This is a genomic window from Streptomyces sp. NPDC048504 (genome assembly GCF_043200035.1).
Lineage (GTDB): Bacteria > Actinomycetota > Actinomycetes > Streptomycetales > Streptomycetaceae > Streptomyces.
This window is the reverse complement of sequence record NZ_JBICXA010000008.1, coordinates 57672-112965: the sequence shown is the minus strand read 5'-3', so window position 1 is coordinate 112965 and position 55294 is coordinate 57672. Positions and strand designations below refer to the sequence as shown.

Below are 55294 nucleotides of genomic sequence, written 5' to 3'. Positions count from 1 at the left end.
CGCCGCACAATCCGCTGTGGATCGACGCGGCCCGCTATGGGCTGTCCGACCCGGAGCTGCATGAGGTCGCCCTCGTCTGCTTCGCGGCGGCACTGGAGGCCCTGCCCGGGCTCGGCGCCACCGCCGGGGTCACGGACGCCGTCCGCGCGTACTTCGACCGCTATGTCGTCCGGGGCCGCTGCCCCGCCGACGATCTGCTCGACCGCGTGCGTGGCACGGACAGCCGCCCGCACGGGAAGGACATCCGCACATGACCGACGCCGACACCGCCGCCGACACCCCTGCTGACATCGATATCGAGGCGCTCAGGCAACGGGCGTTGACCACCCTGACCACGGCCCGGGACCGCACCACGCTCCTCACGAGCTGTGTGGACGAGCCCGAACTCACCGCCCAGGTCTCGCCGTTGATGTCCCCGCTGGTCTGGGACCTCGCACACATCGGCAACCAGGAAGAACTGTGGCTGCTGCGCGCCGTCGGCGGCCGGGACGCGATGCGGCCCGACATCGACGGCCTCTACGACGCGTTCGAGCACCCGCGTTCCGAACGCCCCTCGCTGCCCCTGCTGCCGCCCGCCGAGGCCCGCCACTACGCGGCCGAGGTGCGCGGCCGGGTGACGGACGTACTGGAGAGCCACGCCTTCCGCGGGACGCGGCTCACCGACATGGGTTTCGCCTTCGGGATGGTCGCCCAGCACGAACAGCAGCACGACGAAACGATGTTGATCACCCATCAGCTCCGCACGGGCCCGCAGGCGTTGACGGCTCCCGACCCGGAGCCGATGCCCCTGTTCACCGGCCCGTCCGAAGTCCTCGTCCCCGGCGGCCCGTTCACGATGGGCACCTCGACGGAGCCGTGGGCCCTGGACAACGAACGGCCCGCGCACCGGCGGGAGGTGGCGCCCTTCCACATCGACACCACACCGGTCACGAACGGCGCGTATCTGGCGTTCATCGAGGACGGCGGCTACGACGACCCGCGCTGGTGGACGACGGAGGGATGGGCCCACATCCGCCGCAACTCCCTTACGGCGCCCGGGTTCTGGCGCCGGGAGGCGGGTCAGTGGCTGCGCCGCAGGTTCGGCGTCACGGAGGCCGTACCGCTCGACGAGCCGGTGGTGCACGTCTGTTGGTACGAGGCCGACGCCTACGCCCGCTGGGCCGGACGCCGGCTGCCCACCGAGGCCGAGTGGGAGAAGGCGGCCCGCCACGACCCGACGGCCGACCGCTCGATGCGCTACCCGTGGGGCGACGCCGATCCGGCTCCCGAGCACGCCAACCTCGGCCAACGGCACCTGCGTCCGGCCCCCGCCGGCAGCTATCCCGCGGGCGAGTCACCGCTCGGCGTACGCCAGTTGATCGGTGACGTGTGGGAGTGGACGTCGAGCGACTTCCTGCCCTACCCGGGCTTCAAGGCGTTCCCGTACAAGGAGTACTCGGAGGTGTTCTTCGGCCCCGAGTACAAGGTGCTGCGGGGCGGTTCGTTCGCCGTGGACGAGGTGGCCTGCCGGGGCACGTTCCGCAACTGGGACTATCCGATCCGGCGGCAGATCTTCTCCGGCTTCCGTACGGCCCGCTCGGGGGCCGTCTGATGTGCCGTCACCTGGCGTACCTGGGACCCGAGGAACCGCTCGGCCGGCTCCTCGTGGACCCGGAGCACAGCCTGTACCGGCAGTCCTGGGAGCCCCGGCGGCAGCGGTACGGGACGGTCAACGCCGATGGTTTCGGGGTGGGTTGGTACGCCGAGGGCGATCCGGTGCCGGGCCGCTACCGGCGGGCCGTGCCCATCTGGGGCGACCAGTCCTTCGCCGATCTGGCCCGCGTGGTCCGCTCGGGGGCGCTGCTGGCCGCCGTACGGGACGCGACGTTCGCGGGTGCCGATGGGGAGGCCGCCTCGGCGCCGTTCGCCGCGGGCCCCTGGCTGTTCAGCCACAACGGCGCCGTCACCGGCTGGCCGCAGACCCTGGCCGCCCTGGCCCAACGCCTGCCGCCGGTGGACCTGTTGTCCCTGGAGGCCCGCTGCGACTCGGCCCTCGTCTGGGCGCTGCTCCTGAACCGGCTCCGGGCGGGCGACGAGGAGGGCCAGGCGCTGGCCGACACGGTGGTGGAGGTCGCCGCGGCGGCCCCCGGTTCCCGCCTCAACCTCCTTCTCACCGACGGCGAGACGATCGCCGCGACGGCCTGGGGCGACACCCTCTGGTACCTCTCGGAACCCGGCCGCCGCACGGTCGTGGCCTCCGAGCCCTACGACGACGACCCGCACTGGCAGGAGGCCCCCGACCGCACTCTGCTCACCGCAACCCGCACGGAGGTCCTCCTCACCCCCCTGAAGGACCTGGCACCCGCACCGTCGAAGGAGCCCCGCACGTGAGTCCGTTCCTTCTCACCCGCACCCTGCCCGAGGACGCCACCGACGCGGCTCTGCGCGCCGACGTCCTGGAGGGCCTCACCAGCACCCCGAAGACGCTCCCGCCGAAGTGGTTCTACGACGCCCACGGCAGCGAACTCTTCGAGCAGATCACCGAGTTGCCCGAGTACTACCCTACGCGCGCCGAGCGGGAGATCCTCGTCGACCGCGCGGCCGAGATCGCCGCCGCGACCGGCGCCCGCACGCTCGTCGAGCTGGGCTCCGGGTCCTCGGACAAGACACGTCACCTGCTCGACGCGCTGACCGGCCTGGCCGTGTACGTCCCCGTCGACGTCAGCGAGAGCGCGCTCACGCAGGCCGGGCACGCCCTCATCGAGGAACGCCCGGGTCTCGATGTCCACGCCCTGATCGCCGACTTCACCGGCGACCTCACCCTGCCGGAGACACCGGGCCCGCGCCTCCTGGCGTTCCTGGGCGGCACGATCGGCAACCTGCTCCCGGCGGAACGCGCCACGTTCTTCGCGGGCCTGCGCTCACTCCTCTCCCCCGGCGACGCGCTCCTGCTCGGCACGGACCTGGTGAAGGACGAGCAGGTCCTGGTCAGGGCGTACGACGACGCGGCCGGGGTGACGGCCGCGTTCAACAAGAACGTCCTGACCGTGGTCGACCGCGAACTCGGCGCCGATTTCGACGCCGGCGCGTTCGACCACGTCGCCCTCTGGGACGCCGACAACGAGTGGATCGAGATGCGGCTGCGGTCCCGCACGGACCAGACCGTGAAGATCCCCGCGCTCGATCTCGCCGTCGACTTCACGGCCGGCGAGGAACTCCGCACCGAGATCTCGGCGAAGTTCCGCAAGGAGGGCGTGCGGTCCGAACTGGCCGCCACCGGGCTGGAGTTGACCCACTGGTGGACCGACCGGGAAGGACGTTTCGCGCTGTCACTGAGCGTGGTGCGCTGACGACCGGTGACGGGCCGTCTCGCGCACTGCCGCGCCGTGGGGCACGGTGGAGTAACGCGTGACGCGCCCGTCACGGCCGAGAGGAGTACCCGCATGTCCAACCACACGTACCGGGTCACCGAGATCGTCGGCACCTCTCACGAGGGCATCGACCAGGCCATCCGCAACGGCGTCGCCCGCGCCGCGCAGACCCTGCGCGGCCTGGACTGGTTCGAGGTGACCCAGGTCAGGGGCCAGATCGAGAACGGGCAGATCGAGCACTTCCAGGTCGGCCTGAAGGTCGGCTTCCGCATCGAGGACGAGGACTGACCTCCGCAAGGACGAGAGCCCTCAGGTCCGGCCCTCCCCCTCCTGTGCCGCCTCCAGCGCGGCGGAGGGGGAGGTCCAGCGGGCCCGTACGACCCTGAACCCGGCCCGTTCGGCGTCGGCGCAAACCAGCTCGTCGTCGTCCACGAGGACCCGGATGTCGCGGTCGCGGGCGAGCTGCCTGAGTTTCTCCAGCTTGGTGCGCCGGGCGGGCCTGCGGTCGTCGTTGCGCCGCATGAGGACCCGCCCCTCGGGCAGCCCCTGCGCGGCGAGCCAGGCGAGCGTGTCGCGCCGGCAGCGTTCGGGCCGCCCGGTCAGATAGACGACCTCGCACTCCTCGGCGTACTCCAGGGCCAGCGCGATGCCCTCCGCCAACGGCGGGTCCTGCGGCGCGGCGCCGAAGAAGCCGTCCCAGTCGCGCGGCCTCTGCTCCAGGAACCGTTGCCGGTGCGCCGTGTCGGCGAGGGTGTTGTCGAGGTCGAACACGGCGAGCGGCGGGCGCTTGTTGTCGGCGATCACACGCCCACCCTAGACAGAGCCCGCACCCCGGCAACGACCGCCCGAGGCCCTGGCCTCATGCTTCTCACATGTCTGCCGCCACTCCCGCCCCCCGTACGTTCCTGATCGGCGCCGCCCGCGAGCGGCCCTGCACCCTGGTCGTCTGCCGGGGCTGCTGCTGCGGCGACCCGCGCAAGCACCCCGGCACCGACCACGCCTGGCAGCTGGAACGGCTGCGCGCGGGTGCCGCCGAGCACGGTTTCGCCGTGCGTACGACGGACTGCCTGGGCCCCTGCGACCAGGCCAACGTGATCGTCGTCCAGCCGTCGGCCGCGGGGCGGCGGTCCGGTGGACGGCCGATCTGGGTCGGGTTCGCGATGGACGACGACTGCACGGAGGAAGTCCTGGAGTGGACGGCGGCGGGCGGACCGGGCATGGCCGCGCCGCCCGTCACGCTGGAGCTGCAGTTCATCGACCCGCCCCGGGACGCACGCGTCCGGTCGCGGCGGTGAGGAGCCCGCACGGAACCTCCACGTGCGGGAACGGGAATGCCGGAGCCTCCCCGGCGTTGACCCTGATGTGAGTTCAGTGATCGCCTCGACCCCCTTCTCCGTCCTCGACCGGTCCCGCACCCGCGAGGGGCATCCGCCCGCCGAGGCGCTGCGCGACACCGTGCGGTTCGCGCGGGAGGTCGAGGAGCTGGGCTATCACCGGTTCTGGGTGTCGGAGCACCACGGCGTGCCCGGGGTCGCCGGTTCCGCGCCGACCGTGCTGGCCGCCGCCGTCGCCTCGGCGACCCGGAGCATCCGGGTCGGCACGGGCGGGGTGATGCTGCCCAATCACCAACCCCTGGTCGTGGCCGAGCAGTTCGGGGTGCTGGAGTCGCTGTTCCCGGGCCGGATCGACATGGGACTCGGCCGCTCGGTCGGCTTCACCGACGGCGTGCGCAAGGCGTTGGGCCGCGACAAGGACGACGCCGACGACTTCGCCGGACAACTCGACGAACTCCTCGACTGGTTCCGGGGTACGTCACCCACCGGCGCCCACGCGCGGCCCTCGGAGGGCCTGAGCGTCCCGCCGTTCGTGCTCGCGATGGGCGAGGGCGCCGACATCGCGGCCCGCGCGGGCCTGCCGATGGTGATCGGCGACCTCCGCAACCGCGACAAGATGCGGCGCGGCATCGACCACTACCGCGCCCGCTTCCGCCCCTCCCTGTGGGCCGCGCAGCCGTATGTCGTCATCTCGGGCACGATCGCGGTGGCCGCCATCCCCGAGGCGGCCCGGCGGCTGCTCGTCCCGGAGGCCTGGTCGATGGCGTACTCGCGCACCCACGGCACCTTCCCGCCGCTGCCCCCCGCCGAGCGCGTGGAGCAACTGCCCATGACCGACAAGGAGTTCGGTTTCTACGAGGCCGGGCTCACCGGACAGCTCGCGGGCACCGAGGAACAGGTGGCCCACGAGCTGGAGACGGTGCTGAAGGAGACGGCGGCCGACGAGGTGCTCGTCACCACCAGCACCTACGACCGCGAAGCCCTGCTGGACTCCTACCGGCGGCTCGCCTCGCTCATGGCGTGAGCACCATCCGGAAGCGCGCGGCGCCGGACAGCATCCGCTCGTAGGCCTCCCCGGCCTGGTCCAGGGGGACGGTCTCCACCATCGGGCGGATGTTGTGCAGGGCGCTGAAGGCAAGCGTGTCCTGCACGTCCTGCGCGGTGCCGGAGGGATGGCCCCGAACCACCTTGGCGCTCATGAGCAGTTGGAGCGGGCTGATCCCCAACGGGGCGGTGTCCGCCCCGATGACCACCAGCTCGCCGCGGGGCCGCAGCCCCTCCACGGTCGCCGTGGCGGCGTCGGAGTTGCCCGCCGTGGCCAGCACTACCTTGGCACCGCCGAGTGCCTTCAGCGCGTCCGCGACATCCGTGTCCGCCGTACTGTCGACGTAGTGGTGTGCGCCCAACTGCTTGGCGAAATCGGCCTTTTCGGCACCCCGCGCGATCGCCACGGTCTCGAATCCCATGGCCGCCGCGTACTGCACGCCCAGGTGACCGAGGCCGCCGAGTCCGAGGATGGCCACCAGATCGCCCGGCCCCGCGGAACTTCGCCGCAGCCCGTTGAACGTGGTCACGCCCGCGCACCCCATGGGCGCGGCGACACTCGCCGACAGGCTGTCGGGGATCCGGGCGAGCGCGTCGACCGGTGCCACGGCCATCTCCGCGAAGCCGCCGTCGTAGGCCCAGCCGGGCACCTTCATGTTCTCGCAGACGATGAAGTCGCCCTGCCTGCACGGGGTGCAGTGGCCGCAGCTGCCGCCGAACCAGCCGACGGAGACCCGGTCGCCGGCCCGCCAGCCGCTGTCCGAGGCGCCCTCGCCGAGCGCGTCGATGTGTCCGGCGATCTCATGCCCGGTGACGAGCGGGAACCGTACGCCCGGTACTCCGGCGTTCACGAAGAAGGTGTCGCTGTGGCAGATCCCGCAGGCCTCCACGGCGATCCGCACATGGCCCGGTCCCGGCTCCGGCACGTCCCGCTCGACGATCGTGAACTCGCCGCCGGCCGCGCCCACTTGCGCGACTCGATAACTGCTCATACCTGTCTCCCAGAGGGGTGCGAATGCGACTGGGCTAGTGCTCGGCCGCTTGGCGTGCCCTGATCTCGATCGAGCCGTCGCTCGCGTCGACCTGTGCCTGGTCGCCCGCGTTCAACTCGCCCGCGAGCAGCATGTCGGCGAGCCGGTCGTCGACCTCGCGCTGGATGGTGCGGCGCAACGGGCGGGCGCCGAAGTCGGGTTGGTAGCCGAGGTTCGCCAGCAGGTCCGCCGCCGCGTCGGTGACCTCCAGGGTGACGTCCTGCGCGTGCAGCCTGCGCCGGGTGTGTTCCAGCAACAGGTCGACGATGTCGCGGAGTTGGGCGCGTTCCAGGCCGCGGAAGACGATGATCTCGTCGATGCGGTTGAGGAACTCGGGGCGGAAGTGCTGGTTCAGGACCGGCATCACGGTCTCGCGGACCTTGGCGTAGTCGTCGACACCCGCGGCGAGGATACGGTCGGCGCCGATGTTCGACGTCATGATCACTACGGTGTTCTTGAAGTCGACCGTGCGCCCCTGCGAGTCGGTGAGCCGTCCGTCGTCGAGGAGTTGCAGCAGCGTGTTGAAGACGTCGGGATGCGCCTTCTCGACCTCGTCGAGCAGCAGCACGGCGTACGGCTGCCTGCGGACGGCCTCGGTGAGCTGCCCGGCCTCGTCGTGGCCGACGTATCCGGGAGGCGCTCCGACCAGGCGGGAGACGGTGTGCCGTTCCTGGAACTCGCTCATGTCGAGGCGGATCATGCGGCTCTCGTCGCCGAAGAGGGCCGCGGCGAGCGCGCGGGCCAGTTCCGTCTTGCCGACGCCGGTGGGCCCGAGGAAGAGGAAGCTGCCGATGGGCCGGTTCGGGTCGCTCATGCCGGCGCGAGCACGGCGTACCGCGCGGGCGACGGCGGTGATGGCCTCGTCCTGGCCGACGACCCGCTCGTGGAGGTGCTCCTCCAGCTTCATCAGCCGGGCGCGTTCCTCCTCGGTGAGCTGGGCGACGGGGATGCCCGTGGTGCGGGAGACGACCTCGGCGATGTCCTCGGCGGTGACCTTCGGCGCCTGCTCCTCCGCGGAGCCGCCCGCTTTCAACTCGGCCTCGGTTTCCCTGATCCGGTCGCGGATCTCCTTGGCCCGCTCGTACTCCTCGTCGGCGACGGCCTGGTCCTTCTCGCGGTTCAGGGCGGCGAGCCGGTCCTCGACCTCGCGGGTGTCGGAGAGCGGGGTCTTGGCGCGCAGCCGTACGCGTGCCGCGGCCTGGTCCATCAGGTCGATGGCTTTGTCGGGCAGGAAGCGCGCGGTGATGTACCGGTCGGACAGCTCGGCCGCCGCGACGACGGCCTCGTCGGTGATACGGACCTGGTGGTGGGCCTCGTAGCGGTCGCGCAGGCCGCGCAGGATCTCGATGGTGTCGTCGACGGTCGGTTCGCCGATCAGGATGGGCGCGAAGCGGCGTTCCAGCGCGGAGTCCTTCTCGATGTACTTGCGGTACTCGTCGACGGTGGTGGCACCGATGAGGTGCAACTGCCCACGGGCCAGGGCGGGTTTGAGCATGTTGCCCGCGTCCAGCGCACCGTCCCCACCGCCACCCGCGCCGACGACGGTGTGCAACTCGTCGAGGAACAGCACCAGTTCGTCACCGTGCTCGCTCACCTCGTCGAGGAGTTTCTTCAGCCGCTCCTCGAACTCGCCCCGGTACTTGGTGCCGGCGACCATCCCGGCCAGGTCCAGGGAGACGAGCCGCTTGCCTTCGAGGGTCTTCGGTACATCACCGGCGACGATCCGCTGGGCGATGCCCTCGACGACGGCGGTCTTGCCGACGCCGGGGTCGCCGATGAGGACGGGGTTGTTCTTGCTGCGCCGGGACAGCACCTCGATGGTCTGCTCGACCTCGTCGTCCCGCCCGATCACCGGGTCGAGCCGCCCGGCACGGGCGTCCTCGGTGAGGTCACGCCCGTACTCGTCGACGGTGGGCGTACCGCTCGGCCGCTTGCGCTCGGGCTCGGAACCGGTGGGCACCCGGTCACCCTCCCAGCCGCTGCCCGCGAGAGCCTGTCCGGCGGCCGACTCGGGGTTGGCGGCCAGGGCCCGCAGCAGGTGTTCGGGGCCGATGTACGAGGAGTCCTCGGCGCGGGAGATCTGGTACGCGTCGAGCAGGGCCCGCTTGGCGGCCGGGGTGAGCGTGGTGGGCTCGGTCTTCGGGCCGGCCTCGGCCCCGGCGGTCAGCCGTTCCCGGATCCGGTCGGGGTCCGCGCCCGCCTCGGCGAGCAGCCGCCTGGTCGACTCCTGCTCGGTGGCGGCGGCCAGCAGATGCCGGGCATCGAGTTCCTCGCTGCCTTCGACGGCGGCGATGTCCCGCGCCTGGGCCACCAGCTCACGGGCCCGTTCGGACAGCAGACTCCCGATGTCGACGCGCTGGGTCCGGCGCGGCGGTGCCGCCGGCCCCGAACCGCCGAAATACCGGGACATCAGCTCGTCGAATTCCTCGAAGGGGCTGCGTCCGAAACCGAATCCGGGAGTAGTCATGGCCACGGACCTTCCATGCGGCAACTGGGCGGCGACTGGCATCCGTGTCTTCCAACGTGGCACAGCGCGGACACCCGCGCACCCCCGCAGGTCAGCGGGCGGCACCGGGAGTGCTCGCATAGACTCGCCGGGTCATGCACAGCCCTCGCGCTCCCCGCACCCGCCACATCCCCGACTCCTACGTCCGTGTCCGCGACGCCCGCGAGCACAATCTCCAGGGCGTCGACGTCGACATCCCGCGGGACGTGTTGACCGTGTTCACAGGCGTCTCCGGCTCCGGAAAGTCGTCCCTCGCGTTCGGCACGATCTATGCGGAGGCCCAGCGCCGCTACTTCGAGTCGGTGGCGCCGTACGCCCGCCGTCTGATCCACCAGGTAGGCGCGCCGAAAGTCGGCGAGATCACCGGCCTGCCCCCGGCGGTCTCCCTCCAGCAGCGCCGCTCGACCCCCACCTCGCGCTCCTCGGTGGGGACGGTCACCAACCTCTCGAACTCCCTCCGGATGCTGTTCTCCCGAGCGGGCGACTACCCACCCGGCGCGGAACACCTCGACTCGGACGCCTTCTCCCCCAACACGGCGGCGGGCGCATGCCCGGAGTGCCACGGCCTGGGCCGGGTCCACCGCACCACCGAGGAGTCCCTCGTCCCCGACCCCTCCCTCTCGATCCGCGAGGGCGCGATCGCCGCGTGGCCGGGCGCCTGGCAGGGCAAGAACCTGCGCGACATCCTCGACACGCTCGGTTACGACGTGGACGTGCCGTGGCGCGAACTCCCCGCCGACGAGCGGAAGTGGATCCTGTTCACGGACGAGCAACCGGTGGTCACGGTCCACCCCATCCGGGACGCGGACCGCATCCAACGCCCGTACCAGGGCACGTACATGAGCGCCCACCGCTACGTCATGAAGACGTTCGCGGACACGAAGAGCCCCACCCTCCGCACCAAGACGGAACGCTTCCTGACGAGCTCCCCCTGCCCGGTCTGCGGAGGCAGCAGACTGCGCGCCGAGTCCCTGGCGGTGACGATCGCGGGCCGCACGATCGCCGACCTGGCCGCGCTGCCACTCGCGGAGTTGGCGAACACACTCCACGGCTCATCGGAGGCGGCACGCGTCCTCACCGAGGACCTCACCTCCCGCATCGCCCCGATCCTCGAACTCGGCCTCGGTTACCTCAGCCTGGACCGCGCGACCCCCACCCTCTCGGCAGGCGAGCTCCAACGCCTGCGCCTGGCAACCCAGTTGAGGTCCGGCCTCTTCGGTGTCGTCTACGTCCTGGACGAACCGTCCGCCGGCCTGCACCCCGCGGACACGGAGGCCCTGCTCACGGTCCTGGACCGGCTGAAAGCCGCGGGCAACTCGGTGTTCGTGGTGGAGCACCACCTGGACGTCATGCGCGCCGCCGACTGGCTGGTGGACGTGGGCCCGCTGGCCGGCGAGCACGGCGGACAGGTACTGCACAGCGGACCGGTGGCGGAGCTTGCGGCGGTGCAGGAATCGGCGACGGCCCGTTTCCTCTTCGACGACTCCCCCACGCCGCCCCGCGAAGTCCGTTCGCCACGAGGCGAGTTGAAGGTGGGCCCGGTGACGCGGCACAACCTGCGTGACGTGACGGCGGAGTTCCCCCTGGGCCTGTTCACAGCGGTAACCGGCGTCTCGGGCTCAGGCAAATCCACGCTGATCGGCGAGATCACCGAGGAACTCCCGGGCGTGGTCCGCCTGGTGTCGGTGGACCAGAAGCCGATCGGCCGCACCCCCCGCTCGAACCTGGCGACGTACACCGGCCTCTTCGACGTCGTCCGCAAGGTGTTCGCGTCGACGGACGAAGCACGCCAACGGGGTTACGGCGTAGGCCGGTTCTCCTTCAACGTGACGGGCGGCCGCTGCGAGACCTGCCAGGGCGAGGGCTTCGTCAGCGTCGAGTTGCTCTTCCTCCCCAGCACCTACGCGCCCTGCCCGGACTGCGGCGGGGCCCGCTACAACCCCGAGACGCTCCAAGTGACGTACCGCGAACGGAACATCGCGCAGGTCCTCGACCTGACGGTGGAGAGCGCGGCGGAGTTCTTCGCGGACACTCCGGCCGTGGCCCGCAGCCTGACCACACTCCTGGACGTGGGCCTCGGCTACCTCCATCTGGGCCAGCCGGCCACCGAGTTGTCCGGCGGCGAGGCCCAACGCATCAAACTGGCCGCGGAGTTGCAGCGCGGCCGACGCGGCCACACCCTCTACCTCCTCGACGAGCCGACAACCGGCCTCCACCCGGCCGACGTAGAGGTCCTCCTCCGCCAACTCCACGGCCTGGTCGACGCCGGCCACACCGTGATCGTGGTCGAGCACGACATGACGGTGGTGGCGGGGGCGGACTGGGTGATCGACTTGGGCCCCGGTGGAGGAGACGAGGGGGGCAGGATCGTGGCGGCGGGCCCGCCGAGGAAGGTAGCAGGGGCGAGCGACAGCGCAACGGCCCCCTACCTGGCAAACGCGCTGGCGTAGACGCCCTTCCTTTAGGGGCGCGGGGAACTGCGCGACCAGCCCCCACGCACCCGCGGCCAACCAACTACCTCTGAAGCCCGGCAACCCACTCCCGAGGCAACCCATAAGTGTCATGGAGGTAGCGAAAGTCCTCCTCACTCAACACCCCCCGAAACTCCGGCCGAGACAACACCCGCCGCCCCCGCTCAAGCAGTTGAGAGAACCGCCGCTCCTCATTCAGCAACACCCCTCGCACAGTGCCGGTACCAACAAGCTCCCCCGGCAAGTCGGACAACGTACGCGAGTCATCACCCCGCCACAGAACCGTGAGCAGCCGCCGAATCAACCGCCGCACCACATACCCACGCCCGGTGTTGGAAGGCCGTACCCCCTCCCCCAGGACGACAACACTCGACCGAAGATGATCACAGACCACCCGCATCGAGCGCTCGTCCAGCTCCCACAGCAGCGAAACCGTCCGCGTCCACGGCTCGAACAGATCCGTCTCATAGACCGACCGCCGCCCCTGAAGGACAGACACAAGCCGCTCCAACCCCATCCCGGTATCAACGCTCACCTGCCGCAACGGAACGAGCCCACCGTCCTCACCCCGCTCCAGCCGCATGTGCACGTGGTTCCAGATCTCCACCCAGCGCGAATCACTGGTCGGGGTCCCCTCCGGCGGCCCGTCCCCGGTCCAGAAAAAGATCTCCGAGTCAGGCCCACAGGGCCCCACAGGCCCGTTGGACCACCAGTTCTCGTCCCGGGTCGACTCAACCGGCACACCCAACTCCCGCCAGGTGTCCAGCGATTCAAGGTCGGGGCCCACCTGCTCATCGCCGCCGAAGACAGTGCCGTACAACCTCTCGCGCGGGATACCGAAGCCGTCCCGCAGCAGCTCGTACCCCCAACGCAGGCTCTGCGGATGGCCGTAGTCGCCCAACGACCATGAGCCGAGCATCTCGAACACGGTCAGATGGGTGAGGTCGCCGACCTCGTCGAGATCCGTGGTGCGCAGACAGCGCTGGACGTTGACGAGCCGCCGTCCCTGTGGATGCGGGCGGCCCTGGAGATACGGCGTGAGCGGGTGCATGCCGGACGTGGTGAAGAGGACCGGGTCCGAGGGCGGCGGCAGGAGCGAGCTGCCGGTGATCAGCTCGTGTCCGCGTTCGCGGTAGAAGTCGAGGAACGTACGGACGACGTCGTCGGTGTTCATGGCGGTGAGTCCTTCGTGGGTCGGGTGGAGACCGGAAGGGACCGCGGGGCAGCGCGCGAGGGGGCTGGAAACGACAAACCCGGCGGTCCGTTTCCGGCCGCCGGGAGAGGTCAGTGAGGTCAGATCACACGTCGGCGGCCGGCGAGCTGGTCGCTCGCGCGGTCGCGGTCGTGCCGGTGTGCTTGATGATCCTCATGGACACCACGCTAACAGGACGCCTCCGCGCCGTCCTGCGGATTTCCACCGGGGCCCGCGCCACCGACGTGCAGTGGTCCTGGTGCTGGGGCTGAGCCGTCACCCCGGCCTGCGCCGCATGGGCGAGGGAGCGGCGGTCGGAGTGGCTGCCGGGCGCTATGGTCTCGCCCACCTCCACCTCGGCGACGAGCCCACGCGTCGACACGACCCGCCACACCGAGGTGAGCAGGGAGTCGCTGCCGACGAAGGCGGGCACGGTGCTGGCGGTGCCGTCGGTCAGGTAGTGCAGGCCGACGGGCTGGACGGGGACTCCGGCGTCCAGCGCGGCCTGGAAGACGGCCCGCCGGAAGTGGCCCTGGGCCCGGCCGCACCAGGTGCTGCCCTCGGGGAAGACGGCGACCGCTCCGCCGGCGCGCAGGGCGCCCGCGATGGAGGCGACCGTCTCGGGCAGCGCGCGCAGCCGGTCGCGGTCGATGAACAGGGCGCCGCTGCCCGCGGTGAGTGTCCCGGCGACGGGCCAGTGCCGGATCTCGGCCTTGGCCAGCATGCGGGCCGGGCGTACGGCGGCCAGCAGCGGGATGTCCAGCCACGAGATGTGGTTGGCGACCAGCAGCAGCCCGCCGGTGGGCGTGGTGGTGCCGGTGATGCGGAGCCGGATGCCGGCGGCCCGGACGATCGTCCGGCACCACCAGCGCACCGCGCGGGCGGGGATCCGCCCGCCGATCGGGGTGAGTGCGGCCCCGGCGGCCACCACGACCAGGACCGCCATGAAGCGCAGCACGGCACGCGGTACGGCCGTGACGGACCCCTTCGACTCGATGCACGCCCTGGGGGTGCAGGGCGCGCTGGGCAGCCAGACGCTCATCACGCCGGGACGAGCGAGAGGAAGTGCCGCAAATAGCGCGGGTTGACCCGGCGCATCGACAGCAGCACGTACAGGTCGGCGACCCCGAAGTCCGGGTCGTGGGCGGGCTCGCCGCACACCCAGGCGCCGAGGCGGACGTATCCGCGCAGCAGCGGCGGGAGTTCGACGCGTCCGGCGGGGCGGGTCACGCCGTCGGCACTCCAGGGCAGCAGCGGTCGTACCCGGAACTCCTCCGGGGCGAGGTGCTTGGCGCTGACCCGGTCCCAGGTGCCGGCGGCGAGGGCGCCACCGTCGGCGAGCGGGATGGAGCAGCAGCCGGCGAGCCACTCGTGGCCGCGGTCGACCATGTAGCGGGCTATACCGGCCCAGATGAGGCCGATGACTGCGCCGTCGCGGTGGTCGGGGTGGACGCAGGAGCGGCCGACCTCGACGAGGCCCGGGCGGATCGAGTCGAGGGGGGCGAGGTCGAACTCGCTCTCCGAGTAGAGCCGCCCGGCGACCGCGGCGCGCTCGGGCGGCAGCAGCCGGTAGGTGCCGACCACCTGCCCGGTGACCGTGTCGCGGACGAGGAGGTGGTCGCAGTAGGCGTCGAAGGCGTCGACGTCCAGGCCGGGCTGCGGGCTGGAGAGGTGGGCGCCCATCTCCCCGGCGAAGACGTCGTGCCGCAGCCGCTGCGCGGCACGCACATCGTCCTCGTCGCGGGCGAGCGTGACGGTGTAGCGGGTCGGCGCGTCGGGCTGCGAGGGACGGTCGAGGGTGGAAACGCCGGTCATGGCTCTCCCTGATCACGGGCCGGGTTCGGCGGGGGGAACTGGCTGGCCGGTTCCGTACGTCCAGCCGCAACAGTTCTTCCTACGCCGGGCGTCCTGCGCGTGACCTGTGCCCGGAGCCGGGATGTGGGGTTGTTGAACGGCGTCCTCACGCCCCGGCGCTCAACACCTGGCGTTCACTCGGGCGCGGTCCGGCGGTGTCCCGGAGCGGCGGCCGACGGCCGTAAGCCGTCAACGACGGGGGTCCGGTGGGAGTTCCCTCATCTTCTCAACCGGTCGAAAATGCCTGGCGGGACCGGGGATGAGCACCACTCCCGGTCCCGCCCGTCCGCATCTTGTCGGCGAACGTTCTTGTGCCCTAAGGGAGTTCGTGGGGGAGTTCAGCGCTTGGCCGCCTTGCGGGTGGCCCGCAGCCATTCCTTGTTCATGCCGGTGATGGAGACCAGCGGGATGCCCTTCGGGCAGGCGGTGGCGCATTCGCCGGCGAGGGTGCAGCCGCCGAAGCCCTCGTCGTCCATCTGCGCGACCATGTCGAGGACGCGGGTCTCGCGCTCGGGGGCGCCCTGTGGAAGGACGTTGAGGTGGTTGATCTTGGCGGAGGTGAAGAGCATCGCGGCCCCGTTCGGGCACGCGGCGACGCACGCTCCGCAGCCGATGCACTCGGCGTGCTCGAAGGCGAAGTCGGCGTCCGGTTTGGGGACGGCGGTGGCGTGCGCCTCGGGGGCGGCTCCGGTCGGGGCGGTGATGTAGCCGCCGGCCTGGATGATCCGGTCGAAGGCCGAGCGGTCGACCACGAGGTCCTTGACGACCGGGAACGCGGAGGCGCGCCACGGTTCGATGTCGATCGTGTCGCCGTCCTCGAAGGACCGCATGTGGAGCTGGCAGGTGGTGGTGCGCTCCGGGCCGTGGGCGTCGCCGTTGATGACGAGGGAGCAGGCGCCGCAGATGCCCTCGCGGCAGTCGTGGTCGAAGGCGACCGGGTCCTCGCCCTTGAGGATGAGTTCTTCGTTGAGGGTGTCGAGCATCTCCAGGAACGACATGTCCGTGGAGATTCCGTCCACTTGGTAGGTGGACATGGCGCCTTCGGCGTCGGCGTTCTTCTGCCGCCAGACGCGCAGGGTGAGCTTCATGCGTAGCTCCGCTGAGTGGGGTGGACGTACTCGAAGACCAGGTCTTCCTTGTGCAGTACGGGAGATGAGCCGGTCCCGGTGAACTCCCAGGCGGCCGCATAGCTGAACTCCTCGTCCCTGCGCTCCGCTTCGCCGTCCGGGGTCTGCGACTCCTCGCGGAAGTGCCCGCCGCAGGACTCGGCGCGGTTGAGTGCGTCGAGGCACATCAGCTCGGCGAGTTCGAGGTAGTCGACGATCCGGTTCGCCTTCTCCAGGGACTGGTTGAACTCCTCGCCGGTGCCGGGGACTTTGATCCGCCGCCAGAACTCCTCGCGGATCTGCGGGATCCGTTCCAGCGCCTTGCGCAGTCCGCTGTCGGTGCGGGCCATGCCGCAGAACTCCCACATGAGTTCGCCGAGTTCGCGGTGGAAGGAGTCGGGGGTGCGGTCGCCGTCCACCGCGAGGAGGAGGTTGAGGCGGTCCTCGGTCTCCGCCAACACCTCCTGTACGGCGGGGTGTTGGACGCCGATCTCCTCGTGTCCGGGGTTCCGCGCGAGGTAGTCGTTGATCGTCGCCGGGAGGACGAAGTAGCCGTCCGCGAGGCCCTGCATCAGCGCGGAGGCGCCGAGGCGGTTGGCGCCGTGGTCGGAGAAGTTGGCCTCGCCGATCGCGAACAGGCCCGGGATCGTGGTCTGGAGGTCGTAGTCGACCCAGAGTCCGCCCATCGTGTAGTGCACGGCGGGGTAGATCCGCATCGGGACCGTGTACGGGTCCTCGGCGGTGATCCGGGCGTACATGTCGAAGAGGTTGCCGTACTTCTCCTCGACGGCCTTCCGCCCCAACCGCCCGATGGCGTCGGCGAAGTCGAGGTAGACGCCCTGCCCGCCGGGGCCGACGCCCCTGCCCTCGTCGCACACGTTCTTCGCGGCGCGGGAGGCGATGTCGCGGGGCACGAGGTTGCCGAAGGCCGGGTAGATGCGCTCCAGGTAGTAGTCGCGCTCGTCCTCGGGGATCTGGTTCGCGGGGCGCGTATCGCCCTTGGCCTTCGGCACCCAGATCCGGCCGTCGTTGCGCAACGACTCGCTCATCAGCGTGAGTTTGGACTGGTGGTCGCCGGTGCGCGGGATGCAGGTCGGATGGATCTGTGTGAAGCACGGGTTGGCGAAGAGCGCGCCGCGCCGGTGCGCGCGCCAGACGGCGGTGGCGTTGGAGTTCATGGCGTTCGTCGACAGGTAGAAGACGTTGCCGTAGCCGCCGCTGGCGAGGACGACGGCGTCCGCGAAGTAGGTGTCGATACGGCCCGTGATGAGGTCGCGAGCGACGATTCCGCGTGCCTTTCCGTCTACGACGATCAGGTCGAGCATCTCGGTGCGCGGGTGCATCTCGATGTTGCCGGCGGCGATCTGCCGGGACAGGGCCTGGTAGGCGCCGAGGAGGAGTTGCTGCCCTGTCTGGCCGCGGGCGTAGAAGGTCCGCGACACTTGCACGCCGCCGAAGGAGCGGGTGTCGAGCAGGCCGCCGTACTCCCTCGCGAACGGCACGCCCTGGGCCACACACTGGTCGATGATCTCGACCGAGATCTGCGCCAGGCGGTGGACGTTGGACTCCCGCGCCCTGAAGTCGCCGCCCTTGACGGTGTCGTAGAAGAGGCGATGGACGGAGTCGCCGTCGTTGCGGTAGTTCTTCGCCGCGTTGATGCCGCCCTGGGCGGCGATCGAGTGGGCGCGGCGCGGGGAGTCCTGGTAGCAGAACTGGACGACGTGGTAGCCCTGTTCGGCGAGGGTGGCGCCCGCCGAACCGCCCGCGAGGCCGGTGCCGACGACGATCACCGTGTGTTTGCGTCGGTTGGCGGGGTTGACCAGTTTGGCCTCGAAACGGCGGGTGTCCCAGCGCTCATTGATGGGGCCTGTCGGGGACTTGATGTCGGCGACGGGTTCCCCGGTCGTGAAGTCGGCGTATTCAAGGGCCATTTCAGCTCACCACTCCGGTCATGACGCCCACGGGTACGGCGATGAAGCCGGCCGTGAGCAGCAGCGCGAGGACATTGGCGACGGTCTTCAGGGCACGGTCGCGGCTGCGGTTGCCCGCGCCGAGGGTCTGGGCGGCGCTCCAGAAGCCGTGCCGGACGTGCAGGCCGAGGGCGAGCATCGCGACGATGTAGATGACGTCGCCGTACCAGGTGGAGAAGGTGTCCACGACGTTCTGGTACGGGTGGCCCTCCTGGAAACCGCCCGAGTGCACGGTGCCTGTCGTCAGGTCGAGGATGTGCCAGACGATGAACAGGGCGAGGATGATGCCGCCCCAGCGCATGGTGCGGGTGGCGTAGCTCGCCCGGCGTTTCTTGTGGACGTACTTGCTGGGGCGCGCCTTGATGTCGCGGCGGCTGAGCTGGTACGCGGAGACGGCGTGGGCGACCACGGCGACGACGAGGACGATCCGGACGAGCCAGAGCGTCCACTCGTAGTGCATGAAGGGTTCGCCGACGGTGCGCAGCCAGTGGGCGTAGTGGTTGAACTCGCCCGCGCCGAAGAAGATCTTCAGGTTTCCGATCATGTGGACGACCAGGTACAGCAGCATGATCAGGCCGCTGACCGCCATCACTGTCTTCTTGCCGACGGAGCTGTCCCACACCGTGCGCGCCATCGACGGCCGTCGGTCCGTCCGCGTTGCCAGAGCCATGTCTACGGACGCTAGACGCCCGATACCCGATCGGTCCAAGACATGGTCTGCCTGGTTTCCATAGGCTGCGACTATCATTGGTGCATGCAGTTCCAGCAGCTCCAGTACTTCGTGGCGGTCGCCGAGACCCGGCACTTCACCCGGGCCGCCGATCTGGTCCATGTCGCGCAGCCCTCGCTGTCCCAGCAGATCAAGGCGCTGGAGCGGGAGCTGGGCGCGGATCTGTTCCTGCGGGCCCGCGGCAACATCACGCTCACGGACGCGGGCGAGGCACTGCTGCCGCTGGCCCGGCGCATCCTGGCGGACGCGGACACGGCCCGGCACGAGGTGCAGGAACTGGCCCAACTCCGAAGCGGGCGGATCAGGTTGGGCGCGACCCCGAGCCTGTGCACAGGCCTGCTCCCGGACGTGCTGCGCGCCTTCCACGACCGCTATCCGGGCATCCGGCTGCTGATCGAGGAGGGCGGTTCGCACGATCTCGTACGCGAACTCGCGCGCGGCGCCCTCGACTTGGCGTTGGTGGTCCTGCCGTTGCCCACCCCCTCACCGGCGTTGACGACGGTGGAACTGCTGCGCGAGGACCTGGTGGTGGTGTCGTCGCCGGAGGCGTCCGTACCGGGGCGCGGCCGGACGGTACGGATCTCCGACCTGGAGGGCGAGCGCCTGGTCATGTTCCGGCACGGCTACGACCTGCGCGAACTGACCGTCGCCGCATGCCGCGCCGAGGGCTTCGAACCGGACTTCGCGGTGGAGGGCGGCGAGATGGACGCGGTCCTCGGCTTCGTCCGGGCGGGGCTCGGCGTGGCCGTAGTCCCGCGCATGGTCGCGACCAAGTCCGGGCGCGGGCTGCGGGTGACCCCGCTGGCCCGTCCCGGACTGCACCGGACGATCGCCCTCGCACACCGCAGCGATGTGGCTCCGCCGCGGGCGGCGAGGGAGTTGCAGCGGATGTTGTTGGAGCGGTGAGGTGAGCTGCGCGGGCTCGGCGGGGGGCTGTTGCGGATGCCGGTTGTACCGGGAAGCGTGGGCTGCGCGGACTCGGGAGGCGGCGGGCGCGGATGGCGGCTGTGGAAGCGGTGAACTCCGCGACCTCGGCCGGACCCTCACCGGATGCCACGGAAGCTGCGAGCCGCAGCGCCTCGCCCGGGCGCTGTCGCTGATGCCCGGCTCAGCAGGCGCTACGGGAGCCGCCGGCCTACCGGGCACACGAGGGCGCGGGCGCCAGATGCGCTGGCCGCCCTGGAAGCGGCGAACACCGCGAACTCGGCGGGACCCTGACGCGGATGCCGTGGGAGCGGTGGGCCGCAGAGCCTCACGCGGGCGCTACGGCCGAAGCCGATCGTGGCAGGTATGGCGGGAGCCTCCGGCTCAGCCGGGCGTCGGCGCGGGCGTCAGGTGTGGCCGGGGCTGCGGGAGCGGTGGGCCAGGTGGTTCCATCCGGACGCCAGTGCCGAGGGCGGTTGTGGCAGCCGTCGTAGAAGCAGCGGCAACCGGGCGCCGGCGTACGGGAGTTCGTCGGCCGTCGGCACCCGGCCGGTTCACCAGGTCGGGATGAATCCGCCGTCGATCACGAGGTCGCTGCCGGTGAGGTTGGCCGCGCGGTCGCCGGCGAGGAAGAGGACCACGTCGGCGATCTCGGCGGGCTTGGAGAAGCGGCCGGTGACGGTGGCGCCGGCGGCCTGGGCCGCGACCTCGGCCGGGGTGAGGCCGGTGGCGGCCGACACGGTCTCGGCCACGCCACCGCCGCCGAGCCACAGCTCCGTCTCGACCGGGCCGGGGCTGACGGTGTTGACGCGGATGCCCTTGGGGCCGGCCTCCTTGGACAGTGCCTTGGAGAAGGCGACCAAGGCGGCCTTGCCCGCGCTGTAGTCGATGACCAGTGGGTCGGGCAGGGTGGCGTTGACCGAGCCGATCGTGACCACGGAGCCCTTCCCGGCGGCCAGCATCAGGGGCAGGGCGGCCCGGGTGACGCGTACCGCCGTGAGGAGGTTCAGGTCGAGGGTGCGCTGCCAGTCCTCGTCGGTCACGGACAGGAAGCCGCCGGTGCGCGGCGGTGCCGTGCCGACGTTGTTCACCAGGATGTCCACGCGCCCGTCCGCCGCCTCGACCAGCCGCTCGGCGGCACCGGGTTCGGCCAGGTCCACGGCCACCCAGGTGACGGGGAACTCCTTGACCAGCGCGTCCAGCCCCTCGGTGGTGGTGCGCGACCCGGCGACGACGGTGGCGCCCGCCCCGGCCAGCGCCGCCACGACCGCCAGCCCGATGCCCTTGCTGGCGCCCGTCACCACGGCGGTCCTGCCCTGCAGTTCGGTACTCATCGAGCCCAACTCCTTCAGCGATATGCGACGAGATGCGCGAGAGACAGGTGGCTGTTCGTCCGCCACGCAGGCATCCTCTCCCGCCGACGCCCCTCGCACAGGTCCTAGTCGATGTCCGGCGGCACCGGAGTCCCCTGGTGGTAGAACATCCGCCAGCCCGTCGCCTCGTCGCGCTTCCGCCACAGGGACGTGCGGCGGGCACGGCGGCCGGCGAAGTCCGTCTCGTACCTGAGCTGCACCAGGCCCGGGGCCAGGACGATGCCCGTGATGGCCGACGGGACGTAGCGGGGACCGTCCGCCGCGCTGCCCGCGTGCTCGGGCAGCCAGGCCAGCATGTGGTCGTACGTGTAGTGCCGGCCCGAGTCGCCGACCTCGACGTACTCGGGGTCCAGCAGCCGGACGGCCTCACTGCGGGAGGAGCGGACGGCCGGATCCATGAGGGCCAGTTCGCCCTCGATCGCCTTGTTCACGTCGTCCGACGCAGGTGCTTCTCGATTCACCCGCACATGATCACCCGCGAACCCGGCCCTCCCGCAACCGGCTTACGCCCTCACCCCGTCGCGTCCACCAGCGCCAGGTCGTGCAGTCGCTCCGGCGGGCCCGGGCGGGCGTAGTACCAGCCCTGGGCCGTGTCGCAGCCCAGTATCCGCAACTGCTCGGCCTGCGCGCCCGTCTCGACGCCCTCGACCGTCACCGTGAGGTTCAGGCTGTGGGCGAGGGAGACGATGCCCTCGACGATCTTGAGGTCGACGGGGTCGGCCGGGAACTGCTGCATGCTCTGGGTGAAGGAACGGTCCAGCTTGAGGATGCTGACCGGCAGCCGGCGGAGGTTGGCCAGGTTCGAGTAGCCGGTGCCGAAGTCGTCCAGGGCGATGTCGACGCCCATCTCGGCGAGGCGCCGCAGCGGCTTCAGGAGGTCGTCGTCGGCGCCGATCAGCGCCGACTCGGTGACCTCCAGGCAGAGCGCGTCGGGGGCGACGCCGGTGCGCTCCAGGATGTCGACGGTGTCCTGGACCAGGCCGGGGTGGGTGAGCTGGCAGGGCGAGAGGTTGACGTTGATGCGCAGGGGGATGTCGTCGCCGTAGGTCTCACGCCAGGCGCGGGCCTGCCGTACGGACTGTTCCAGGACCCAGCGGCCCAACGGGACGATCAGACCGGTGTGTTCGGCGAGCGGGATGAAGCGGTCGGGGCCCAGCACGCCGTGCTGCGGGTGCAGCCAGCGGACCAGGGCCTCGGCGCCGCGCACGCTGCCGTCGCCGAGGTGGACCAGCGGCTGGTACTCGATGAAGAACTCGTTGCGGTCCAGGGCCGCCGGAAGTGCCGTCGTCAGGCCGTGGCGCGTGATCGCGCGGGCGTCGGCCTCCGGGTCGGCGAGTTCGAAGCGGTTGCCGCCCGCCGACTTGGCGCGGTACATGGTGATGTCGGCGCTGCGCAGCACCTCCGCGGGGCCGCGCTCGCCTGCCGGGCCCTCGACGATGCCGATGGAGCCGCGCACGGTGAGGTCGCGGCCGTCGATGCTGACGGGGGTGATCAGCGCGTTCATGATGCGGCCCGCGAGCTCGTCGACCTCGCGCTCGGTGTCGGGGCCGGTGGTCAGCGCGACGAACTCGTCGCCGCCGAGCCGGGCGACCATCTCGCCGGGTGCGGTCGCACACGACTGCAGCCGGTCGGCGACCTCGACGAGCAGCCGGTCGCCGGCCGCGTGGCCGAGACTGTCGTTGATGGTCTTGAAGCCGTCGAGGTCGAGGTAACACAGGCCGAACCGCTGGTTGTTGCCCGCGCCGAGCGCCTTCTCCAGGCGTTCGAAGAACAGGGTGCGGTTCGGGAGGCCGGTGAGGGCGTCGTGGGTCGCCTCGTAGCGCAGCCGCAGGTTGAGCAGCCGCCGCTCGGTGGTGTCCTCCATGAGGGCGAGCTGGTACTGCGGGTTGCCGTCCGCGTCACGCAGCAGGGAGACCGTGAGGTTGGTCCACAGGACCGTTCCGTCAGGCCGGTAGAACGCCTTCTCGACGTGGTAGTGCTCGCGCTCGCCGCGGACGAGTTCGTCGTAGAGGGTCCAGGTCTGGGGGGCGTCGTCCGGGTGGGTCCACTCGCGGACGTTGCGGCCGCCCATGGTCTGGTCGTTGACGCCGAACATGCGCAGCAGCGCGCCGTTGACCTGGAGGATGTTGCCGTCGAGGTCGGCCATGCCGATCCCTATGGCCGCGCCCTCGAAGACCGCGCGGAAGCGGGCCTCGGTCGCGTGCAGGGCCTGGGCGACGACGCCCTGGGCCTGGAGGGCGGCCACGGAGATGGCCTCCTGCTCGGCCAGCGTGCGCTCACGGAGTGCCTGGGCGAAGCCGGCGGCCATGGCGTGCTGGAGGCGGGCCGAGCGGATCCGCAGGTCCTCCTGGGAGCCGTCGCCGCCGCAGTAGAGCACCAGGTAGGCGTCGACGCACTCCAGGGTGCGGCTGAGGGCGTCGGGGTCCGTGCAGTGCGCGGAGACGAGGGCGGCGCCGACCGCCTTGCCCTCCTCGGCCTCGAAGGTCCTGGCGCGCAGCGCCTCGCTCAACCGCCGTGCCAGCGGCAGGAGCAGTTCCTCGAACTCGGGCCGGGTCAGCGATGTGGAGGTCGCCGGGAACACCGCCCGGCTCCAGATGGTCGCGAACCTGCGCAGTCTGCCCTCCGGCCCGTCCGGCTCGGCGATCACGCCGCGCGTCCTACGCCGGCGAATCCGGAGAAGGAGTACGGATCCTCGTCCTCCAGCACTGTGTCCGGCCGCCACTCCGGCATCGGCACCAGTCCCGGTTCCACCATGTCGTACCCCTCGAAGAACCGCGCGATCTCGTCGCGCGAGCGCATGATCAGCGGATTGCGAATGTCCTTGTACACGTCCACCGCGCCCTCTGCCCGCTCCGGTGGCAACGGGATTCCCTCGTACGAGGCATGGGTGAGGATCAGCAGGCTGCCGGGCGCGAGTGCCTCGCGCAGCTGTGCCACCGCTCCGTACGGGTCGTCCGCGTCTTCCACGAAGTGCAGTATGGCAACGAGAAGCAGCGCCACTGGCCGATTCACGTCGATCAGCCGCCGCACCTCGGCGCTCGCCAGGATCTCCTGGGGCTTGCGGAGGTCGGCCGCGACGACGTCCGCGGTCTCGTTGCCGGCCAGGACGGCCTGACTGTGCGCGACCGCCACCGGGTCGTGGTCGACGTACATGACACGGGCGCCGGGGCTGGCCGCCTGGGCCACCTCGTGGACGTTACCGAAGGTGGGAATTCCGGAGCCGATGTCGAGGAACTGGGTGATGCCCTCGGCGGCCGCGAATCGTACGGCGCGACGCATGAACGCCCGGTTGGCCTGCATGATCTTGGGAAGTCCCGGGAGGAACTCCATGGCCTTGCGGGCCGCTTCCCGGTCGACCTCGAAGTTGTGCGAACCGCCCAGGTAGTAGTCGTAGATACGCGAAACGCTCGGCACCGAGATGTCGATGCTTCGTGGTGCCCAGGCGGGACGCTCCATGTATCTCTCCAAGGCGTAGGCGATCCGGTGTTCGAGCTGAGGCTACTGATCGCCCGCCAAAGGGTCGAGCGGAAACGGAAATTGACCATCCGTTCCCGTTGATTGCCGGTGGCACGTGCCGAATTGACGTGCGGGACATGCGGAGAAGCGCGGAGAATGCCGGAATTGCTGCATGGAATACGCCAAAGCGGCCCGCCCCCTCCGTGCGGTGCGGAGGGGGCGGACCTGGGGTCGCGCGCGCTGCTGTGTTGTTCGGCATTTCTGTCGCTTGCCCGCGACCCTCCCTTCCGCGTTTCGGTTGCCGAGTGGGCGGGGGGCGATCAACCCTGGGGAGGTTCTCGCTACTCCGCGGGCGCGCCGACCGGCTTGCCTTCAGGGGAGACGGCGTACCAAGTGCCGCCCACGCCCTGTCCGTTGGTCTGTCCGGCGGCCGTGTCACCGGAGAAGGTGTAGATGGGCCAGCAGTTGACGGTCATCTGCTTGACGCCGTCGGGCCGGGTGAAGCCCATGAGGCCCTTCTTCTGCACGCCCTTGGTGTCGTTCGCCGAGACGATGCCCACGGCCGGCCACTTGTCCGCGCAGGCGCCGAGGCAGTTCGAGACGGACTTCGGCCATGCCTTGTCCTTGAGGAAGCGGTAGACCGTGTGGCCGTTCTTGTCGACGACGATGTCACCGAGCTTGGCGTCCTTGCGGACGGAGAGGCCGGGCAGCGAGGCGAGGGTCGCCTTCTTGCCGTCGGGGGCGAGCGCGTACCATTTGCCGCCCACGCCCTGGCCGTTGACGTCACCGGCGTTGACGTCCTTGGCGTAGCGGTAGGCGGGCCAGCCGCCGATGGTCAGCTGCTTGGTGCCGTCGGTGCGGGTCACCTCGCCGAGGAGGGCCTTGTCGATACCGGCGCCGGCCGTGGCGTCGTCCGCGGGAACCGGCGGCCAGGCGGTGGCGCAGTCGCCGTCGCAGTTCGACTTGGGGGGATTGGCCGTGTCGGCGTCGAAACGGTAGAGGGTGAGGCCGGCGCCGTCGCTCAGCACCTTGCCGAGGTCGGGGTTGTTGGCAACGGTCAGCTGGCCCGCGGGTTCGGCGGCAGCGGCCTGCTGGCCGTCCGCGCCGTAGCCGTTGCCGGCACCGGTGCTGGCGCTCGCCGTGGCACCGACGCTTCCGTAACCTCCGGCCGCCGCCGTGGCACCGACGTTCTGTGCCGCAGAGGAAGGCGTGGTCACATTTTCCGAACCGCACGCCGCCGTCAACGCCATGACGGACACGGCCGTCGCCGCGAGTGAGGCGCTCCGCCAGGAGGTCTTCATCGTCAACTCCCCATAATCACCTGGATGTTGCAGCGCCCGTCTGTGCCGCCGCACGGTCCTAGGTACGGGTGGGGACCACGGAAGTGTTCAACCGCCGCACAAATTTCTTTCCGACCCCTGTGACACGGCGGCGCCGTCTCGTACGCCCGTGCGCATCCGGCCATCTCCGACGGTCGGCGCGTCAAACGGCCGCACCCCGCCTTCCACTCCTTCGGGGCAATCCTCCCGCGCCCCGGCGCGCCCCCGCCCGCGAGGCCTCATGATCTCCGTCGTGCATGGACCCGAACCGACCCGAACCGCCCTCGCCGCAAGGGTGTTGACCCTGGTGACGCTGACCTGGCTGCTGGCGGGCGCACCGGCGGGCCTGGCAGCGGCCGACGCGTGTGCGTACGCCTCGACGGGGCCGGACGGCACGGAGGCGGTGGCGGTGGCCGGCGGCGACTGGCCGACTCCCCCGGTCTGCCCGAAGCCGACCCCGCCGCCACCCTGCCCGTCCCCGACGCCCACTCCGCCACCACCGAAGCCGACACCGCCTCCCCCGCCGAAGCCCACCCCGACCCCGACGCCCAAGCCGCGGCCCACGCCGAAGCCCACCCCGCCACCGCCGGCCCCGGCGCCGCGCCCGGCCCCGGCGGCTCCGCCGCCCCGGGCGACCCCGACCCCGACGCCCACTCCGACGCCCACTCCGACGCCGACTCCGACGCCGACTCCGACTCCGACTCCGACTCCGACTCCGAAGCCATCTCCCAAGCCCACCCCGCATCCCTCGGCGGCCCCGGTGAGTTATCCGCAGTACCACGCCCAGCCGCGTCCGCGGCCGGCCACCAACCGGACGCCGCCGGTCGTCTACGTCCTGCTCATCACCCTGCCCGCGGTGGTCGCCATCGTCGCGCTGCGTCCACGCTGATCCCCGGAGGAACCTCTTGTCGGAATGGCTTGTTCTCGTCCTCGCGATGGCGGCGGCCTGTGTCGTCGTCGTCATCATCACGTTCCTGCGCGAACGTTCGGCGTCCGAGGACGAGGACCCCAGCGAGACCCCGGACGTCATCGAGTACATGACGATGTGGATCGGCGTGGTGTACGCCATCGTCCTGGGCCTCGCGATCGCCGGTGTCTGGGAGGCCCGCAGCGCCGCCCAGGACCACGTACAGGCGGAGGCACAGGCGCTGCACGAGGTCTCGGAGCGGGTCCAGGCCTATCCGCCGGACGCCCGCGACCGTATCCGGGCCGACGTCAACGCCTACGTCTCACAGGTCGTCGACGTCGAGTGGAAGACGATGGCCGACCACGAGAAGCTCACCCAGCGCGGGACCGACCTCCTCGACCGCATCCGTCAGGATGTCACCGCCTACCAGCCGAAGACGGACTTCCAGGCACAGGCCTACCAGCCGCTCGTCGATCAGGTGGCCGCCGCGGACCAGGCACGCAACGCCCGCGCGGACTCCACCGGGGCGACCATGCCCTCGGTGGTGTGGTTCGGGCTGCTCGCCGGGGCCGTGATCACCATCGGCATGGTCTTCGCGCTGCAGATCCGGCGTACGACACGGGAGCTGATCCTGGCCGGGCTGTTCTCGGCGCTGATCGCCTTCCTGCTGTTCCTGATCTGGGACTTCGACGCGCCGTACAGCCGCGGCATCACGGCCTCGGCGCAGCCGTTCCTGAACCTCTTCCCGCACCTCAAGGACTGACGGCCCCTCACCGGAGCCGGTCAGCGGGGGACGTCCGCCACGCCGCGGGCGTCCCCCGGTCGCACGAACGGTGTCCCCTGTGCGGCCCACATCGTTGCCCCATTCGCGCGACTGCGATCGCGGGAGCGCACACATGTTCCTAGCGTTTCGGTCATCGAGGTGCATTTACGGCGCAAGCGGAAAAGGTCCGCTGCTGCTCCTCGGGGACCCGGAGGAACCACCATGCGCGCGATACGCGTCGCTTCGGCCGCACTGCTGGGCATCAGCGCCCTCGCCCTGTCCGCGCCGGTCGCCGTCGCGAAGGGCGACGGCAACCACAACATCACGCCGTTCGGCTTCAGCGTCCTGCCCTCGACGATCGCGGCGGGCGGCCAGGTGACCCTGCAGCTCGACCGGGACCAGGGCGGCTGCAAGGGCTCCGCCACGGTCTCCTCCGGGGTCTTCGACACCGTCAGGATCTCGCCGGGGCAGTCCTCGGCGTCGGCGATGGTCGACTGGGACGCCAGGCCGGGCGCGGTGTACCAGGTGACGTTCACGTGTGACGGCGTGAGCGGCTCCACGGGTCTGACCATCGCCTCGGGCCGCACGAACAACAACATCCAGCCGCTCCAGCCGGCCCAGCAGATTCCGCGAGGGGTGCACGCCGGTGAGGGCGGCAGCATCGCCGGCTTCGACCTCAAGGAGCTCGGCATCGGCGCGGCCCTCATCGCGGGCTCGGTGGGCGCGGCCTACCACTTCTCGCGCCGGCGCACCGGAGAGGACGGCGCCTGACCGCAACCGCCACCCGCACAGGCCTTCGCCCCGGAACCCGCAAGGGTCCGGGGCGAAGGCCTGTCACATGCGCCTGAACTCCGAAGGGGAGGAGGTCAGATCCCGCGCTCGGTGCGGCGGCGCATCCAGAACACCCCGCCACCCACGACGGCCGCGGCGACCAGGCCGCCGCCGATCGCCATGTCGGTCGGCGTCGCCCCGGCGCTGCTGCTGCCGCCGAGTCCGCCGCGGACACCGCCGATGACGGTGTAGGCGGAGTCACGGGTCAGCGAGGAGCCGTTGGAGCAGCGGACCGTGATGCTGTACGAGCCCGGGGTGGCCGACCGGCTGATCCTGGCCGTTCCGCTGGACGTCGTACCGGAGCCGCCGAGCAGGGAGAGGTTGGCGGGGCGTTCGAACCCCGGTGAGGTGGCGATGGCGTTGCCGCCGCTGAAGCAGCCGTCGACCGTGACGGTGAGCTGTCCGCCGCGGGCGATCACGCTGGGCAGGGCGACGATGTTGCTGGGGCTGGCGCCCATGCCGTCCGCGACGGCCACCGGGGCGGCGAGCCCCAGGACGGCCACCGCGGCACCGGCGGCAGCCAGGGCACGAGTTGTACGCATGTCATCCTCCGCGGAAGGCGCCCCGGGACCCGTCCCCGGTCGATCGGCGAGAAAACGCCTCCCAGACGCACCCTCAGATGCCTTGCACGCGCTCGCATTTCGAGAATGGTCCGTCCTGGTGAGAGGACACGCCGGAGGAAAAGCGCACAATCGGATATTGCCGCAGGTCACGGACCGTCAGAAAATTCCTGCGGGCGTCAACTCGTATGGCGCACATAAGGATGTCCGGGCCACCCGTTCGCGCTTTCCCCGTCGCCGGTTCCGGCTTCGGGACTTAGCGTTCTCGTATGCGCGATTGACGGGGCGACGGCCGCGTCGAGAGGGGATGGCGAATGTCTGCGTCGGAGCTGTCCGAGCTTGCCGAAGAGGAGGAGCGGCAGAAGAAGCGCGCCCCGTGGGGAGTGATAGCGCTTGTTCTGCTGACCGGTCTCGCGCTCATTCGGAATGGTTCGGGGGAGTTCGACGTGGGACCGCCGCAGCCGGCGACGGCGGCCGCCGCGGACGCCCGTACCGGCCACACCACGTTCGGCAAGGTCCCGGCCCCGCTGCCGTACTCCGTCGCCGACCGGGTGCGGATCCCCGCGATCCGGGTCGACGCCCCGGTCATGCCGGTGGGCCTGGACGCGGACGGCTGGGTGGGCGCTCCGCCGCCGGAGGACCCGAATCTGGCGGGCTGGTTCACCGGCGCCGTCTCCCCCGGCGAAAAGGGCACGGCGGTCGTCGTCGGCCACGTCGACAACAAAATGGGCCCCGCCGTGTTCTACGGCCTGGGGGCCCTCAAGAAGGGAAATCGCGTCGAGGTCGAGCGCAAGGACGGAAAGACGGCCGTATTCGAGATCTACGGCATCGAGGTCTTCGAGAAGAAGGACTTCCCCGGCGACCGCGTCTACGCGTCCAAGGGAACTCCGGAGCTCCGCGTCATCACCTGCGGCGGCGGTTTCTCCAAGCAGAACGGCTACGACGGGAACGTCGTCGTCTTCGCCCGCCTGGTCGAGGTCCGCTGAGCGTTTCCCCGACCGGGCGGGCGAAGGCCTGTCAGGTGGTGGTGCGGCGGCGTGGCAGCGTCATGTGGTAGCCGGAGTCCAGAAGGTGCGGCAGGTATTCGCGCAGCGCCTTCACGCTCTGGGTCCGGTCGCCCCCGGCGTCGTGCGAGAGCACCACGACGCCGGGGGCGGCGCCGTCCTCGACCGCGTTGACGATGTGGGGGACGCCGGGGGTGTCCCAGTCGAGGGTGTCGACGGTCCACGCGAGGGGTTCCATGCCCAGCTCGGAGCCGAGCTGGAAGGCGGCCCGGTTCCAGGCGCCGTAGGGGGCGCGGAACCACTGCGGGCGCTCCCCGTAGGCGTCCTCGATGACGTCGCTGGTGCGTTCCATCTCCGAGCGGATCTGACCGCGGGTCATCTTGGTGAGCAGCGGGTGCGACCAGGTGTGGTTGCCGACGACGTGGCCCTCGTCGGACATCCGGGCCAGCAGGTCCCGGTTCCAGTCGGCCATCTCGCCGCACACGAAGAACGTGGCGCGGACGTCGTACTCGGCGAGGGTGTCGAGGATGTGCGGGGTGTAGCGGGGGTCGGGTCCGTCGTCGAAGGTCAGGACCATGGTGTTGCCGCGTCCGGACATGCGCAGGAAGGGTTCGTGCCGTACCGGGACGTGGGCGAGGGTGGTGTGGGGCGCGCCGTAGCCGGCCACGGGCTGGAGGCGGTAGGCGGAGGGTTTGCGCGCGAGGCGCGGTGGGGGCCCGGCGGCGGGGGCGGCGGCCTTGGCGGGGGCGTCGTCCGCGAGTCCGGAGTACAGCAGACCGGCGGTGCCGGCCGCCCCGACGGCAGCGGCGCCGGCGAGCAGGGCCCGTCGGCGCGTGAGCGACTGATCCTTCTTCATGACTCATCAGTCGCCCGGCCGGGTACCGCCGCCCCACGGCAACACCGGTGCGGCGGCAGGAAAGCACCCGCCCGGCCCAGTGTTCGGACGCTCAGCGGCGCCGGACGAGGGGGAACGGCAGCGTCTCACGGATCGTCAGACCGGTGAGGAACATGACGAGTCGGTCGACACCGATGCCGAGTCCTCCGGTGGGCGGCATCGCGTATTCGAGGGCGTCGAGGAAGTCCTCGTCGAGCTCCATCGCCTCGGGGTCTCCCCCGGCGGCGAGCAGCGACTGGGCGGTGAGGCGGCGGCGCTGTTCGACGGGGTCGGTCAGCTCGGAGTAGGCGGTGCCGAGTTCGGTGCCGAACGCGACCAGGTCCCAGCGTTCGGCCAGGCGCGGGTCGGTGCGGTGCTGCCGGGTGAGCGGGGAGACGTCGGTCGGGAAGTCCTTGTAGAAGGTGGGCAGCCGGGTCGGCTCCTCCACCAGTCGCTCGTACATCTCCAGTACGACCTCTCCGCGGCCGTCGTCGGCGCCGTACGGCACACTCGCGCGGTCGCACAGCAGATGCAGACGGGCCAGTTCGGTGTCGGCGTCGATCTCCTCGCCGAGCGCGTCGGAGATCGCGCCGTAGACGGTCTTGACCGGCCAGGGGCCCGAGATGTCGTACTCCTCGCCGTCCTTGCGGGCGACGGGCGAGCCGAAGGCGGCGGTCGCGGCGCCCTGGATGAGTTCGCGGGCGAGGTCGAGCATCACGTCGTAGTCGGCGTACGCCTGGTAGGCCTCCAGCATCGTGAACTCGGGGTTGTGCTTGTAGGAGACGCCCTCGTTGCGGAAGGTGCGGCCCATCTCGAAGACCTTCTCCAGGCCGCCGACGCACAGGCGCTTGAGGTACAGCTCCGGGGCGATGCGCAGATAGAGGTCGAGGTCGTAGGCGTTGATGTGGGTGGTGAAGGGGCGGGCGTTGGCGCCGCCGTGGATCTGCTGCAGCATCGGGGTCTCTACCTCCAGGTACCCGCGCTCCAACAGGCCCTGGCGCAGGGCCTGTACGGCGGTGGAGCGGGCGCGGACGACGTCCCGGGCCTCCGGGCTCGCGACGAGGTCGAGGTAGCGCATGCGGACCTTGGCCTCGGGGTCGGTGAGGCCGCGGTGTTTGTCGGGCAGCGGGCGCAGGCACTTGCCGGTGAGCTGCCACGAGGTGACGAAGACGGTGGGCTCGCCCTTGTCGCTGGTGCCCGCGCGGCCGGTGGCGGTGATGTGGTCGCCGATGTCGGTGTCGGCGGTGAAGCGGTCGAGGTCGGGGCCCGACTCGGCCCGGGTCAGGGCGAGTTGGTGGTCGCCGGACCAGTCGCGCAGGGTGACGAAGACGATGCCGCCGAGGTCGCGCACGAGCATCACCCGCCCGGCGACGGTGACTTGGTCCCCTGCGCGGACCTCGGCGAGGGTGTGGGTGCGCTGCGGGACGCCGACCGGGTAGGGGTCGATGCCGGCGGCGCGGAGGCGGTCGAGCTTGTGGTGCCGGACGCGGACCTGTTCGGGCAGGCCGCTCTCAGGACCGTCGGCCTCGTCCTCCCTGCCGAGGCCGAGCGCCGACAGGGGCGGCAGGTCCGCGGTCGTCGCGGGCCGCGGGCCGCTCTTCTGGTGCCCCTTTCCCCAGAGTTGGCGCAGCGACGGTACGGAGACGAAGCCCTCGGCGATACCGGAGGCGAGGCTGATGCGGGCCAGGGAGGCGGTCTCGCCGTAGCAGATGAAGCGGGGGTACCACTCGGGGTGGTACTTGGCGTTGGAGCGGTAAAGGGCCTCCAGTTGCCACCACTTGGAGAAGAAAAGCAGGAGGCGGCGCCACAGACGGAGGACCGGCCCTGCGCCGATGCGGGCGCCCTCCTCGAAGGCCGAGCGGAACACGGCGAAGTTGAGGGAGATGCGGTGGACGCCCAACTTCGGTGCGGCGGCGCAGAGTTCGGCGACCATGAACTCCATGACCCCGTTGGGGGCGGTGCGGTCGCGGCGCATCAGGTCGAGGGAGACGCCGTCGGTGCCCCAGGGGACGAGGGAGAGCAGGGCGAGCAACCTGCCGTCCTCGTCGAGTGCTTCGACCAGGAGGCAGTCGCCGTCGGCCGGGTCGCCGAGGCGGTCCAGTGCCATGGAGAAGCCGCGTTCGGTCTCGGTGTCGCGCCAGGCGTCGGCGCGGTCGACGACCTCCTCCATCTCCGTGTCGGTGAGGGTGGCGTGGCGGCGGATGCGGCAGGTGGCGCCGGCGCGGCGGACGCGGCTCACGGCTTGCCGGGTGACGCGCATGTCGCGGCCGGCGAGGTCGAAGTCGGCGACGTGCAGGATGGCCTCGTCGCCGAGCTGGAGGGCGCCGAGTCCCGCGCGGGCGAAGGCTCTCGCGCCGTCCTCGGAGGCGCCCATCACCGCGGGGGCCCAGCCGTGGCGGCGGGCCAGGTCGAGCCAGGCGGCGATGGCGTGCGGCCAGGCCTCGCGGTCGCCGACCGGGTCGCCGCTGGCGAGGCACACGCCGGCCTCGACGCGGTAGGTGACGGCGGCCTTGCCGCTGGGTGAGAAGACGACGGCCTTGTCGCGCCGGGTGGCGAAGTAGCCGAGGGAGTCGTGGCCGCCGTAGGTCTTCAGGAGGGCGCGGATGCGGTCCTCCTCGTCGCCGTGCAGGGCCGCTTCGAGGCGTTGGGAGCGGAAGAGGACGGTGGCCGCGTTCAGGAGGGCCAGCGCGCCGAAGAGACCGAGGAGGAAGTACAGGGCGCGGGGCGGGCGGCCGTCGAAGGAGCGGGTGGAGACCAGGCCGCCGCAGACCCGGTCGGCGGCCCAGCCGAGATGCTGGCTCGTGGGCAGGGTGCCGGGGAACAGGGCGACCAGTCCCCATCCCGCGAGGATCGCGACGGCGAGCCCGGCGAACAGGACGGCGAGGGCACGTCGTACGGCCGCGCGGCGGGAGGCGGCGTAGAACTGTCCGCGGGCCACGATCAGCAGGACCAGCAGCAGGGCGCACACGATGAGGGACGGGAGGGACTCGGCGTACAGGCCGAGGGCCACGCCCAGGACATCCGTCAGGACCAGCAGGCCGAGGTAGACGACGACCAGCCACCAGGCGATCTTCTTTCGGGCGGCGGTCGCGGCGGCGAGCAGGAAGAGGAAGACGGCGTAGGCGAGGTTGGCGCTGACGGGGACGATCAGCAGGTCGAGGAAGCGGACCACCGGGCGCAGCACGCGGCGCAGCGGGGCGATGAAGGCGAGCAGGACGCAGAGCAGGCCGAGGGCGCCGAAGAAGGTCGCGAAGCCCTCGGGCACCCGGCTGAGGAACCCGTTGCCGGGCGGCCGTATCGGTCCCTTGGTGTCCTTGGGTCTGGCGGCCTCCACCGTGGCAGTCATGGTTCCGACTGTAGGAACAGGGCGGGCGGCGCGCCCGTCGAGCGCTCCCGGGCGGGTTCAGGACCTGCGGGTTCCGATAACCTCACGGCCGTGACGGAACAGCACTCAACTCAGTTCGAGCGGGGCACGGACGGGCCCAAGGTGATCGTGGCCGGAGTGGACGGCTCCGAGTCCTCGCTGCGGGCCGCTGCCTATGCCGCGGGCCTGGCCAGGCGCCAGCACGCGCTGCTCGCCATGGTGTACGTGCAGCCGGTGCTGGCGGCGGGCGCGGCCATGGGAGCACCGGTCGCCGACACGACCGACGAGATCGCCGAGAACCTGGTCGCCCAGATCCGCAGCGAGACCGAGCGCGTGAAGGGGATATTCGACATCCGCTGGGAATTCCACACGTTCCGCGGCGACCCCTACGGCGGCCTGGTGAAGGCGGCCGACCAGCTCAAGGCGGACGCGGTCATCGTGGGCGCCTCCGAACAGGCCGGCCACCGGATCATCGGGTCGGTCGCGGTGCGGCTGGTGAAGGCGGGGCGGTGGCCGGTGACGGTAGTGCCGTAGCCTCCGGCGGTTGGGCGGGCGTCGGGGCGGGGCGTGCCGTCGCCGGTGGGAGTGGGGGGGGGCGGCCGGGTGGTGTTGCCGTGGCAGGTGGGGGTGGAGCGGTGGCTGGGCGATGACTCCCTGGCCGCCTATGGTCGTGCCGTAGATGGTGAAGGTGGAGCGGTAGCCGGGCGGTAATGCCCTCCCCGTCGGCGTCCGTGCCCCGTCGTCCCCGTGTCCGCCGACGGCCGCACCCCGTTCGCCCCGTCGCTCCCCTTCCTCAGAGCGTGTCGAGAAAGTCCCTCAGGATCTCGTTGAAGGCGTGCGGCTTCTCCATGTTCGGGTAGTGGCCGACGCCTTCGATGGTCGTGGAGCGGCCGTTCGGGACCGTCCGGGCGAAGCGTTCCGCCATGGCGATGCTGTCGGGCCAGTCGGCCGCGCCGTGGATGGCCAGCACCGGGACGTCCAGCTTCGGGACGCCCGACCACGGGTCGGCCAGCGGGACGTACCAGTCCTTCTCGCCCGGGGTGTGCTTGGAGATCGTGTGGGCGGTCAGTTCGCGCAGGCGTCGGATGACCGACGGGTCGACCTCGGCCACTGTGCGGCGCGGGCCTGCCACCCCTTGCGTGAACTGGTCGAGCCAGCCCGCGATGTCGCCGGTGGCGAGCAACTGCCCGGCGCGGGCGGTGTGTTCCAGCAGTTCCGGGTCCTTGTACTCGAACGCGCTGGTGCCGCCGCCGCTGACGACGATCGCGCGGACCAGTTCGGGGTGCTCGATCGCGGTGTCGGTCGCGACGCCCGCGCCCATGGACAGGCCGACCAGGACCGCCGGCCCGAGGTCGAGGTGGCGCAGAAGACCCGCGAGGTCGTCGGCCCAGCGGAACGGTCTGCTCGCGTTGGCCGAGAAGCCGTGGCCCCGGATGTCGGGCGCGATGACACGGAAGTCGGCGGTGAGGGACGGCAGTTGGTCGTCGAAGACGCGGTGGTCGGCGAAGCCGGAGTGGAGGAGGACCACGGGGTCGCCGGTGCCCGCGTCGCGGTAGGCCAGGTCCCCGTCGGCAGATGCGAAGAAGCTCAGTTCCGTAGCAGCTGTCATGACAACCAAGGTGTCATCTTGGACGTGGGTTTGGCAACCCAGGTGTCATGATGAGGTCGTGAACGACTCCCCTGCCCCGGCGCCCGCTCCCCTCTCCCCCGACGAACTCGGCCATCGCCTCACCGAGGTGTTCGACCTGGTGGGCCCGCTCTACCGGCGCGCCCTGCGCAAGGTCGAGCAGGGCGAACCGGTCGAGGGGGTCTCCGTCGGCGTACGCGCCGTACTGGACCTGCTGCGACAGCACGGGCCCATGACGGTGCCCCAGATGGGCCGGACCCAGGCCCTGAGCCGGCAGTTCGTGCAGCGCATGGTCAACGAGGCGTCGGTCCACGGCTGGGTGGAGGCCACACCCAACCCCGCACACCAGCGGTCCTCCCTGATCCGGCTCACGGAGGAGGGCCGCGCCGTCATCACGTCCGTCCTCGGCCGCGAGCACCACCTGAACCGCCAGGTCGGCGGCGATCTGACCGACGCCGAGGTCAGCGCGTGCGTGCGGGTCCTCACCGAGATCCTCCGGACCTTCGACCACGTGGACGTGGACTGACCGTCCGTCACTTCCCCATCGCCAGCCCGTCCTTCGCCGCGCCCCGGCTCAGCACCACCTCGCGGACACGGTCGCGGTCGCCGGTCAGGTCGGCGCCCTGGCCGATCGCCTGGTTGACGTCGACGACCCGGCCCGCGTCGATGTCGAACAGCTGCGGCACGAACTCCGCCTTCGTCACCTCCCAGCGCCCACCGGGACGGGCGGGCGGTACGAAGGTGAAGCGGCCGAGGGTGCTCAGGTTGCCGCCGGGGTCCTGGGTGCCCGCGTTGTCGTACATCTCGCCGGTGATCTGGTCGCCGAGCCCGTAGACCACCCAGGTGCCGTTGACCTTCTCGTACGCCTGCGGGGCGTGGGCCTGGGTGCCGAGGATCAGGTCGATGTCGGGGCGGCCGCCGGTGCGGGCGGCGGTGAGTTCCCTGGCCAGCGCGAGCTGTTGCGGGTCGGGCGCGTTCTGGCCGGCCGTGCCCCAGCGCAGGGAGACGACGACCACGTCGGCGCCGGCGCGGCGGGCGGCCCGGGCGTCGGCGAGGACGCGGGCGGGGTCGAGGAGGCTGACGGCCCAGGGCTCGGCCGGCGGCAGCGGGACGCCGTTCGTGTCGGCGGTGTACGCGAGGTGGGCGACCTTCGCCGGACCGGCGCGCAGCAGGGTGACCGCGCGCGCCTCGGCGTCGGTGCGCGCCGTTCCCGCGTGACGTACGCCCGCGCGGTCGAGGGTGTCGAGGGTGCGCTGGATGCCGACGGCGCCCTCGTCGAGGCTGTGGTCGGACGCGGTGGAGCAGCTGTCGTAGCCGGTCGCGGCGAGGCCCTGGGCCACCTCGGGCGGGGAGATGAGGGCCGCGGTGCCGGTCGAGTCCCCGTAGACGCTCTCGATGTGACACAGCGCCAGATCGGCTCGGGACACGAGGGGTTGGACCGCGGCGAGCATCGGCCGGAAGTCGTAGCCGGTGCCGCCGGCGTCGAAGCGGGCGCGGTCGACGACGGAGTTGTGCGGGAGGATGTCACCGGCGGCGACGAGGGTGAAGCCGCGGGCGGCGGGGGGCGCCGGGCGGCCGGACGCCTTCGAGTCGTGGTGCTGGGCCTGGCAGGCGGCGGCCGCGGTGAGAATCCCGGCGACGGCGACGGCCACCTGTTGTCTGCGTGCGATCATCAATTCACCCCACTGTGGTCATATTTACCCACCAATAGGTATGAACTTCACCGTCCCGGCAAACGACTTCCGGCCTCTGATGACCCGTCCGGTGTGCGCGTGCGGCGGATCGCCGGGGGACGCGGACCGTTCGTCGCACCGTTCGTCGACGCGATCGACCGTCCGCCGCAAGCCCCGCGTGCGCCCCCTGTCCCCGGGCGGCCCCCTGCGATGCCATACGGCCATGACGGCCGGACCCACGCTCAGAGACGGAACGACCGCCGAGCACGAGCTCGCCGCACTGCAGCGCGAGCACGGCAGGCCGCTCTTCGCGCTGCTGCTCCGGCTCTGCGACGGCGACCGCCAGCGCGCCGAGGACCTCGTGCAGGAGACCCTCGTACGGGCCTGGCAGCACCCCGAGGCGCTGCGCGCCGACGCCTTCGAGTCCGTACGGCCCTGGCTGCTGACGGTGGGCCGGCGGCTCGCCATCGACGCGCGCCGGGCGCGGCAGGCGCGACCGCCGGAGGTCGGGGACGCGGTGCTGGAGAACGCACGCGTCTGTGCCGATCACGCGGAACGGTCGGCGGCGACGCTCGATGTGCGGGAGGCTGTGAAGACTCTCACTCCGGAGCACCGTGAAGTCCTGGTGCTCGTGTACTTCCAGGGGGCGAGTGTGGCGGAGGCCGCGGCGGCCCTCGGTATTCCGCCCGGTACGGTGAAGTCCCGTGCCTATTACGCGCTCCGCGCCCTGCGCCGGGTGCTTCCGGGCTATGCGGCCGACCTGCGGTGAAACCAACTCCTTAGTCAAACCTCCGTAAAGCGCCTTGCTCAGGACCCTGGTTGAGTAATCGGCTGTCCTCATCCGTGTTCCGGACTGGGGGGCTCGGGGTTCCTGACGGAGCCTCGGGCCGGGCGACGCGCACGCACCGGAGGAAGGCAGGAAGGGATGCTGCACAGAGGTCAAGAGAGCACGGACGGCACCGGTGGCGGTGAACTCACCGTCCCCATGGCGTGGTTGTACGCCGAGTACATCGCCGACGAGTTGCTGCGGACCGGCGACCTGATGCCGCCGACATCCTTCGAGTTCCGCGCGGGTCGGGACGCGCTGGCGCTGACCATCTTCCTGTCCGACACGGACGGCGAGTTGTCCGGTATCCGCGTGGTGACCCAGTTGGAGACCTGGCTTTCGCTCACGGCGTACGACCAGCCGTGGCAGGACTGGGTCGCGACACGTATGTCCAGGTTGACGGCCGAGGCCGCCGAATCCGGAGCGGACGCACCGGACCTGGCGCTCGCGGAGGCCGCCTGGCGCTGGCTGGAGGAGACCGAGCTGCTCGCGCCGGATCTGGACGCGGTGCCGGGGCCGGGAGGCGGTCCGGTGACCGGTGAGGACGACGGACCGAAGGTCTGGACGCCCGCCTGGCAGCTGGGTCTGCCGCTCGGCCATCTCGCCATCCATCTTTTTTGAGATGGGACCAATCCGCGGGCCCGGCCGCTCCGAATCAGTTACTTGGGATTCTGTGTGCCTTGAGTGATTCGACTGTCTGGTGCGTACCGATGGGAGCAAGGAGTAACCCCACCCGCACCTAACGGCACGAGGATTCGGCATGAGGTCCCTGGAAAGGCATCGCGACGTCGGCGCGTACGCGCTCGGCGTGCTGGACGAGGCGGACGCCTTCCGCTTCGAGGATCACCTCATGGAGTGCACCAGTTGCGCGGCTCATGTGACCGAATTCGGTCCCGCCTCACGGCAGTTGATGCTGTACCGGCGTGCGACGCCGCGCTCTGTGCACCCCATGGCACAACCCGGTCCGCGGCTGCTGGACCGGTTGCTCGGCGAGGTGGCCTCGCGGCACCGGGCCGGACGGCGGCGGTTTCTGTACGCCGTGGCCGCCTCGGTGGTGTTCGCCGTGGGCGGTCCCGCGGTGGCGACGCTCGCCGCGCACGGCGACGGTGCCGTGCAACTCACGGCGACCGACGCCAAGTCGGGCGTGTGGGCGCAGGTCACGGCCGCGAACGAGAACTACGGCAGTGATGTGTCCCTGAAGATCAAGGACGGTGCGGGCCCCCGGTCGTGTCGTCTCGTGGTCGTCGGCCGCGACGGTTCCGAGCAGACCGTGACGAGTTGGATGGTGCCCGAGCACGACGCGACGATGATCACGATGCAGGGAGGCTCGGCGATGCACCCCACCGAGATCGACCACTACGACGTACGGACGGCCGACGGACAGCAGTTGGTACGGCTCATCTCGCACTGAACTCCCGGCCCGTGAGGGCCAGTTGCCGCATGGCCCGTGCGGAGGGGGTCCCCGGGTCCGCGGTGACGAAGACGACCTGCTGGTCGTCGTGCGGGACGGTGAGCACGTCGCAGTTCACGTGGAGCCGGCCCACCTTCGGGTGGGTGAGGGTCTTGGTGCGATGGCCGGGGGCGTGCACGGGACCGGTCTCCCAGATCGCTCTGAACTCCTCGCTCCCGGCGCGCAGTTCGCCCAGCAGACGGGCGAGTCCGGGGTCGTAGGGGTAGCGGTCGGCGGCGCGCCGCAGCCGGGACACCACGATGTGACCGAACTCCTCGGCACTGGAACTCTCCGGGGGCCGACCCAGGAAGCGCCGACGCGCCAGGTTGGGCCGCACGCCGAAATCACCGCCGAACACGGCACCCGCAAGCGGGTTCCAGGCGATGACGTCGTAGGTGGCATCGGTGACGACGGCCGCCGTGTCCGGGATACGGCACAGCAGGGCCGCCACATGCGGGCGGACGGTCCGCACCGGCGCGGCGAGCGGCGTCACTTGCGTCCCGGCCAGCCGGAACAGGTGGGTCCGCTCGGCCGGGGTCAGCCGGAACACTCCGGCGAGGGCGTCCAGGATGCGGGGCGACGGACGCGGGCCACGACCCTGCTCAAGGCGGGCGTAGTAGTCCACGGACATGTGGGCGAGTTCGGCGACCTCTTCCCGCCGCAGCCCGAGGGTCCGCCGGGACGGTTCACCGGCCAACCCCACATCGGCGGGCACGAGCAACTCCCGCCGCCCGCGCAGAAATCGGGCCAGTTCCTGTTTCCCGGTCACGGTGCCTCCCTCCGACGGCCGTCCGGCCACCCTCTGCCTGCCCTCCGGCTGCCAGGGATCGGTTGTCCCTGGTTCGGCGGCCCCGGCTGCGGAATCGTCGTCCCCATGAACGATTCCACAGCACTCGTCACCGGAGCCAACAAGGGCATCGGCAAGGAAATTGCCCGGCTGCTCGTCGCCGAGGGGTTCACCGTTTACGTCGGCTCGCGCGACGCGGGCCGGGGCGAACGGGCCGTAGCCGAACTGGGCGGCGGCGCAAGGCAGTTGATCCTCGACGTCACGGACACGGACAGCATCGCGGCGGCCGCACGCCAGGTGGACGCCCTGGACGTCCTGGTCAACAACGCGGGCATCATGGCCGGCGGAAGCCCGGCACCGGAGGCCGACCTCGACGACTTCCGCCGTACGTACGAGACGAACGTCTTCGGCGTCCTGGCCGTCACCAACGCGTTCCTCCCGGCCCTGCGCCGCTCACCGCGCCCCCGCATCGTGAACGTGTCCAGCGGCACCGGCTCCCTGACCTGGAGCGCCGACCCGGAGCGGGAGTTCGCCGCCCACGCCGGCGCGGGCGCCGCGTACCGCTCGTCCAAGTCGGCGCTCAACGCCCTGACCCTCTTCTACGCCCAGTCCCTCGCGGCGGAGGGCTTCAAGGTGAACGCGCTGGCCCCCGGCCTACGAGCGACGGACCTCAACGAACGGGCCGCCGCAAGCGACGGGGACCCGGCGGAGGCGGCACGGGGCGCGGTGGATCTGGCGCTGCTGCCGGACGACGGGCCGACGGGGCGGTTCCTGTCGTGGGACGGGACCGCTGTTCCGTGGTAGCTACTTGAGCAGTTTCGACATCCGCCGGTCCGCCAGCGGCTTGCCCCCCGTCTGGCAGGTCGGGCAGTACTGCAGGGACGAGTCGCTGAAGGAGACCTCGCGGATGGTGTCGCCGCAGACCGGGCAGGGTTCGCCGGTGCGGCCGTGGACGCGTAGGCCGCTCTTCTTCTCCGCCTTCAGGCGGCCTGCCGCTACGCCTCGGGAGCGTTCGATGGCTTCCGTCAGGGTGGTGCGCAGGGCCGTGTAGAGCGTGTGCGTTTCGGCCGGGGTCAAGGACGACGCGAGCTTGAAGGGGGACATCTTGGCCGCGTGCAGGATCTCGTCGCTGTACGCGTTGCCCACTCCGGCGATCAGGGTCTGGTCGCGGAGGGCGCCCTTGAGTTGGCGGCGTTCGTCCTTCAGGAGCGCGGCGAAGCGTGTCTCGTCGAAGTCGTCGGCGAGCGGGTCGGGGCCCAGGCGGGCGACGCCCGGGACCTGCCGCGGGTCGGCGACGACGTACACCGCGAGGCGTTTCTGCGTGCCCGCCTCCGTGAGGTCGAAGCCCTCGCCGTCCTCCAGGGCCACGCGGAGTGCGAGCGGGCCCTTGCCGGGGCGGGGCGGGCCGTCGGGGAGGCGGTCCTTCCAGTGCAGCCAGCCCGCGCGGGCGAGGTGGGTCACGAAGTGCGGGCCGCCGGCCGTCTCGACGTCCAGGAACTTGCCGTAGCGGTGCACGGCCACCACCTCGTGCCCCTCCAACGCGGTGAGCGGAGGGTCGTACGTCTTCAGGACGCTGATGGCGACGGGCAGTACCCGTACGATCTCGTGGCCGACGAGGTGTTCGGTCAGGAAGTCCTTCAGCGCTTCGACCTCGGGGAGTTCCGGCATACGTCCAGGGTGCCATCAGAGGCCCGTGGGGTCAGCTCAGGTGCGGTCCGGGACCAGGAACTCGCACCACACGCACTTGCCGCTGCCGCGCGCCTCCACGCCCCACACGTCCGTGAGCAGGTCGACAAGGAGCAGACCGCGTCCGGAGACACCGTTCTCGCCCGCCTCGCGTCGGCGCGGGAGGGCGCTGGAGGTGTCCTCGACCTCGACGCGGAGCCTCCGTTCGGTGCCGTTGAGGACCCTGAGGGTGACGATCGCGGAGCCCTCGGTGTGCATCAGCGCGTTGGTGATCAGCTCGTCGGCGACCAGCTCGACCTCGTCGGAGCGCTCGCCCGCGCCCCACGCGCGGACCGCGGCCCGGATCATGTGCCGCGCCTCGGTGAGGGCCTCGGAGTCGCCGAGGGCCACGTGCTGCTGGAGCCGCCCACCGGACTGCGGGGCGTCCAGGCCGCGCCGGCGCAGCAGGAGCAGCGCCACGTCGTCCTCGCCGCCGCGTTCCTCGGCCACGTCGATGAGCAGATCGGCGAGGTCGCGTACGTCGTCGGGGCCGGAGGCGATGAGCGCGGCGAGGGTCTGCATACCGTCGTCGAGGTCGGCCCCGGGCTGTTCGACGAGGCCGTCGGTGCACAGCAACAGGGTCTCGCCGGGGTCGAGTTCGATGGTGGAGACGGGATATTCGAGCCGCCCGAACTCGGCGGACAGGCCGAGCGGCAGCCCGCCCACGACGGTCATACGGCGCGAGGTCCCGTCCAACTGCCGGACCAGCGGGTCGATATGGCCGGCCCTGACCACCTGCACCACTCCGGTCGACAGGTCGACCTCGGCGTAGAGGCAGGTGGCGAAGCGCTCGGTGTCGAGTTCGTGGAGGAAGACGGAGGCGCGGGCCATCACGGTGGCCGGGGTGTGCCCCTCGGCGGCGTACGCCTTGAGGACGATACGCAGCTGCCCCATGACGGCGGCGGCGTGCGTGTCGTGGCCCTGGACGTCGCCGATGACCGCGCCGACCCGCCCGCCCGGCAGCGGGATCAGGTCGTACCAGTCACCGCCGATGTCCCGCCCGAGCTTCGCGGACCGGTAGCGCACGGCGACATCGGCGCCCGGCACACTGGGGATCGCGCGCGGCAGCATCGCCTGCTGAAGACCTTGCGCGAGGTCCTTCTCCTGCTCGTAGAACATGGCGCGCTGCAGGCTCTGCGCGATGCTGCTGCCCAGCGCGACGAGCACATTGCGCTCGTCCGCCGAGAAACCGCGCCGGTCGTTGTAGAGCAGACCCATCGCACCGATCGGCCGCGCCTGCGCGATCAGCGGCAGATAGGCGGCGGCGGTGATGTTCAGCTCGGTGATGTTCTGCCACAGGAGCGGATACCGCTCGGCGAACTCCTCCGGCGACTCGATGAACGCCGGCGCGAGGGTCCGTACGACCTCCCCCATCGGGTACGGCTCGTCGATCCGGGTGACCTCCGTGCCGGGCACGAAGCTGTCCTCGGGGCCCTCCGCGACCAGTCGGATACGGCCGGCCTCGACCAGGCCCATGACCAGGCTGGTCGCGCCGAGGTGGACGAGTCCGTGGGTGTCCTTGAGGACGTCGATGACGTCCTGAACGGTACGGGCGTGTGCGAGGGCGGCGGTGGTGAGCTGCACGACGTTGGTCTGCCGGCGCAGCGCCGCGTCCTGGGCGGCCTGCTCACGGCGGGCCGCGCTCTCGGCGAGTTCCTGGGTGGCGTCCCGGACGATGCCGATGATCCGGCGCGGGCGGCCTGTCTCGTCGCGCCGGATGTAGCCCTGGGTGTGGGTCCAGCGCAGGGTGCCGTCGCGCAGCCGCATGCGGAAGTAGGCGCCGTAGTTCTCGCTGCCGTCCTTCATGGCCTGGGAGACGAGGACGTCGAGCCGGTAGCCCTCCGGCGGCGGTACCCGGATCGCCAGCGACTCTGGGCGTCCGTCGTATTCGTCGGGGCGCAGGTCGAAGACCTCGTGGGCCTGGGCGTCCATGTGGAACAGGCCGTTGTCCAGGTCCCAGTCGAAGCTGCCCATGCGGTTGAGCGCCAGGATCGGGTCCGGGTGGGCGGGCCAGTCGTCCGGGAGTGACAGGGCGCTCGCTCCCCGATCAACCATGCAGCCCACCTTGCCAGGATTTGCCCGATTAATCGACTTGTCCGAGCGCTACGGCGGCACCCTGCGCGGTCAGCCGTCGAACACGTTCGTCGGGCTGTCGAAGATGCTGCCGGTGGTGGTGTCGTCGGGGATCAGCCCGCCGCCGTCGGGCAGGTCGGGGGTCTCCGGCACGCTCGGCGGGCCGATCTCGTCCGGGGAGTCCTGGCCCTGGGAGGGCTGCGACGCGGAGGGCGTCCCGGTGCTCGGGGTGGGTCCGCGCGGCGAGGGGGTGGACGTGCTGCCGGGCGGGCTGGTCGTCGGGGTGGCCGCGACGGTGGCGGCGGGGCAGTCCGTGGCGCCGGGGGACGCCGCCGTGTCGCCGGGTATGCCCGGGGTGACCGTGACGGTCGGGGAGACGCAGTCGGCCGAGCCCTCCGGGGTGGGACTGCCACCGGGCGACAGGCTCTCGTCGCTCGGCGAGGGGCTCGTACTGCCGCTCGGACTCCGGGAAGCGCTCGCACTGTCGCTCGGGCTCTGCGAGGGGCTCGTACTGGTGCCGGGCGAGACGCCGGACCCGCTGTCGTGCGGTCGCGGAGACGGCCCGGTGTGCGACGGCGTCGGCGTCGGCGTCACGTGCGGCGGCCGGGGTACGGCGTGGTCGTGATGGGGCCCGCGATGACCGAGGGGCCGTTCGATCCACGTGTTGTCGACGATGTCGATGATCGTGATGTTGGTGATCACCTGGGGTGCCGGGGTCACCACGACCACCTCGGCGGGCCGGAACCCGGCCCAGGGCCGACTGTCGTCTGCCATCGCACCCTGGCTCGCCGCGCCCGGCTTGAGCGGGTTGCCGCAGGCGCAGCGGACGCGGGGCACGCCCCGGTTGTCGACGAGGACCGCGGTACCGGACTGGAGGACCGACTGGAACCCGGTCACCCCCGCGTCCCGGAACCCGTGGTTGGTGACCTGGGTGTCGGCGCGCAGCACGACCGAGGTCAGTCCGCGCAGATAGCCGGGGATACCGCCCGGGGAGATCCCCTCGGCCTGTGCGAAGGCGCGGGCCTTGGCCTGGTCGCGGGTGAGATAGGAGATCTGCCGCTCGACGTCGCAGCTGCCGGTCCGCGCGGTCCCGCCGTACAGGCCGGGTGTGGCGCCGGAGACGCTACGCAGGTGGCCGGAGGGCGTGGACACGGTCCCCGTGGATGCCGCCTGCGGAGGCGCCGACCGCCGAGGTGTCGATTGCGGCGTTCGGGTGACCCGTGGTGGGACGCTCGGCGCGGTGGCCGTGGAGTCCGTGAAGGGGTCGGGGCCCTGTGCCGCGACGGGCTGCAGAAAGACCTCGCCGCTCGACTTCGTGCCCTTGCCGCCGTCGCCGCCGCAGCCGGCGACGAGGAGCGTCGCCGAGAGCGCGCAGGCCGTGGCGATGGTTCCGGTGGATGTGCGCACCGTGTTCTCCCGCCTCAAGCCGGGTGATTCGCCACTATTGTCTGCTTCACTCACTTGGGTTACGCAACCGGAGGCGTGGAACGCGGAGAGTGACGGTCCGCTCGGGCGCGACGATGGAGGGAGGAACGCACGGTCATGGCATGGTTCACGGCACCCGACTACTGGCTGAGCCGACTGGTCTTCCAGCGAGCCCTGGCCGGCGTCTACCTGATCGCGTTCCTCACGGCGGCCCGCCAGTTCCGCCCGCTGATCGGCGAACGCGGCATGCTGCCGGCCCCTCGCTTCCTCGCCCGGATGCCCTTCCGCCAGGCCCCGAGCATCTTCCGACTCCACTACACGGACCGCTTCTTCGCGGCCTGCGCGTGGACGGGCTGCGCGGTATCGGCAGCCCTCGCCGCCGGCCTCGACTCCCGACTGCCGCTCTGGGGAGGGATGTTGCTGTGGCTACTGCCCTGGGTCCTCTACCTGTCGATCGTCAACGTCGGCCAGACCTGGTACGCGTTCGGCTGGGAGTCACTGCTGCTGGAGGTCGGCTTCCTGGCCGTCTTCCTCGGCAACGGCAGGGTGGCCCCGCCGGTCGTGGTGCTGTTCCTGCTCCGCTGGATCCTGTTCCGGGTGGAGTTCGGCGCGGGCCTGATCAAACTGCGCGGCGACGCCTGCTGGCGCAAGCTGACCTGCCTGGACTTCCACCACGAGACACAGCCGATGCCGGGCCCGCTGAGCTGGTTCTTCCACCACCTCCCCCGCCCCCTGCACCGGGTCGAGGTAGCAGCCAACCACGTCACCCAACTCCTCGTCCCCGTCCTGCTGTTCACCCCTCAGCCGATCGCGACGGCCGCCGCGTCCCTGATGATCGCGACCCAGCTGTGGCTGGTCCTGTCCGGCAACTTCTCCTGGCTGAACTGGATCACCATCGTGCTGGCGCTGTCCGCGATCCGTTTCCCGCACACACCACCGCCCGTACCCGACCCACCCATCTGGTACGAGGTCGTGGTCTTCACGGTCGCGGCCTTGCTGCTCTGGCTCAGCCACCGCCCGGTCCGCAACATGATCTCCCGCCGCCAGATCATGAACCGCTCCTTCGACCCGCTCCATCTGGTCAATTCCTACGGCGCGTTCGGCACCGTCAGCCGCATCCGCTACGAGGTGGTGGTCGAGGGCACGGCGGACGACGTACCCCGCGAGGACTCCGGCTGGCGGGAGTACGAGTTCAGGGGCAAGCCGGGCGATCCGCGGCGCTGGCCACGCCAGTTCGCGCCGTACCATCTGCGGCTGGACTGGATGATGTGGTTCGCGGCCCTGTCCCCCGGCTACGCCGAGCCGTGGTTCGGCGCCCTGGTGGAACGCCTCCTGGAGAACGACCGGGACACGCTACGGCTGTTGCGCCGCTCCCCGTTCCCGCCCGACGCGCCCCCGCGCTTCGTCCGGGCCCGGCTCTTCCGCTACCGCTACACGAGCTGGCGGGAGTTGCGGGAGACCGGCGCGTGCTGGGAGCGGACGTTCGTACGGGAGTATCTGCCGCCGACACGCTTGGCGGCAGAAAGTCAGAGGCCGTAGACGCGGGTGGCGGTGCCCCCGAAGACGTCGGCGCGTTCATCCGCACCGAGGTCGTCCGTCAACTCACCTGCCGCATCGGCGACTTGGCCGTACGTCGCCGCCAGGGTGCAGACCGGCCAGTCCGAGCCGAACATCAGGCGGCTCGGACCGAAGGCGTCGAGGGCGGTGTCCGCGTAGGGGTGCAGGTCGTCCGTGCTCCACGTCTTCCAGTCAGCCTCCGTGACGAGGCCGGACAGTTTGCAGTACGTGTTGGGGAGCGCGGCGAGGGAGCGGAGGGAGGTCGCCCAGGGTTCCAGTTGTCCCGAGGCGACGGATGGTTTGCCCAAGTGGTCGAGGACGAAGGTGAGTTGGGGCAGGGAGGCGGCCACCTCCACGGCGGCCGGGAACTGGTGGGGCAGGACCAGCAGGTCGTACACGAGTCCCGCGTCGGCGACGGCGGTGAGGCCCCGGCGGACGTCCGGGCGCAGCAGCCAGTTCGGGTCGGGCTCGCCCTGCACCTGGTGGCGGATGCCCTTGAGGTAACGGCCGCCGGGAAGTTCGCGCAGGCGGGCCAGTTCGTCGGTGATGTCCGGGCGGGTGAGGTCGGTCCAGCCGACGACTCCGGCGATCAGGTCGTGCGCGTCGGCGAGGGCGAGGAACTCCGGGGTCTCCTCGGCGACGGTGATCGTCTGGACGAGGACGGTCCGGTCGACGCCGGCCGCGCGGGCCTCGGGTTCGAGGTCGGTGACGGTGAAGTCCCGGCGCAGGGGCTGGAGTTCGGGGCCGGTGATCCAGTCCTGGTCGCGGACCGAGAGATCCCAGACGTGGTGGTGGGCGTCGACCGTCATGGCAGCTCCCATACGACGGGCAGGCCGGCGTCGGCGCCCTGGCTGGAGTAGTCGTGCACCACGTTGAGGAGCTGGGCCATGCGGGCCTGCCAGGCCACGTTCACCGGGAGCTGGTCCAACTCGGCGAGCAGGCGGCCGTAGTCGTCGCATTCCAGGACGTGGAAGAGGTCGGTGCCGCTGCGCCAGATCGTCCAGGAGGTGGCACCCGCGGCGCGGATCGCGGCGGTGAGTTCCTTGGGGACGTCGAGGTGGGCGCTCTCGTACTCGGCGATGCGGTCGGGGCGGACCTTGGTGTGCAGGGCGACTCTCATGACGGCTCCTCGGACGGTTCCTCGGTGAGGGCGAGGTCCAGGTCGGGAACTGGAGCGTCGGCGGACAGGAGACCTGTGTCCCGAAGTTCCTGCCAGAACGCGGCCGGCACGGCAACGGCGAACTGCTCGGCGCAGTCCCGCACTTCGGCCGCCGACCGGGCCCCGACCAGGACACTCGCCACAGCCGGGTGAGCCGCGCAGAAAGCCAGGGCGGCCGCGCGCAGCGTGATGCCATGACGCTCGGCCACTGCCTTCATACGCAGGGCGCGGTCCAGCAACTCCCCTGGCACCTGGGCGTAGTTGTACGTCGCATCCGGCTTCGGGTCCGCCAGCAGACCGGAGTTGAAGGCCCCACCGATGACCACCGACTTGCCGCGAGCGACGGCCGCCGGGAGCAGTTCGGCGAGGGCGCTCTGGTCGAGCAAGGTGTAGCGCCCGGCGCACAACACGACATCCACGTCCGTATCCTGGACGAACCGGGTGAGCATCCCGGCCTGGTTCATGCCCGCGCCGATCGCGCCGACGACGCCCTCCGCGCGGAGCTTCTCCAGGGCCGGATAGCCCTCGCGGAAGGCCTGTTCGGCGTGTTCGTCGGGGTCGTGGAGGTAGACGATGTCGACGTGGTCGAGGCCGAGCCGTTCCAGGCTGGCGTCCAGGGTGCGGCGTACTCCGTCGGCGCTGAAGTCCCAGACGCGGCGCTGTGTGGCGGGCACGGCGAAGCCGTTGGCGAGGTCGTCGCCGGTCACCGTCTCCACGGGTTCCAGGCGTCGGCCGACCTTCGTGGAGATCGCGTACTCCGCGCGCGGGCGGTCGCGCAGCGCGGCTCCGAGCCGGCGCTCGGAGAGGCCGATGCCGTAGTGGGGCGCGGTGTCGAAGTAGCGAATCCCTTGCTCCCAGGCCGTGTTGACGGCCAGGTGCGCCTGTTCGTCGTCGACCTCGGTGAACAGGTTACCGAGCGGGGCGGCACCGAGGCCGAGCCCGCCGACCTCGACCCCGCTCTCCCCGAGGGCGCTCACTGGCCCACCGGCCGCAGGCGCAGGCCCTGCATGCCGCCGTCCACGGCGAGTGACGTGCCGGTGGTGGCGCCGGACAGCGGGCTCGCCAAGTAGGCGATGGCGCTCGCGACTTCGGCGGCCGAGACGAGGCGGCCGGAGGGCTGGCGGGCGGCCAGGGCGGCGCGTTCTGCGGCCGGGTCGGGAGCCGAGTCGAGGAGGCGGCCGACCCAAGGGGTGTCCGCCGTACCGGGGTTGACGCAGTTGACGCGGACGCCCTCGCGGAGGTGGTCGGCGGCCATGGCGAGGGTGAGGGAGTACACGGCGCCCTTCGTGGCGCTGTACAGGGCGCGTTGAGGCAGTCCCGCCGTGGCCGCGATGGAGCAGGTGTTGACGATCGCCGCGTGGGACGACTCGCGCAGGTGCGGGAGCGCGGCCCGGGCGACGCGGACCATGCCGAGGACGTTCACGTCGAAGACGCGGTGCCACTCCTCGTCGTCGTTGTCCTCGACGGTGCCCTGGGCGCCGATGCCCGCGTTGTTGACCACCACGTCGAGTCCGCCGAGGTCGGCGACGGCGGAGGCCACGGCCTGTCGTACGGAGGCGTCGTCGGTGACGTCGGCGCGGTAGCCGAGCAGCGGCTTCTCGACGGAGGAGGGGTCGAGATCGAGCACGGCGACCAACGCGCCGCGTTCGGCGAGGAGTTCGGCGGTGGCCCGGCCGATGCCGGAGGCGCCGCCGGTGACCAGGGCCTTGAGGCCCTCGAAGTCGGTCATGCCGCGTGTCCCTTCTGGCGGTCGAGGTCGGCGGCCCAGAAGGTGCCGCCGGGGAACGTGTAGCGCGCGATGGACTCGGGCCGCATGGTGGCCGAGAACCCGGGTGCGGTGGGTGCCATGTAGTGACCTTCGCGGATCACCACCGGATCGAGGAAGTGGTCGTGCAGATGATCGACGTACTCGATGACGCGGTCGTCAGTGGTGCCGGAGACGGCGAGGTAGTCGAACATCGAGAGGTGCTGCACGAGTTCGCACAGGCCGACCCCGCCCGCGTGCGGGCAGACGGGGACGCCGAACTTGGCGGCCAGCAGCAGGATCGCGAGGTTCTCGTTGACGCCGCCCACGCGCGCCGCGTCTATCTGGAGGATGTCGAGAGCCCCGGCCTGGAGCAACTGCTTGAAGACGATGCGGTTTTGCACGTGTTCGCCGGTGGCGACCTTGACCGGGGCGACGGCCGCGCGGATGGTGGCGTGGCCCAACACGTCGTCGGGGCTGGTGGGTTCCTCGATCCAGTACGGGTCGAACTCGGCGAGTGCCTTGGTCCAGCGGATCGCCTCGGCCACGTCCCAGCGCTGGTTGGCGTCGATCGCCATCCGAATGTCGGGCCCGACCACCGAACGGGCCACCCTGCAGCGGCGGATGTCGTCGTCTAGGTCGGCGCCGACCTTCAGCTTGATCTGCCGGAAGCCGTCGGCGACGGCCTGCGCCGCGAGCCGGGTGAGCTTCTCGTCGTCGTAGCCGAGCCACCCGGCAGAAGTGGTGTAGGCGGGGAAGCCGCGCTCCAGCAGGATGTTCCTACGGCCGTCCGCGGCCGCCCTGCCGCGGCGCAGGATGTCCAGCGCCTCGTCCGGGGTGAGCGCGTCGGTGATGTACCGGAAGTCGATCTGGCTGACGAGCCATTCGGGTTCGGCGTCGGCGAGGAGCTGCCACAGGGGTTTGCCGGCGCGCTTGGCGGTGAGGTCCCAGGCCGCGTTGATCACGGCGCCGATCGCCATGTGCATCACGCCCTTCTCGGGCCCCAGCCAGCGGAGTTGGCTGTCGCCTATCAGCTCGCGGTTCAACGACCCCGGATCCGCGCACAGTTCGTCGACCGACCGGCCGATCACATGGTGGCGCAGCGCGTCGATCGCGGCGACCTGGACATCGTTGCCCCGCCCGATGGTGAAGGAGAATCCGTGCCCCTCGTGCCCGTCGGCCGCGTCGGTGCGCAGCACGACGTACGCGGCCGAGTAGTCCGGGTCCGGGTTCATCGCGTCGGAGCCGTCGAGCTCGCGCGAGGTGGGGAAACGGATGTCGTAGGTGTCGACCGCGGTAACGCGGGCGGGGGTCGGGGACACGGAAGGCCTTTCGGTCGGGTACAGGGATCCGGTGCCGTGCGGGTGCCGGAGGCCGGTGGGGTCAGTCCTGGGCGCGGCCGGTCGTCACGCGGGCGATCATGAGGGCGACCAGGATGATCCCGCCGTAGATGGCCTGGATCCAGAAGGACGGGACCTGGGCGAGGGTGAGGAGGTTCTGGACAACTCCCAGGAGGAGTACGCCCGTCAGTGCGCCGAACATGGTGCCCTTGCCGCCGTCGAGGCTGATGCCGCCGATGACCGCGGCCGCCATCACGGTGAAGATCATGTTGTTGCCCTGGTTGGCGCTGATCGCGCCGACGTAGCCGGTCTGCATGATGCCGCCGACCGAGGCGAGGACGCCGGCGACGACAGACACGCCGAGGAGCATCCGGTCGACGCGGATGCCGGCCGCGCGGGCCGCCTCCTGGTTGCCGCCGATCGCGTACAGGGCGCGTCCGACGCGGTGGTACTTGAGCACGAACCCGGCGATCGCGAAGCAGACCGCGGCCAGCCACACCGACATCGGGACGTTTAGGAAGGTGCTGGTGGCCAGGGTGAAGAAGGAGTCGGGCATGCCGAACAGTGTCTTGCCCTTGGTCGCGCCGACCAGCAGACCGCGCAGCACGATCAGCATGGCGAGGGTGACGATGAAGGCGTTGAGCTTGAACTTCACCACGAGGATGCCGTTGAAGGCGCCGATGATCCCGCCGACCACGAGGATCGCGACGAGGGCGAGCGGGGCCGACCATTCCGTGCCCCAGCCGGACTCCGCCGACGGCAGGACCAACAGGGCGCCGATGGCGGGCGCGATGCCGACCACCGACTCCAGGGACAGGTCGATCTTGCCGGTGATGAGGATCAGCGACTCGGCGAGGACCACCATCGCGAGCGCGGCGGAGGCGCCCAGGATGGAGATCAGGTTCCGTTCGGTGAGGAACGAGTCGTTGACGATCGCGCCGAGCACCAGGAGCACCAACAGGGCCGGTACAAGGGCGAGTTCACGGGCCCGGCGGAGCAGGACCGTGCGGGCCGAGCCCGCCCCGGTGGCGCGTGGGGCGGCGAGCGGCGGGGCCGCCTTGGTGTCAGCCATGGTCCACTCCTTCGATGGAGGCGATCAGCTCGTGGTCGCGCCAGCCCGCCGGGTGCTCGGCGACGACACGGCCGTGGAAGAGGACGAGGACGCGGTCGCAGCGCCGCAGGTCGTCGAGTTCGTCGGAGACGACGAGCACGGCGGTGCCGTCGTCGCGGGCGCTGTCCATGCGGGCGAGCAGTGACTCCTTGGACTTCACGTCGACGCCCGCGGTGGGGTTGATGAGGACCAGCAGCCTGGGCTCGGAGGCGAGCGCTCGGGCCATGACGACCTTCTGCGCATTGCCGCCGGACAGGTCGGAGACGGGCTGCTCGGGGCCCTCGGCGTGGATGTCGAGCCGGTCGATCAGCTCGGTCGCGAAGCCGCGCTTGCGCTCGGTGCCGACGAACCCGAAGCGGCCGAGCCGGTCCAGGACCGTCATCGTGGCGTTGTCCCCGATGGACATGCCGAAGACCAGCCCCTGCCCGTGCCTGTCGCGCGGCACACAGCCGACACCGGCCTTCAGAGCCGCCTGCACATCCCCGAACGGCAGCTTCTCGCCGTCGAGTTGGGCGGTCCCGTCGGTCGGCGTGTACAGCCCGGTGAAGGACTCGGCCAGTTCGATCTTGCCGCTGCCGCTGGATCCGGCGAGTCCGACGACCTCGCCCCGGCGGACGGTGAGGTCGACGTTCTCGTACGACTCGGAGGTGAGCCCGTGCGCGTCGAGGAGGACGGGCGCCTCGGTGTCCAACTCCCTGAGCTGGACCTCCAGTTCGGCGATCGACTCACCCGCCATGGCCTCCACCAGGGCCCGGCGCGGGAGGTCGGCGACCGGTGCGGTGGTGATCCAGCGGGCGTCGCGCAGCACGGTGACGGTCTGGCACACCTCGTACACCTCCTGGAGGTGGTGCGAGATGAACAGGAAGGTGACACCGGACTCCTGGAGCGCCCGCATGCGGGTGAAGAGGCGCTCGATCTCCCGGTTGTCGAGCTGGGCGGTCGGTTCGTCGAGGACGATGAACCGGGCGCCGAAGCTCAACGCCCTGGCGATCTCCACCATTTGGCGGTCCTCGACCTTGAGGTCGGCCGTGCGTGCCTCGGGGTCGACGTGTACGTCCCAGGTGTCGAGGAGTTCGGCGGCCTCGGTGCGGAGCCGGCGCCAGCTGATGATTCCGCTCCGGGACTGCGGTTGCCGGTTGATGAAGAGGTTCTCGGCGACCGTCAACTCAGGGACGACCGTGGGCTTTTGATAGACGCAGGCCACCTTGGCGCGCCAGGCGTCGCGGTCGGTGAGCGCGGGCGCGGGCTCGTCGTCGAAGCGGACCGTGCCCTCGTCGGGGGCCTGGAGTCCGGTGAGGACGGTGACGAGGGTGGACTTGCCGGCGCCGTTGCGGCCGACGAGGGCGTGGGACTCGCCCGGCAGTACGGTCAGTCGGCCGTCGGCGAGGGCGACGGTGGGGCCGTACCGCTTGACGATTCCCGTCGCCTCCACCAGCGGAGTGGTCACTGGAGTGCTCATTTGACCGTGTTGCCCCAGAGCTTGGCGTCGTCGACGTTGTCCTTGGTGACCAGGGGCGCGGGCAGCTGGTCCTCAAGGATGCCGCTGGGCAGCTTGACGATCGTGGAGTCGTGGTCGGTGGGGCCGGGCTTGAAGGTCTTCCCCGCCATCGCGGCCTTGATGTAGTACATGCCGTACTTGGCGTAGGCGTCGGCCGGCTGGGAGACGGTGGCGTCGATCTCGCCCTTGCGGATCGCGTCGAACTCCTGCGGGATGCCGTCGTTCGAGACGATCGTGATGTGCCCGGCCTGGCCCGCCTTCTTCAACAGGCCCTTGGACTTGAGGGTTTGGAGGGTGGGCGCGAGGTAGACGCCCCCCGCCTGCATGTAGATGCCCTTGATGTCGGGGTTGGCGTTGAGGAGCGTGTCGAGCTTGGAGGCCGCGGTGTCGGACTCCCACTTGGCGGGGATCTCCAGGACCTTGAGCTTCGGGTACTTCTCCTTGACGCAGGCCCTGAACGCCTCCGACCGGTCACGGCCGTTGACCGAGGCGAGGTCGCCCATGATCTGCACGACCTTGCCGCTGGTGATGTGCGCCCCGAGGTATTCGCAGGCCTTCTCGCCGTACGCGACGTTGTCGGCGCGCACGACCATCGCGACCTTGCCCTTGTCGGGCGCCACGTCGACGGCGACGACCGGTACGCCCTTGCGCTCGGCCTGGTCGAGGCCGGCTTCGATGGCGGCGCTGTCCAGCGGGGCGACGACCAGGCCCTTGACGCCCTGGTTCAGCTCGTTGTTGATGTCGGTGATCTGCTGCGAGGGGTCGCTGTTGGAGTTGACCGTCTTCAGTGCCTGGACACCTTCGGACTTCGCCATCTTCGGCACGTAGTCGTTGTACGACTGCCAGAACGGCGAGGTCAGCAGGGGCAGGATCACCCCGACCTTGCCCGTGCCGCCCCCGCCGGCGCTGGACGCGCCGGTGTCCTTGGTGCTGCCGCATGCCGTGAGCGCGAGGGTGCCGCACGCGGCCGCAGCCGTCGCACGCACCGCCCACGAGGAGAAACGCCTGCCTTGTCGTCCGTTGCGCACTGTGCTGCCGGCCATCTGTCGGGCTCCTCATCGAGCGTGTTCGAGCAGTTGCCGGAATATTTATCAGACCACTTCGGGGCTACAACACCCTCAGGAGCCAAATTTTCGCGGTTTCTAGCCGTAGTGGTCCGACCACATCCGTGGCTAGACTGCGCGGACCGGCGACAGGAGGAGTGGCGTGGACGAGACCCTGCCGAGTGAGACGGAACCGGGGGCCGCTCCGCCGAAGGGCACGGTGACGCAGCGCGCCATCGACTCGATCAAGGCGTTGATCGGCGAGGGCCGCCTGGAGCCGGGGCAGCGGTTGC

General features: G+C 70.8%; 53 protein-coding genes (2 of these 53 only partly in view). 21 read left to right on the top strand and 32 right to left on the bottom strand.

Translation table 11 applies throughout. The features are described 5' to 3' along the window. The 5 genes from egtA to ACGFY9_RS21125 all read left to right on the top strand — a co-directional run. Positions 1–254 carry the 3' portion of an ergothioneine biosynthesis glutamate--cysteine ligase EgtA gene (gene egtA, locus ACGFY9_RS21145; protein ID WP_393756157.1) on the top strand. It extends 1057 nt beyond the left edge of the window, so the window shows 254 of its 1311 coding nt (coding positions 1058–1311); the start codon falls outside the window, past its left edge; its stop codon occupies positions 252–254. After that, on the top strand, positions 251–1591 hold the full coding sequence (egtB, locus tag ACGFY9_RS21140) for an ergothioneine biosynthesis protein EgtB (RefSeq protein ID WP_393756155.1): 1341 nt from the start codon (positions 251–253) through the stop codon (positions 1589–1591). The genes egtA and egtB overlap by 4 nt, the downstream gene beginning before the upstream one ends. Then, on the top strand, positions 1591–2370 hold the full coding sequence (gene egtC / locus ACGFY9_RS21135; protein WP_393756153.1) for an ergothioneine biosynthesis protein EgtC: 780 nt from the start codon (positions 1591–1593) through the stop codon (positions 2368–2370). The genes egtB and egtC overlap by 1 nt, the downstream gene beginning before the upstream one ends. Further along, positions 2367–3329, top strand: coding sequence for an L-histidine N(alpha)-methyltransferase (egtD, locus tag ACGFY9_RS21130; protein ID WP_393756151.1), 963 nt, complete (start codon positions 2367–2369; stop codon positions 3327–3329). Before egtC ends, egtD begins: the two co-directional genes overlap by 4 nt. A gap of 93 nt (positions 3330–3422) precedes the next feature. Continuing rightward, a complete protein-coding gene (locus tag ACGFY9_RS21125; protein ID WP_043670721.1) occupies positions 3423–3638 on the top strand; it encodes a dodecin in 216 nt (71 codons plus the stop codon). A 21-nt stretch (positions 3639–3659) separates the two neighbouring features. Here the strand turns inward: ACGFY9_RS21125 and ACGFY9_RS21120 are convergent, their stop codons facing one another. Next, on the bottom strand, positions 3660–4151 hold the full coding sequence (locus tag ACGFY9_RS21120) for a hypothetical protein (RefSeq protein WP_393756694.1): 492 nt from the start codon (positions 4149–4151) through the stop codon (positions 3660–3662). Between the two features lie 71 nt (positions 4152–4222). On the opposite strand from ACGFY9_RS21120, the gene ACGFY9_RS21115 reads away from it, so the two are divergent. Both ACGFY9_RS21115 and ACGFY9_RS21110 read left to right on the top strand, forming a co-directional pair. Then, positions 4223–4645 (top strand): (2Fe-2S) ferredoxin domain-containing protein, encoded by a 423-nt coding sequence (locus ACGFY9_RS21115; RefSeq protein ID WP_393756149.1) that lies wholly within the window; start codon positions 4223–4225, stop codon positions 4643–4645. A gap of 67 nt (positions 4646–4712) precedes the next feature. Further along, on the top strand, positions 4713–5708 hold the full coding sequence (locus tag ACGFY9_RS21110) for an LLM class flavin-dependent oxidoreductase (protein ID WP_393756147.1): 996 nt from the start codon (positions 4713–4715) through the stop codon (positions 5706–5708). On the opposite strand, the gene ACGFY9_RS21105 is transcribed toward ACGFY9_RS21110, so the two are convergent. Both ACGFY9_RS21105 and ACGFY9_RS21100 read right to left on the bottom strand, forming a co-directional pair. Further along, a complete protein-coding gene (locus ACGFY9_RS21105; protein WP_393756146.1) occupies positions 5698–6720 on the bottom strand; it encodes an alcohol dehydrogenase in 1023 nt (340 codons plus the stop codon). The two genes, ACGFY9_RS21110 and ACGFY9_RS21105, sit on opposite strands and share 11 nt — an antisense overlap. A 34-nt stretch (positions 6721–6754) precedes the next feature. Then, positions 6755–9226 carry an ATP-dependent Clp protease ATP-binding subunit gene (locus ACGFY9_RS21100; protein WP_393756144.1) on the bottom strand — a complete coding sequence of 824 codons (2472 nt, stop codon included), beginning with the start codon at positions 9224–9226 and terminating at the stop codon, positions 6755–6757. Positions 9227–9360: 134 nt separating this feature from the next. Here ACGFY9_RS21100 and ACGFY9_RS21095 point away from each other — a divergent pair, with 134 nt between their 5' ends. Then, positions 9361–11715: an ATP-binding cassette domain-containing protein gene (locus ACGFY9_RS21095; protein WP_393756142.1), complete on the top strand. Its 2355-nt coding sequence runs from the start codon at positions 9361–9363 to the stop codon at positions 11713–11715. Between the two features lie 64 nt (positions 11716–11779). On the opposite strand, the gene ACGFY9_RS21090 is transcribed toward ACGFY9_RS21095, so the two are convergent. The 6 genes from ACGFY9_RS21090 to ACGFY9_RS21065 form a co-directional block, all read right to left on the bottom strand. Further along, entirely contained in the window at positions 11780–12910 is a 1131-nt protein-coding gene (locus tag ACGFY9_RS21090; RefSeq protein WP_393756140.1) for an alanine--tRNA ligase-related protein, read from the bottom strand. Between the two features lie 124 nt (positions 12911–13034). Further along, a complete protein-coding gene (locus ACGFY9_RS21085; protein ID WP_393756138.1) occupies positions 13035–13970 on the bottom strand; it encodes a lysophospholipid acyltransferase family protein in 936 nt (311 codons plus the stop codon). Then, positions 13970–14743 (bottom strand): GNAT family N-acetyltransferase, encoded by a 774-nt coding sequence (locus ACGFY9_RS21080; protein WP_393756136.1) that lies wholly within the window; start codon positions 14741–14743, stop codon positions 13970–13972. The genes ACGFY9_RS21085 and ACGFY9_RS21080 overlap by 1 nt, the downstream gene beginning before the upstream one ends. Positions 14744–15120: 377 nt before the next feature. Then, complete coding sequence (locus ACGFY9_RS21075; RefSeq protein ID WP_365299169.1) at positions 15121–15870, bottom strand: succinate dehydrogenase/fumarate reductase iron-sulfur subunit; 750 nt, start codon at positions 15868–15870, stop codon at positions 15121–15123. After that, a complete protein-coding gene (locus tag ACGFY9_RS21070; RefSeq protein WP_393756134.1) occupies positions 15867–17819 on the bottom strand; it encodes a fumarate reductase/succinate dehydrogenase flavoprotein subunit in 1953 nt (650 codons plus the stop codon). Before ACGFY9_RS21070 ends, ACGFY9_RS21075 begins: the two co-directional genes overlap by 4 nt. Position 17820: 1 nt before the next feature. Further along, positions 17821–18492, bottom strand: coding sequence for a succinate dehydrogenase (locus ACGFY9_RS21065; RefSeq protein WP_393756692.1), 672 nt, complete (start codon positions 18490–18492; stop codon positions 17821–17823). Positions 18493–18612: 120 nt separating this feature from the next. On the opposite strand from ACGFY9_RS21065, the gene ACGFY9_RS21060 reads away from it, so the two are divergent. Beyond that, a complete protein-coding gene (locus tag ACGFY9_RS21060) occupies positions 18613–19494 on the top strand; it encodes a LysR family transcriptional regulator (RefSeq protein ID WP_393756132.1) in 882 nt (293 codons plus the stop codon). Positions 19495–19919: 425 nt separating this feature from the next. Here ACGFY9_RS21060 and ACGFY9_RS21055 read toward each other — a convergent pair whose 3' ends face one another. The 6 genes from ACGFY9_RS21055 to ACGFY9_RS21030 form a co-directional block, all read right to left on the bottom strand. Then, positions 19920–20057 carry a hypothetical protein gene (locus tag ACGFY9_RS21055; protein ID WP_393756130.1) on the bottom strand — a complete coding sequence of 46 codons (138 nt, stop codon included), beginning with the start codon at positions 20055–20057 and terminating at the stop codon, positions 19920–19922. 9 nt (positions 20058–20066) lie between these two features. Further along, the gene (locus ACGFY9_RS21050) at positions 20067–20846 is read right to left on the bottom strand and encodes an oxidoreductase (RefSeq protein WP_393756128.1); all 780 of its coding nucleotides are present in this window, start codon (positions 20844–20846) and stop codon (positions 20067–20069) included. 104 nt (positions 20847–20950) lie between these two features. Next, positions 20951–21283, bottom strand: a complete 333-nt coding sequence (locus ACGFY9_RS21045) for a DUF4440 domain-containing protein (RefSeq protein WP_393756690.1) — start codon at positions 21281–21283, stop codon at positions 20951–20953. 113 nt (positions 21284–21396) lie between these two features. After that, a complete protein-coding gene (locus ACGFY9_RS21040) occupies positions 21397–23532 on the bottom strand; it encodes a putative bifunctional diguanylate cyclase/phosphodiesterase (protein WP_393756126.1) in 2136 nt (711 codons plus the stop codon). Then, positions 23529–24341, bottom strand: a complete 813-nt coding sequence (locus ACGFY9_RS21035) for an SAM-dependent methyltransferase (RefSeq protein ID WP_393756124.1) — start codon at positions 24339–24341, stop codon at positions 23529–23531. Before ACGFY9_RS21035 ends, ACGFY9_RS21040 begins: the two co-directional genes overlap by 4 nt. A 341-nt stretch (positions 24342–24682) precedes the next feature. Then, positions 24683–25642: an SCO0930 family lipoprotein gene (locus ACGFY9_RS21030; protein WP_393756122.1), complete on the bottom strand. Its 960-nt coding sequence runs from the start codon at positions 25640–25642 to the stop codon at positions 24683–24685. 271 nt (positions 25643–25913) lie between these two features. Between ACGFY9_RS21030 and ACGFY9_RS21025 the strand changes: the two genes are divergently transcribed. The 3 genes from ACGFY9_RS21025 (at position 25914) to ACGFY9_RS21015 (ending at position 28101) form a co-directional block, all read left to right on the top strand. Continuing rightward, positions 25914–26549, top strand: a complete 636-nt coding sequence (locus ACGFY9_RS21025; RefSeq protein ID WP_393756120.1) for a hypothetical protein — start codon at positions 25914–25916, stop codon at positions 26547–26549. 16 nt (positions 26550–26565) lie between these two features. Continuing rightward, complete coding sequence (locus ACGFY9_RS21020) at positions 26566–27330, top strand: DUF4239 domain-containing protein (protein WP_393756118.1); 765 nt, start codon at positions 26566–26568, stop codon at positions 27328–27330. 222 nt (positions 27331–27552) lie between these two features. Beyond that, a complete protein-coding gene (locus ACGFY9_RS21015) occupies positions 27553–28101 on the top strand; it encodes a hypothetical protein (RefSeq protein WP_318020460.1) in 549 nt (182 codons plus the stop codon). 95 nt (positions 28102–28196) lie between these two features. Here the strand turns inward: ACGFY9_RS21015 and ACGFY9_RS21010 are convergent, their stop codons facing one another. After that, on the bottom strand, positions 28197–28703 hold the full coding sequence (locus ACGFY9_RS21010; RefSeq protein WP_393756116.1) for a hypothetical protein: 507 nt from the start codon (positions 28701–28703) through the stop codon (positions 28197–28199). A gap of 332 nt (positions 28704–29035) precedes the next feature. Between ACGFY9_RS21010 and ACGFY9_RS21005 the strand changes: the two genes are divergently transcribed. After that, entirely contained in the window at positions 29036–29707 is a 672-nt protein-coding gene (locus tag ACGFY9_RS21005; protein ID WP_366491755.1) for a class F sortase, read from the top strand. A gap of 31 nt (positions 29708–29738) precedes the next feature. On the opposite strand, the gene ACGFY9_RS21000 is transcribed toward ACGFY9_RS21005, so the two are convergent. Then, a complete protein-coding gene (locus ACGFY9_RS21000) occupies positions 29739–30581 on the bottom strand; it encodes a polysaccharide deacetylase family protein (protein WP_393756113.1) in 843 nt (280 codons plus the stop codon). A 91-nt stretch (positions 30582–30672) separates the two neighbouring features. After that, positions 30673–33945, bottom strand: a complete 3273-nt coding sequence (lysX, locus tag ACGFY9_RS20995; RefSeq protein WP_393756111.1) for a bifunctional lysylphosphatidylglycerol synthetase/lysine--tRNA ligase LysX — start codon at positions 33943–33945, stop codon at positions 30673–30675. Positions 33946–34035: 90 nt separating this feature from the next. Between lysX and ACGFY9_RS20990 the strand changes: the two genes are divergently transcribed. Beyond that, positions 34036–34497 (top strand): universal stress protein, encoded by a 462-nt coding sequence (locus ACGFY9_RS20990; RefSeq protein WP_393756109.1) that lies wholly within the window; start codon positions 34036–34038, stop codon positions 34495–34497. Positions 34498–34756: 259 nt separating this feature from the next. On the opposite strand, the gene ACGFY9_RS20985 is transcribed toward ACGFY9_RS20990, so the two are convergent. Then, positions 34757–35572 (bottom strand): alpha/beta fold hydrolase, encoded by an 816-nt coding sequence (locus ACGFY9_RS20985; RefSeq protein WP_393756107.1) that lies wholly within the window; start codon positions 35570–35572, stop codon positions 34757–34759. A 58-nt stretch (positions 35573–35630) separates the two neighbouring features. Between ACGFY9_RS20985 and ACGFY9_RS20980 the strand changes: the two genes are divergently transcribed. Beyond that, on the top strand, positions 35631–36116 hold the full coding sequence (locus ACGFY9_RS20980; RefSeq protein ID WP_393756105.1) for a MarR family winged helix-turn-helix transcriptional regulator: 486 nt from the start codon (positions 35631–35633) through the stop codon (positions 36114–36116). 7 nt (positions 36117–36123) lie between these two features. Here the strand turns inward: ACGFY9_RS20980 and ACGFY9_RS20975 are convergent, their stop codons facing one another. Then, on the bottom strand, positions 36124–37263 hold the full coding sequence (locus ACGFY9_RS20975) for a CapA family protein (RefSeq protein WP_393756104.1): 1140 nt from the start codon (positions 37261–37263) through the stop codon (positions 36124–36126). Between the two features lie 223 nt (positions 37264–37486). Here ACGFY9_RS20975 and ACGFY9_RS20970 point away from each other — a divergent pair, with 223 nt between their 5' ends. The 3 genes from ACGFY9_RS20970 to ACGFY9_RS20960 all read left to right on the top strand — a co-directional run bounded on the left by ACGFY9_RS20970 (position 37487) and on the right by ACGFY9_RS20960 (position 39500). Further along, entirely contained in the window at positions 37487–38032 is a 546-nt protein-coding gene (locus ACGFY9_RS20970) for a sigma-70 family RNA polymerase sigma factor (RefSeq protein WP_393037343.1), read from the top strand. 156 nt (positions 38033–38188) lie between these two features. After that, on the top strand, positions 38189–38710 hold the full coding sequence (locus tag ACGFY9_RS20965) for a hypothetical protein (RefSeq protein WP_033279047.1): 522 nt from the start codon (positions 38189–38191) through the stop codon (positions 38708–38710). 139 nt (positions 38711–38849) lie between these two features. Continuing rightward, the gene (locus ACGFY9_RS20960) at positions 38850–39500 is read left to right on the top strand and encodes a zf-HC2 domain-containing protein (protein ID WP_393756101.1); all 651 of its coding nucleotides are present in this window, start codon (positions 38850–38852) and stop codon (positions 39498–39500) included. Here the strand turns inward: ACGFY9_RS20960 and ACGFY9_RS20955 are convergent. Further along, entirely contained in the window at positions 39487–40308 is an 822-nt protein-coding gene (locus ACGFY9_RS20955; RefSeq protein ID WP_393756099.1) for a helix-turn-helix transcriptional regulator, read from the bottom strand. The two genes, ACGFY9_RS20960 and ACGFY9_RS20955, sit on opposite strands and share 14 nt — an antisense overlap. Positions 40309–40413: 105 nt before the next feature. On the opposite strand from ACGFY9_RS20955, the gene ACGFY9_RS20950 reads away from it, so the two are divergent. After that, positions 40414–41130 (top strand): SDR family oxidoreductase, encoded by a 717-nt coding sequence (locus tag ACGFY9_RS20950; protein ID WP_393756098.1) that lies wholly within the window; start codon positions 40414–40416, stop codon positions 41128–41130. Here the strand turns inward: ACGFY9_RS20950 and ACGFY9_RS20945 are convergent, their stop codons facing one another. From ACGFY9_RS20945 to ACGFY9_RS20935, 3 genes are all read right to left on the bottom strand, one after another. Continuing rightward, on the bottom strand, positions 41131–41994 hold the full coding sequence (locus tag ACGFY9_RS20945; RefSeq protein WP_393756096.1) for an Fpg/Nei family DNA glycosylase: 864 nt from the start codon (positions 41992–41994) through the stop codon (positions 41131–41133). A gap of 36 nt (positions 41995–42030) precedes the next feature. Beyond that, positions 42031–44106: a SpoIIE family protein phosphatase gene (locus ACGFY9_RS20940; RefSeq protein ID WP_393756094.1), complete on the bottom strand. Its 2076-nt coding sequence runs from the start codon at positions 44104–44106 to the stop codon at positions 42031–42033. A gap of 69 nt (positions 44107–44175) precedes the next feature. Continuing rightward, on the bottom strand, positions 44176–45531 hold the full coding sequence (locus tag ACGFY9_RS20935; protein ID WP_393756092.1) for a DUF6777 domain-containing protein: 1356 nt from the start codon (positions 45529–45531) through the stop codon (positions 44176–44178). A 135-nt stretch (positions 45532–45666) separates the two neighbouring features. Here ACGFY9_RS20935 and ACGFY9_RS20930 point away from each other — a divergent pair, with 135 nt between their 5' ends. Further along, a complete protein-coding gene (locus ACGFY9_RS20930; RefSeq protein ID WP_393756090.1) occupies positions 45667–47088 on the top strand; it encodes a lipase maturation factor family protein in 1422 nt (473 codons plus the stop codon). Here the strand turns inward: ACGFY9_RS20930 and ACGFY9_RS20925 are convergent. The 8 genes from ACGFY9_RS20925 to ACGFY9_RS20890 form a co-directional block, all read right to left on the bottom strand. Beyond that, complete coding sequence (locus ACGFY9_RS20925; protein ID WP_393756088.1) at positions 47076–47915, bottom strand: amidohydrolase family protein; 840 nt, start codon at positions 47913–47915, stop codon at positions 47076–47078. The genes ACGFY9_RS20930 and ACGFY9_RS20925 overlap by 13 nt on opposite strands. Then, positions 47912–48226, bottom strand: a complete 315-nt coding sequence (locus tag ACGFY9_RS20920) for an L-rhamnose mutarotase (RefSeq protein ID WP_393756086.1) — start codon at positions 48224–48226, stop codon at positions 47912–47914. The genes ACGFY9_RS20925 and ACGFY9_RS20920 overlap by 4 nt, the downstream gene beginning before the upstream one ends. Beyond that, positions 48223–49242 carry an aldo/keto reductase gene (locus tag ACGFY9_RS20915; protein ID WP_393756084.1) on the bottom strand — a complete coding sequence of 340 codons (1020 nt, stop codon included), beginning with the start codon at positions 49240–49242 and terminating at the stop codon, positions 48223–48225. Before ACGFY9_RS20915 ends, ACGFY9_RS20920 begins: the two co-directional genes overlap by 4 nt. Next, entirely contained in the window at positions 49239–49994 is a 756-nt protein-coding gene (locus ACGFY9_RS20910; RefSeq protein WP_393756082.1) for an SDR family NAD(P)-dependent oxidoreductase, read from the bottom strand. Before ACGFY9_RS20910 ends, ACGFY9_RS20915 begins: the two co-directional genes overlap by 4 nt. After that, a complete protein-coding gene (locus ACGFY9_RS20905; RefSeq protein WP_393756080.1) occupies positions 49991–51331 on the bottom strand; it encodes an L-fuconate dehydratase in 1341 nt (446 codons plus the stop codon). The genes ACGFY9_RS20910 and ACGFY9_RS20905 overlap by 4 nt, the downstream gene beginning before the upstream one ends. A gap of 61 nt (positions 51332–51392) precedes the next feature. Continuing rightward, positions 51393–52421 carry an ABC transporter permease gene (locus tag ACGFY9_RS20900; protein WP_393756079.1) on the bottom strand — a complete coding sequence of 343 codons (1029 nt, stop codon included), beginning with the start codon at positions 52419–52421 and terminating at the stop codon, positions 51393–51395. Then, positions 52414–53919, bottom strand: coding sequence for a sugar ABC transporter ATP-binding protein (locus ACGFY9_RS20895; protein ID WP_393756077.1), 1506 nt, complete (start codon positions 53917–53919; stop codon positions 52414–52416). The genes ACGFY9_RS20900 and ACGFY9_RS20895 overlap by 8 nt, the downstream gene beginning before the upstream one ends. Then, positions 53916–55001: a sugar ABC transporter substrate-binding protein gene (locus ACGFY9_RS20890; RefSeq protein WP_393756075.1), complete on the bottom strand. Its 1086-nt coding sequence runs from the start codon at positions 54999–55001 to the stop codon at positions 53916–53918. The genes ACGFY9_RS20895 and ACGFY9_RS20890 overlap by 4 nt, the downstream gene beginning before the upstream one ends. 163 nt (positions 55002–55164) lie before the next feature. Between ACGFY9_RS20890 and ACGFY9_RS20885 the strand changes: the two genes are divergently transcribed. Next, positions 55165–55294, top strand: partial view of a FadR/GntR family transcriptional regulator gene (locus ACGFY9_RS20885; RefSeq protein WP_393756073.1) — the beginning only. The gene runs 599 nt beyond the window's last position; 130 of the gene's 729 nt are visible here — the first part of the coding sequence; the start codon lies at positions 55165–55167; its stop codon lies off the right edge, out of view.

Coding starts and splice junctions, on each gene's coding strand:
- egtB (WP_393756155.1), top strand. CDS start 251: ATGACCGACGCCGACACCGCCGCCGACACCCCTGCTGACATCGATATC.
- egtC (WP_393756153.1), top strand. CDS start 1,591: ATGTGCCGTCACCTGGCGTACCTGGGACCCGAGGAACCGCTCGGCCGG.
- ACGFY9_RS21125 (WP_043670721.1), top strand. CDS start 3,423: ATGTCCAACCACACGTACCGGGTCACCGAGATCGTCGGCACCTCTCAC.
- ACGFY9_RS21115 (WP_393756149.1), top strand. CDS start 4,223: ATGTCTGCCGCCACTCCCGCCCCCCGTACGTTCCTGATCGGCGCCGCC.
- ACGFY9_RS21105 (WP_393756146.1), bottom strand. CDS start 6,720: ATGAGCAGTTATCGAGTCGCGCAAGTGGGCGCGGCCGGCGGCGAGTTC.
- ACGFY9_RS21100 (WP_393756144.1), bottom strand. CDS start 9,226: ATGACTACTCCCGGATTCGGTTTCGGACGCAGCCCCTTCGAGGAATTC.
- ACGFY9_RS21095 (WP_393756142.1), top strand. CDS start 9,361: ATGCACAGCCCTCGCGCTCCCCGCACCCGCCACATCCCCGACTCCTAC.
- ACGFY9_RS21090 (WP_393756140.1), bottom strand. CDS start 12,910: ATGAACACCGACGACGTCGTCCGTACGTTCCTCGACTTCTACCGCGAA.
- ACGFY9_RS21085 (WP_393756138.1), bottom strand. CDS start 13,970: ATGAGCGTCTGGCTGCCCAGCGCGCCCTGCACCCCCAGGGCGTGCATC.
- ACGFY9_RS21080 (WP_393756136.1), bottom strand. CDS start 14,743: ATGACCGGCGTTTCCACCCTCGACCGTCCCTCGCAGCCCGACGCGCCG.
- ACGFY9_RS21075 (WP_365299169.1), bottom strand. CDS start 15,870: ATGAAGCTCACCCTGCGCGTCTGGCGGCAGAAGAACGCCGACGCCGAA.
- ACGFY9_RS21070 (WP_393756134.1), bottom strand. CDS start 17,819: ATGGCCCTTGAATACGCCGACTTCACGACCGGGGAACCCGTCGCCGAC.
- ACGFY9_RS21065 (WP_393756692.1), bottom strand. CDS start 18,492: ATGGCGCGCACGGTGTGGGACAGCTCCGTCGGCAAGAAGACAGTGATG.
- ACGFY9_RS21060 (WP_393756132.1), top strand. CDS start 18,613: ATGCAGTTCCAGCAGCTCCAGTACTTCGTGGCGGTCGCCGAGACCCGG.
- ACGFY9_RS21050 (WP_393756128.1), bottom strand. CDS start 20,846: ATGAGTACCGAACTGCAGGGCAGGACCGCCGTGGTGACGGGCGCCAGC.
- ACGFY9_RS21045 (WP_393756690.1), bottom strand. CDS start 21,283: ATGGATCCGGCCGTCCGCTCCTCCCGCAGTGAGGCCGTCCGGCTGCTG.
- ACGFY9_RS21035 (WP_393756124.1), bottom strand. CDS start 24,341: ATGGAGCGTCCCGCCTGGGCACCACGAAGCATCGACATCTCGGTGCCG.
- ACGFY9_RS21030 (WP_393756122.1), bottom strand. CDS start 25,642: ATGAAGACCTCCTGGCGGAGCGCCTCACTCGCGGCGACGGCCGTGTCC.
- ACGFY9_RS21015 (WP_318020460.1), top strand. CDS start 27,553: ATGCGCGCGATACGCGTCGCTTCGGCCGCACTGCTGGGCATCAGCGCC.
- ACGFY9_RS21010 (WP_393756116.1), bottom strand. CDS start 28,703: ATGCGTACAACTCGTGCCCTGGCTGCCGCCGGTGCCGCGGTGGCCGTC.
- ACGFY9_RS21005 (WP_366491755.1), top strand. CDS start 29,036: ATGTCTGCGTCGGAGCTGTCCGAGCTTGCCGAAGAGGAGGAGCGGCAG.
- ACGFY9_RS21000 (WP_393756113.1), bottom strand. CDS start 30,581: ATGAAGAAGGATCAGTCGCTCACGCGCCGACGGGCCCTGCTCGCCGGC.
- lysX (WP_393756111.1), bottom strand. CDS start 33,945: ATGACTGCCACGGTGGAGGCCGCCAGACCCAAGGACACCAAGGGACCG.
- ACGFY9_RS20985 (WP_393756107.1), bottom strand. CDS start 35,572: ATGACAGCTGCTACGGAACTGAGCTTCTTCGCATCTGCCGACGGGGAC.
- ACGFY9_RS20975 (WP_393756104.1), bottom strand. CDS start 37,263: ATGATCGCACGCAGACAACAGGTGGCCGTCGCCGTCGCCGGGATTCTC.
- ACGFY9_RS20970 (WP_393037343.1), top strand. CDS start 37,487: ATGACGGCCGGACCCACGCTCAGAGACGGAACGACCGCCGAGCACGAG.
- ACGFY9_RS20965 (WP_033279047.1), top strand. CDS start 38,189: ATGCTGCACAGAGGTCAAGAGAGCACGGACGGCACCGGTGGCGGTGAA.
- ACGFY9_RS20960 (WP_393756101.1), top strand. CDS start 38,850: ATGAGGTCCCTGGAAAGGCATCGCGACGTCGGCGCGTACGCGCTCGGC.
- ACGFY9_RS20950 (WP_393756098.1), top strand. CDS start 40,414: ATGAACGATTCCACAGCACTCGTCACCGGAGCCAACAAGGGCATCGGC.
- ACGFY9_RS20945 (WP_393756096.1), bottom strand. CDS start 41,994: ATGCCGGAACTCCCCGAGGTCGAAGCGCTGAAGGACTTCCTGACCGAA.
- ACGFY9_RS20940 (WP_393756094.1), bottom strand. CDS start 44,106: ATGGTTGATCGGGGAGCGAGCGCCCTGTCACTCCCGGACGACTGGCCC.
- ACGFY9_RS20930 (WP_393756090.1), top strand. CDS start 45,667: ATGGCATGGTTCACGGCACCCGACTACTGGCTGAGCCGACTGGTCTTC.
- ACGFY9_RS20925 (WP_393756088.1), bottom strand. CDS start 47,915: ATGACGGTCGACGCCCACCACCACGTCTGGGATCTCTCGGTCCGCGAC.
- ACGFY9_RS20920 (WP_393756086.1), bottom strand. CDS start 48,226: ATGAGAGTCGCCCTGCACACCAAGGTCCGCCCCGACCGCATCGCCGAG.
- ACGFY9_RS20910 (WP_393756082.1), bottom strand. CDS start 49,994: ATGACCGACTTCGAGGGCCTCAAGGCCCTGGTCACCGGCGGCGCCTCC.
- ACGFY9_RS20900 (WP_393756079.1), bottom strand. CDS start 52,421: ATGGCTGACACCAAGGCGGCCCCGCCGCTCGCCGCCCCACGCGCCACC.
- ACGFY9_RS20895 (WP_393756077.1), bottom strand. CDS start 53,919: ATGAGCACTCCAGTGACCACTCCGCTGGTGGAGGCGACGGGAATCGTC.
- ACGFY9_RS20890 (WP_393756075.1), bottom strand. CDS start 55,001: ATGGCCGGCAGCACAGTGCGCAACGGACGACAAGGCAGGCGTTTCTCC.